Annotated in this window: 50 protein-coding genes and 2 pseudogenes; 25 read left to right on the forward strand and 27 right to left on the reverse strand. The window is 66.8% G+C overall.

What is annotated here, in order from left to right; all coding sequences use genetic code 11:
• Positions 1-386: 386 nt before the first annotated feature.
• Both NTY77_04020 and NTY77_04025 read right to left on the reverse strand, forming a co-directional pair.
• Positions 387-1409: a hypothetical protein gene (locus NTY77_04020; GenBank protein ID MCX5794646.1), complete on the reverse strand. Its 1023-nt coding sequence runs from the start codon at positions 1407-1409 to the stop codon at positions 387-389.
• 62 nt (positions 1410-1471) lie between these two features.
• Positions 1472-1771, reverse strand: a complete 300-nt coding sequence (locus NTY77_04025) for a hypothetical protein (protein ID MCX5794647.1) — start codon at positions 1769-1771, stop codon at positions 1472-1474.
• Positions 1772-2200: 429 nt separating this feature from the next.
• On the opposite strand from NTY77_04025, the gene NTY77_04030 reads away from it, so the two are divergent.
• Both NTY77_04030 and NTY77_04035 read left to right on the forward strand, forming a co-directional pair.
• A complete protein-coding gene (locus NTY77_04030; GenBank protein MCX5794648.1) occupies positions 2201-3409 on the forward strand; it encodes a hypothetical protein in 1209 nt (402 codons plus the stop codon).
• A 4-nt stretch (positions 3410-3413) separates the two neighbouring features.
• A complete protein-coding gene (locus NTY77_04035; protein MCX5794649.1) occupies positions 3414-4580 on the forward strand; it encodes a hypothetical protein in 1167 nt (388 codons plus the stop codon).
• A 7-nt stretch (positions 4581-4587) separates the two neighbouring features.
• On the opposite strand, the gene NTY77_04040 is transcribed toward NTY77_04035, so the two are convergent.
• Together NTY77_04040 and NTY77_04045 are read right to left on the reverse strand one after the other, a co-directional pair.
• The gene (locus NTY77_04040) at positions 4588-4932 is read right to left on the reverse strand and encodes a VOC family protein (GenBank protein ID MCX5794650.1); all 345 of its coding nucleotides are present in this window, start codon (positions 4930-4932) and stop codon (positions 4588-4590) included.
• A 23-nt stretch (positions 4933-4955) separates the two neighbouring features.
• A complete protein-coding gene (locus NTY77_04045) occupies positions 4956-6032 on the reverse strand; it encodes a hypothetical protein (GenBank protein MCX5794651.1) in 1077 nt (358 codons plus the stop codon).
• A 158-nt stretch (positions 6033-6190) separates the two neighbouring features.
• Here NTY77_04045 and NTY77_04050 point away from each other — a divergent pair, with 158 nt between their 5' ends.
• Complete coding sequence (locus NTY77_04050; protein MCX5794652.1) at positions 6191-7015, forward strand: hypothetical protein; 825 nt, start codon at positions 6191-6193, stop codon at positions 7013-7015.
• A gap of 240 nt (positions 7016-7255) precedes the next feature.
• On the opposite strand, the gene NTY77_04055 is transcribed toward NTY77_04050, so the two are convergent.
• Both NTY77_04055 and NTY77_04060 read right to left on the reverse strand, forming a co-directional pair.
• Entirely contained in the window at positions 7256-8206 is a 951-nt protein-coding gene (locus tag NTY77_04055) for a hypothetical protein (protein MCX5794653.1), read from the reverse strand.
• 76 nt (positions 8207-8282) lie between these two features.
• The gene (locus tag NTY77_04060; GenBank protein ID MCX5794654.1) at positions 8283-8435 is read right to left on the reverse strand and encodes a hypothetical protein; all 153 of its coding nucleotides are present in this window, start codon (positions 8433-8435) and stop codon (positions 8283-8285) included.
• 211 nt (positions 8436-8646) lie between these two features.
• On the opposite strand from NTY77_04060, the gene NTY77_04065 reads away from it, so the two are divergent.
• The 8 genes from NTY77_04065 (at position 8647) to NTY77_04100 (ending at position 18234) form a co-directional block, all read left to right on the forward strand.
• Positions 8647-9174 carry a DinB family protein gene (locus tag NTY77_04065; protein MCX5794655.1) on the forward strand — a complete coding sequence of 176 codons (528 nt, stop codon included), beginning with the start codon at positions 8647-8649 and terminating at the stop codon, positions 9172-9174.
• A 9-nt stretch (positions 9175-9183) separates the two neighbouring features.
• On the forward strand, positions 9184-9669 hold the full coding sequence (locus tag NTY77_04070) for a hypothetical protein (protein MCX5794656.1): 486 nt from the start codon (positions 9184-9186) through the stop codon (positions 9667-9669).
• A gap of 233 nt (positions 9670-9902) precedes the next feature.
• Positions 9903-11657: an SUMF1/EgtB/PvdO family nonheme iron enzyme gene (locus NTY77_04075; protein MCX5794657.1), complete on the forward strand. Its 1755-nt coding sequence runs from the start codon at positions 9903-9905 to the stop codon at positions 11655-11657.
• Positions 11658-11660: 3 nt separating this feature from the next.
• Positions 11661-12755: a hypothetical protein gene (locus NTY77_04080; GenBank protein MCX5794658.1), complete on the forward strand. Its 1095-nt coding sequence runs from the start codon at positions 11661-11663 to the stop codon at positions 12753-12755.
• 48 nt (positions 12756-12803) lie between these two features.
• Positions 12804-13886 carry a glutamine-hydrolyzing carbamoyl-phosphate synthase small subunit gene (gene carA, locus NTY77_04085; protein MCX5794659.1) on the forward strand — a complete coding sequence of 361 codons (1083 nt, stop codon included), beginning with the start codon at positions 12804-12806 and terminating at the stop codon, positions 13884-13886.
• Entirely contained in the window at positions 13874-17074 is a 3201-nt protein-coding gene (carB, locus tag NTY77_04090) for a carbamoyl-phosphate synthase (glutamine-hydrolyzing) large subunit (GenBank protein MCX5794660.1), read from the forward strand. Before carA ends, carB begins: the two co-directional genes overlap by 13 nt.
• 1 nt (position 17075) lies before the next feature.
• Complete coding sequence (locus NTY77_04095) at positions 17076-17711, forward strand: hypothetical protein (GenBank protein ID MCX5794661.1); 636 nt, start codon at positions 17076-17078, stop codon at positions 17709-17711.
• A 97-nt stretch (positions 17712-17808) separates the two neighbouring features.
• Positions 17809-18234, forward strand: coding sequence for a GtrA family protein (locus NTY77_04100; protein ID MCX5794662.1), 426 nt, complete (start codon positions 17809-17811; stop codon positions 18232-18234).
• 321 nt (positions 18235-18555) lie between these two features.
• Here the strand turns inward: NTY77_04100 and NTY77_04105 are convergent, their stop codons facing one another.
• On the reverse strand, positions 18556-19197 hold the full coding sequence (locus tag NTY77_04105) for a phosphatase PAP2 family protein (GenBank protein MCX5794663.1): 642 nt from the start codon (positions 19195-19197) through the stop codon (positions 18556-18558).
• Positions 19181-20098 (reverse strand): diacylglycerol kinase family lipid kinase, encoded by a 918-nt coding sequence (locus NTY77_04110; protein ID MCX5794664.1) that lies wholly within the window; start codon positions 20096-20098, stop codon positions 19181-19183. The genes NTY77_04105 and NTY77_04110 overlap by 17 nt, the downstream gene beginning before the upstream one ends.
• Before the next feature lie 159 nt (positions 20099-20257).
• On the opposite strand from NTY77_04110, the gene NTY77_04115 reads away from it, so the two are divergent.
• Both NTY77_04115 and NTY77_04120 read left to right on the forward strand, forming a co-directional pair.
• Positions 20258-20803 (forward strand): hypothetical protein, encoded by a 546-nt coding sequence (locus tag NTY77_04115; GenBank protein MCX5794665.1) that lies wholly within the window; start codon positions 20258-20260, stop codon positions 20801-20803.
• 240 nt (positions 20804-21043) lie between these two features.
• Entirely contained in the window at positions 21044-21571 is a 528-nt protein-coding gene (locus NTY77_04120; protein ID MCX5794666.1) for a hypothetical protein, read from the forward strand.
• Between the two features lie 30 nt (positions 21572-21601).
• Here NTY77_04120 and NTY77_04125 read toward each other — a convergent pair whose 3' ends face one another.
• Complete coding sequence (locus NTY77_04125) at positions 21602-22249, reverse strand: hypothetical protein (protein MCX5794667.1); 648 nt, start codon at positions 22247-22249, stop codon at positions 21602-21604.
• Entirely contained in the window at positions 22246-22932 is a 687-nt protein-coding gene (locus NTY77_04130) for a DNA-binding protein (protein MCX5794668.1), read from the reverse strand. The genes NTY77_04125 and NTY77_04130 overlap by 4 nt, the downstream gene beginning before the upstream one ends.
• Between NTY77_04130 and NTY77_04135 the strand changes: the two genes are divergently transcribed.
• From NTY77_04135 to NTY77_04160, 6 genes are all read left to right on the forward strand, one after another.
• Complete coding sequence (locus tag NTY77_04135) at positions 22925-23548, forward strand: hypothetical protein (protein MCX5794669.1); 624 nt, start codon at positions 22925-22927, stop codon at positions 23546-23548. The two genes, NTY77_04130 and NTY77_04135, sit on opposite strands and share 8 nt — an antisense overlap.
• Before the next feature lie 81 nt (positions 23549-23629).
• The gene (locus NTY77_04140; GenBank protein MCX5794670.1) at positions 23630-24187 is read left to right on the forward strand and encodes a hypothetical protein; all 558 of its coding nucleotides are present in this window, start codon (positions 23630-23632) and stop codon (positions 24185-24187) included.
• Between the two features lie 127 nt (positions 24188-24314).
• Complete coding sequence (locus tag NTY77_04145; protein MCX5794671.1) at positions 24315-25121, forward strand: response regulator; 807 nt, start codon at positions 24315-24317, stop codon at positions 25119-25121.
• A gap of 272 nt (positions 25122-25393) precedes the next feature.
• Positions 25394-26095 carry a hypothetical protein gene (locus NTY77_04150; protein MCX5794672.1) on the forward strand — a complete coding sequence of 234 codons (702 nt, stop codon included), beginning with the start codon at positions 25394-25396 and terminating at the stop codon, positions 26093-26095.
• 111 nt (positions 26096-26206) lie between these two features.
• Positions 26207-27166, forward strand: a complete 960-nt coding sequence (locus tag NTY77_04155) for a hypothetical protein (GenBank protein ID MCX5794673.1) — start codon at positions 26207-26209, stop codon at positions 27164-27166.
• 269 nt (positions 27167-27435) lie between these two features.
• On the forward strand, positions 27436-28644 hold the full coding sequence (locus NTY77_04160) for a radical SAM protein (protein ID MCX5794674.1): 1209 nt from the start codon (positions 27436-27438) through the stop codon (positions 28642-28644).
• Positions 28645-28776: 132 nt separating this feature from the next.
• Here the strand turns inward: NTY77_04160 and NTY77_04165 are convergent, their stop codons facing one another.
• From NTY77_04165 to NTY77_04215, 11 genes and pseudogenes are all read right to left on the reverse strand, one after another.
• Positions 28777-30699 carry a heparinase II/III family protein gene (locus NTY77_04165; protein ID MCX5794675.1) on the reverse strand — a complete coding sequence of 641 codons (1923 nt, stop codon included), beginning with the start codon at positions 30697-30699 and terminating at the stop codon, positions 28777-28779.
• 64 nt (positions 30700-30763) lie between these two features.
• Complete coding sequence (locus NTY77_04170) at positions 30764-31852, reverse strand: PLP-dependent aspartate aminotransferase family protein (protein MCX5794676.1); 1089 nt, start codon at positions 31850-31852, stop codon at positions 30764-30766.
• Positions 31853-31884: 32 nt separating this feature from the next.
• A pseudogene (locus NTY77_04175) lies at positions 31885-32838 on the reverse strand (PLP-dependent cysteine synthase family protein).
• Position 32839: 1 nt separating this feature from the next.
• Complete coding sequence (locus NTY77_04180) at positions 32840-33517, reverse strand: ABC transporter ATP-binding protein (GenBank protein ID MCX5794677.1); 678 nt, start codon at positions 33515-33517, stop codon at positions 32840-32842.
• 2 nt (positions 33518-33519) lie between these two features.
• Positions 33520-34707 carry an ABC transporter permease gene (locus NTY77_04185; protein MCX5794678.1) on the reverse strand — a complete coding sequence of 396 codons (1188 nt, stop codon included), beginning with the start codon at positions 34705-34707 and terminating at the stop codon, positions 33520-33522.
• On the reverse strand, positions 34704-35291 hold the full coding sequence (locus NTY77_04190) for a hypothetical protein (GenBank protein ID MCX5794679.1): 588 nt from the start codon (positions 35289-35291) through the stop codon (positions 34704-34706). Before NTY77_04190 ends, NTY77_04185 begins: the two co-directional genes overlap by 4 nt.
• A gap of 7 nt (positions 35292-35298) precedes the next feature.
• A complete protein-coding gene (locus NTY77_04195; protein ID MCX5794680.1) occupies positions 35299-36297 on the reverse strand; it encodes a hypothetical protein in 999 nt (332 codons plus the stop codon).
• The gene (locus NTY77_04200; GenBank protein ID MCX5794681.1) at positions 36272-36694 is read right to left on the reverse strand and encodes a hypothetical protein; all 423 of its coding nucleotides are present in this window, start codon (positions 36692-36694) and stop codon (positions 36272-36274) included. Before NTY77_04200 ends, NTY77_04195 begins: the two co-directional genes overlap by 26 nt.
• A gap of 34 nt (positions 36695-36728) precedes the next feature.
• Positions 36729-37076: a hypothetical protein gene (locus NTY77_04205; protein MCX5794682.1), complete on the reverse strand. Its 348-nt coding sequence runs from the start codon at positions 37074-37076 to the stop codon at positions 36729-36731.
• 110 nt (positions 37077-37186) lie between these two features.
• On the reverse strand, positions 37187-39301 hold the full coding sequence (locus NTY77_04210; protein ID MCX5794683.1) for a hypothetical protein: 2115 nt from the start codon (positions 39299-39301) through the stop codon (positions 37187-37189).
• Between the two features lie 439 nt (positions 39302-39740).
• On the reverse strand, positions 39741-41645 hold the full coding sequence (locus NTY77_04215; protein ID MCX5794684.1) for a S8 family serine peptidase: 1905 nt from the start codon (positions 41643-41645) through the stop codon (positions 39741-39743).
• 148 nt (positions 41646-41793) lie between these two features.
• On the opposite strand from NTY77_04215, the pseudogene NTY77_04220 reads away from it, so the two are divergent.
• Together NTY77_04220 and NTY77_04225 are read left to right on the forward strand one after the other, a co-directional pair.
• Positions 41794-42129 (forward strand): annotated as a pseudogene (locus NTY77_04220) (response regulator).
• Between the two features lie 117 nt (positions 42130-42246).
• Positions 42247-42660: a thioesterase family protein gene (locus NTY77_04225; GenBank protein MCX5794685.1), complete on the forward strand. Its 414-nt coding sequence runs from the start codon at positions 42247-42249 to the stop codon at positions 42658-42660.
• Here the strand turns inward: NTY77_04225 and NTY77_04230 are convergent.
• From NTY77_04230 to NTY77_04240, 3 genes are read right to left on the reverse strand one after another with little or no spacing between them, the layout of a single operon-like run.
• Positions 42657-43736, reverse strand: coding sequence for an AI-2E family transporter (locus NTY77_04230; protein MCX5794686.1), 1080 nt, complete (start codon positions 43734-43736; stop codon positions 42657-42659). The genes NTY77_04225 and NTY77_04230 overlap by 4 nt on opposite strands.
• Complete coding sequence (locus NTY77_04235; GenBank protein MCX5794687.1) at positions 43733-44233, reverse strand: cyclic nucleotide-binding domain-containing protein; 501 nt, start codon at positions 44231-44233, stop codon at positions 43733-43735. The genes NTY77_04230 and NTY77_04235 overlap by 4 nt, the downstream gene beginning before the upstream one ends.
• A gap of 4 nt (positions 44234-44237) precedes the next feature.
• The gene (locus tag NTY77_04240; protein MCX5794688.1) at positions 44238-44474 is read right to left on the reverse strand and encodes a hypothetical protein; all 237 of its coding nucleotides are present in this window, start codon (positions 44472-44474) and stop codon (positions 44238-44240) included.
• Between the two features lie 72 nt (positions 44475-44546).
• Between NTY77_04240 and lspA the strand changes: the two genes are divergently transcribed.
• A complete protein-coding gene (lspA, locus tag NTY77_04245) occupies positions 44547-45020 on the forward strand; it encodes a signal peptidase II (protein MCX5794689.1) in 474 nt (157 codons plus the stop codon).
• Between the two features lie 33 nt (positions 45021-45053).
• Here the strand turns inward: lspA and NTY77_04250 are convergent, their stop codons facing one another.
• Together NTY77_04250 and rlmD are read right to left on the reverse strand one after the other, a co-directional pair.
• The gene (locus NTY77_04250; GenBank protein ID MCX5794690.1) at positions 45054-45707 is read right to left on the reverse strand and encodes a hypothetical protein; all 654 of its coding nucleotides are present in this window, start codon (positions 45705-45707) and stop codon (positions 45054-45056) included.
• Between the two features lie 137 nt (positions 45708-45844).
• Positions 45845-47239, reverse strand: a complete 1395-nt coding sequence (gene rlmD, locus NTY77_04255) for a 23S rRNA (uracil(1939)-C(5))-methyltransferase RlmD (GenBank protein ID MCX5794691.1) — start codon at positions 47237-47239, stop codon at positions 45845-45847.
• Between the two features lie 52 nt (positions 47240-47291).
• Here rlmD and NTY77_04260 point away from each other — a divergent pair, with 52 nt between their 5' ends.
• The 3 genes from NTY77_04260 to queF are packed head-to-tail and all read left to right on the forward strand — an operon-like array spanning position 47292 to position 50774.
• Entirely contained in the window at positions 47292-48116 is an 825-nt protein-coding gene (locus NTY77_04260; GenBank protein MCX5794692.1) for a hypothetical protein, read from the forward strand.
• Positions 48117-48120: 4 nt separating this feature from the next.
• Entirely contained in the window at positions 48121-50361 is a 2241-nt protein-coding gene (locus NTY77_04265; GenBank protein MCX5794693.1) for a heavy metal translocating P-type ATPase, read from the forward strand.
• A complete protein-coding gene (gene queF / locus NTY77_04270) occupies positions 50358-50774 on the forward strand; it encodes a preQ(1) synthase (protein MCX5794694.1) in 417 nt (138 codons plus the stop codon). The genes NTY77_04265 and queF overlap by 4 nt, the downstream gene beginning before the upstream one ends.
• Before the next feature lie 256 nt (positions 50775-51030).
• On the opposite strand, the gene NTY77_04275 is transcribed toward queF, so the two are convergent.
• Positions 51031-51215 (reverse strand): transposase (locus tag NTY77_04275; GenBank protein MCX5794695.1); only part of this gene is annotated, 185 nt, incomplete at its 5' end.

Here is a 51215-nt window from a genome sequence, read left to right on the forward strand (position 1 = left end):
ACCGACCTGCGACGATCCTGGGCCCGACAGGGTTCTCTGTGCGACGCTGTCCGGGGCAGGTCTGGTCGAGGAATCTTAAGATTCCGGAGCAACTGTGTCCGGACACAGCGCACCCCGCCGCAACTCGCAGGACCCATCGGGGTTGTCAACGGCCACAGCCGTCATCGCCGGCGCGGGCCAACGCCGGGATGATGTCTCTGAACAGGCTCTAAAGCCGCGCAAGCCGATGCAACGAGGCCTGCTGCCGATTTCCCGTCGGACAATCCCGACCGGAAGCTGTTTCATCAGGGCTTGTTGCGTCGCGCGACGGATTTTCCCCGGACAGGAGTGGGCCGGCCACAGTTGGTATACGGGCATGGATCTCTCCCGGGTTTGTCAGCAGCCTGCTAGTGGTTCGCAAGCCGCCGCGTCCACCTCAGCCAGACGGTCCTGCCCGGCTTGACGTTGACGTCCCAGGAGCGGCCCGCACCGTCGGCTACGTATCTGACCGGATGGTCCTGGTGATTCCTGAATTCGTAGACGTAGAAGACGGGCGGGCCGTCCGGGTTCAAGTATCCGCGCCTGTGATCGGCCCCCAGCAGATGCGCTTGCACGAAGAGACCCCGGCAGCCGCCGAGAAGGCGCAGCGAATCCGTCCCCTGCAGCCAGCCCTCGGCGGCGGGCGCCGGGGCATTGCCCGGCCAGGCGACCGGCGCCATCTGGTGGCAATAATAGGGCGGCGACTTCGGCTCCTCCGCGACGGCGGCCGGCTCCGCGGGGACAGGCGGCTGAGCGGGCGCCGGCTTGAGGGGCGTGCGCAGCAGCGAAGGCTGGCGAGGCTGCACGGGGCCGGCCCGCTGCATCAGATGGGGCTGGGGCACGGGGAGCGCGGGAGGCCGCGCCTGCTCCTCGGCCTGGGGCTGCTCTTGCGCCGGGGCCGGTGACGGCTCGGGCGCCACCTCCCGGGGAGGGCCGGCTACCTTGACGGGGATGGCGCTCGGCGCGACGTCGTCTTGCGCGGGAGGCTTGGCCGCGGGAGGGGCTGGCTGATCCATGGGAGGAGCCGCTGCCTTTGGGGCGGGCTCGGCAGGGGCCTCTTCATAGGGAACGAGGCCGCTGGAGTCGGCGCTGGGCCTGGGGGCTTCTTCCTTGGCTGGGCTGCTCTCCTGCGCCGGGGGCAGGATGAGAGGGAGGCTTTCCGGCTTTGCGGGCGCGGGGGCGGCTTTGGCGACCGGCGCGGCCGCGGGGCTTGCGGGGGGGACCTCGGCCGGAGCCTGCTTGCTCTTGCCGGGGATCAAGCACAAGGATAGCGCTCCGGCCATGCAGATGGTGAGCGCAGCGAGCTCCCAGTACCGAGGCCGAGGGGCGGGTCCCTTGGGCTTTGGCGCCGGCGACTGGGGGTCCGGGCTCGTCTCAGAGCGCGAAGGCATGCGATACTATATCATTCCGCATCTTGGCGCGCCGTCCGCAGGGCCTGCGCTGAGAAGGTAGATCAGCGGGGAGCGATACCAGGCCTGAGCTTGGACGCAGCGCCAGCCGGCGAGCTGTCCGCGACGGCGTCCCGCCAGAGCTCGCCGTCGGCGCCGGGAACGGACCTCGTGATGGTCTGGAAGGCCATGGCCAAGTCGGCGGGAGCCGCTTGGTCCGCGGCAGCGGCCCCGGATCGGCCGCGCGGCTGCGTGCCTGCGTGAAGCTGGACCAATGCCAAGCTGCTGCGCTGCGCAAGCGAGGCCGCCATAGCGGCAAAGCCTACGAGCAGGATCCAGGACAGGGACTTCAGTCTGGCGGACACTCTCGCACCTCTTCGTTCCGACTTGGGCTCGGCAGAGGTCCGCAAAAGAAAACCAGAGCGGGCATGCGCCTAGCCTCGCCCTGGTGACACCGGATTGCGGTCCGGAGGTGGATGCTCCCCGGCCGATCCCGGGGATTACAAGGTCCCCATTATCATAAGCCCATTTCGCCGGCATTCCCAGGGGCTATGGGCCCAGCCCCGAGCTGGTCTTAGGACCTACGGGCCGATTGACAAACCCAGGCATTGGGGTTAACCTTATCCTGCATCCCGGATCGGATGGAGATCGATGTGCCCCTGCTGAAAAAGCCTTCCCGGCTCGTGATGATCGGCCTCGGCGGGCTATGCGTCGTCGCCGTCTGCCATCGGATCTCTGCGCGCCAAGCGCCCGTGACCTTATCCGGCGAAGAGCGAGCCACCCTCCAAGACGCTGTGGCTGACCCGCTGCAAAGCGTCTTAGACCAGGCCGGGGCGGCCTTTGTCAAAGGCCAGCCTCTGGACGAAGAGAGACTCAAACGCCTGGCTCAGGCGCAGATAGCCGGTCTGCCCATGGCTTTCGACAGGGCTGGACTGGCTGGGGATTTCGAGGCCAAGCTGAAGTGCGCGGTCCTCGTCCAGCGGACTCATCCGCCCATGGACCAAGGGTCGTTCGGCCAGCTCATACGGACCGCAGCTTCCGGCCTGGGCCTCGACCGGCCTCGGACCGAGGCGGCGGTCAAGCTGTACGGCGACCGGCTGCGGACCTTGCCGCCGGCATCGCCGCAGGACACCATCGAGAACATGGCCGCGGTCCAGGCCATCCTGCAGCGCCAGAGCCTGGATGCGAAGAGCCGGGCGCGCGTCGCGGATTTCGCCGGCAAGCTGCGCGGGCAACTCGAGTCCGGCGGCAAGCGCGACCCGGGCCTGCTGGGCGGCGAGGGAGGGGTTTTCGCCGGAGGGGGGAAGTCTCCCGGCTCGGCCGCGTGGAACAAAGGTCAGATGGCGCTTCCCCGGGCGCAGCTGCCCGCCAATCTCAGAGGGGCCGCGTCTGCGCCGCTGTCCCTGTCGGACCTGCTGCCTCCTCTGCGGCCGGATGCCTCCGGCCGCATAGACGTTTCCCGGGCGTCCCATCGTCTGCTGTCCCAATGCCCCACGCCGGACGATGCCCTGTCGAACGTGACTCCCGCTCGGGGCGTGGGAAATGACAGCGGGGCCAGCGAAGCGACACGCCGGGAGGCGCGGAAGAAGCTGGCGGGCATGCTCAAGGTCCGCGACCAGGATCTGAGCGAGGAGTCGCTGCGCAACATGGACCATTACCTCAACGCTTACGGCGCGGTCCGGTTCACTGTCGGCGCCTCGCCCTGGATGGAGTGGACGAATGCCCGCAATCCCCAAGAGGGGGACAATTGGGCCACGCGGGGGACGCGCCGTCTCGGGCGGATGGCCGTGGGCCTCGAGGTGGCCGGCCTTTCCTGCGGCTATGAGTACTACAAATTCGTGGACCAGACCTTCGGCACCAATTACGGCGCGGTTATCGGCGAGGATTTCAAGCACAACAGTTCTCCTGCCAGCTGGCGGGCTCTGGGCGCAAAACTGAGCGGCACTTGGAGCGGCATCTTCAACAACAGCCCGGATGGGCCGCGCAAACAGATGGGCGATTGATCCCATGCGCGCCAGATTGTCCGCCATCTGTCTTCTACTCGGCTGCGCGGCCGGCGCAGCCGCCGCGTCGACCCGCACGGGCGCAGTCGACGGCGCGCCGGAGATCGTGCTGGTGCGTCCCGCCCTCGGGGGCTCCGGCGTCCCGGCTCTGCAGCCGGACCTGAAGTTCACCTTGTCCCCTTTGACGCCCGCCCTTGCGCCTGTGCCGGCGGCCCCGCTCTCCGTCCTGGCGCCTCTACAGGTCCTGCCCCCTCTTTCCGCCCCGGCGCCCGAGGCCGACGCCCCCAAGCCCGCGGATTTCAAAGCCAAGGTCCAGCAGCTGTCGGCCTCCGTCTCGGAGGCGGGCAAGCGATCCGACAATCCCGCGGCTGACGGCGGCCGCGGGTCGGCGGACAAGCAGTTCGCGCTGCTCACCGGCGAGCGGCAGGCGGCCGCGGGAGATGACGAGCCGACGGAGGAAGACAGCAAAGCGGCGATGCGCGCGCTCATCCTGCGCCATCCCACCCTGCCGCCGCGCGTGGCCAAGGTCATCGAGCGCGAGCTGGGCCTGACCGTGGACGATCCGCTCTTCGCGCACATCAGCAAGTCCGGGAGCCAGGCGCGCAACTCGCACACCAACGCCCCCTTGGGCGAGGCGTACGCCCCGATCGATCCCATCCATGTGATCGCGGGCTTGTTCCTGCTCCGCCAGGACCACCGCGCCTACTACGACAGCCTCAAGAACCCCCGGACGGGCGTGGTGGCCACGGGAGTGCGCGGAGGCGTGGACTCCATGGTCGATTCTCTGCTGGACCAAGGCTTCATCCCGCCGCGCTCCCAGGGCCGCAACCTGCGCTTCAAGAACGGCGTGTACATGGACCTGCCCAGCTACATCCACGAAGCCCGCAAGTTCGCGGTGGTGGACCCGTACCTGACCGAGGGCAAGGACCGCTATCCCATGTACGTCGCGTTCCGCGCCGGCGACGTCCATAACCCGGGCTCCGAGCACGAAGGCCGCATCATGGGCGACGGAGGCACGCTGGGGCAGGTCGCCTTGGACCCGGTCACGCCGAAGGATATCGTCTCGATCTACGTGCCGAACGCGCGCCTAGCCCAGACCGTCGCCCGCCTGAAGGGCACGGCGCTGGCGCATGTCCAAGTCTATCCCACGGACATCCTGCCCAGCCACTGAGCGCTGCTTACTTGCCCATCAGCCAGTATTCGTTGCCGTCGATGTCCAGGAACCGACATTCCACGCCCCAGACCTGCTTCTTCGGCGGCACGCTGAACTTGACGCCCTTTTTCTTGAGCGTCTGGTAGGCATCTTCGAGCGGGGCGTCGGCGAAGAAGCAGATGCCGGTGTTGCCCTTCTCCCGCGGTTTGGTCTCGCAGAGGTGGATGCGCATGCCGGTCCTGGGCTGTCCGACCGTGACCCAGTGCCCGAAGTTTTCGAGGACCTTGAGGCCCAGCTTGGCGGTGTAGAACTTCTTGGCCTTCTTCAGGTCCTTCACGACCACGGCAGCGGTCAACGGGGACAGTCTCATCTTCGCCTCCTTTCAATCCAGATCTATGGCTTGGCCGCGCACGACTGCCGGCATCTCCGCGCGGCCAGCACCGCCTGCAAGGCCGGCCCCGCCTCTTTCTTGAGCCGCGCCAGCAGGGCGCAGTTCATCTCCACCTGTGGCCCGCCCAAGGACCTCATCCAGGCCTCCCAATCCTTGGCCGTGTCGAGCTTGAGGCCCGGGATCCTCATCGGATACGAGACCTCCAGGTCCTGGTCCGGGAACTTCCCATGCAGCTCGTAGAAGAGGGAGCGTTCGCCGATGCAGACCGGCTTGGACCGGACCGGCACGGCGAACTCCATGGGGATGCCCTTGGGCATGGTCACCACCGCGGTCACCGAGGCCGGCGGCGGCGAGGCCCACTGCTTCAGCGGGGTCAGGTAGTAGATCATCCGGTCCGCGCCGAACATCTGGTCCGTCTTCAGCTTGAACCAGGGCGTCTCGCCGCTGGCGTACTCCCGGTCCGAGTAGAAAGAATTGCTCGTGTCCACGCCGAAGTCATAGACCGTGCGCAGGGTGTAGCGCCCGCCCTTCTTAAAGGAAGCGGTCCAGGTGTAGCCCAGGACCTTCTTATCCTGCTTGGCTCCCACCCCGTCGAGCCATTTGAGTTCCGTGGGCCTGAGCTCGGTCTTGCCGACGAAGGTGTGGAAGGCGACCGCGCCGGGTATCGGGGTGCTGCCCATATCCATATGCCAGGCGTGCACCGGGAAACCGAAGAGCACGGCGGGCGCGTCTTCCAGCGCCTCGATCTCATAGACGGCCTCGGCGGACCACCGGGGCATGAACTGCTCGTTGTATTTCCTGGGCTCGCAGACGACCTGCTTGCCCAAAGTGGCGAACTCCCCGGGTTTTTCATCCTCGGTATCCGGGGTCTGCGCCTTGCCCTTGAACATGACCTCATAGCAGGGGGCCTTGTCCAGCGCGGTGAGCGTGAGCTTTTCGTTGAGCACGCGCAGGCTCTGGCTCTGGACTGGCCTGAGGGTGTCGCCGGCTCCCCAGAAGAAGCCGTCGTTGGCCGCCAGGGGGGCGGCGGCCAGGGCCAGACCGAGCACGGCGAGCGCGGCAGGATGGTGTTTGTGCATGGGGTTTATGTTACCAAATCAGGCCTTAGGTCCCTGGACCCAGCAGGCCAGGGCCGATCGGGGAAGGACTTTCTGTTATCCGGCTGTCATCTGGGAGCCGGCGGGGTGCGGTAGAATCTAGAGGCATGATCCCTCAGCACTCCTCAAGGAGGCGCCCGATGTCCCACGCCGAGAAGTCGCTCTTGATCTTCCCCGTGCTCGCCGCCCTGGCCGCGGCCCCGCTGGCGGCCCAGGACCTGCCGGACCTTTCCGCGGTCCAGGCCCAGATGAGCGAGACCTTCGCCGCGGCCACCGCGGCCCGGCCCGCCCCGGCCGCCAAGCCGAGCCGCAGCGCGCAGCTGAGCTGCGCCGCGGTCGTGCGAGACCTCGACTGCCTCGTAGAGGGCGAGCAGCGGCCGATCGGGGTCTCCAAGGGCCCGGCCGACGACAGGTTCCGCGAGTTCCGCACCGAGTCCTCGGGCAAGCCGGTGGTGATGCTGCTGGCCCCTGGAGCGAACTACGACTACGACGTGCATTACGACTTCGACGCGAAGGACTACGATGCCTTCGTCCAGGGCAAGGTGTCCTCGCTGAAGGGGACGTATGTGGAGAACATCGAGCGGCTGGACCCGCACAGCGCGCCGGCGGTCTGCACCAAGCCGCGGCAGGGCTCGGCGGACTACTCCATCAAGGGCCGGCTGGACCTGGACTCCTTGGCGCTGGTGGTCAACTCGCGCTCGGGCGAGCGCAGCCCGCTGCTAGACGTCTCCAAGGCCGGGATCGTGGATGAGCGCTGCGGCAAGACGGCGCTGGCTGCGGCTGACAGCCTGAACTATTACGTGACTCCGGCGCATTACTGGGGCGAGGACATCCTGCAACTGCCCAAGTCCGCCGCCACCGGCCGGGTGTACGTGGACGGCAACCTGCATCTCTGCCAGTATGACGGGGATTGGAGCGACTCCGAGGACGTGCCTCTGCACTGCAGTCTGAGAGCGGAACAGTAAGGGGTCGCGGCTGTCGGAACTGTCCCACCCCCATGGGGTGGGACTGGTGGGGTGGGACATGGGGGACATGCATGCTACATACATATCCCCTAGGGGGGATGGGTATGTACGAATGACCCCACCAGTCAGCAACCGCGTTTAAATCTCCGGAACGGTCTGATTCCAGTTTTAATCGCTTATTGGCCTACCCCACCAGTGGACCCCACCAGTTAGAGCCGCCCCACCAGTCGGCCCCACCAGTCAGAGCAAAGTTTCGCCGTTGGCTGTTAGGCGATATTTCTGGAGGCGACTGTTGGGTTTGTCCGGAATGGTGAGCTCGATAAGGCCGGCGTCCAAAGCCGGGTCGAGATAGTGCTGGCGCAGGTGGTTGCGGTCCTTCATCTTGAGTCCTTTTAGTATGTCGGCTGTGCCCAGGGGGGCTTTTGCCAGCAGGCGCAGGAGGGGCAGGAGCCGCGGCTCGATTGCTGGGGAGGTTTGGTCTCCGGCTTCAGGGGGCATGGGCAAGCGGGGCAAGGTCACGGTGAAGCCGTCCTCGATCTGGAACTGGGGCTGGGGGAGGCCGGCTTTGCGGCAGAGCTGGATGATGTCCGTGGTGCCGGTGGCTTTGCTTGCGCGGTAGTAGGCCAGGTAAAGGGCTTCGGCCAGCAGGGGGTTGGGCGGGTAGGAGCCGTGGGGCCGGCTGAGTTGGTCCGGGGTGAGGTCGGGGGGGAGTGTGCCTGGGTTGTGGATATCGAGGCGGTCGCTGTAGAGCTGTATTTCGACCGTTTGGTTGCTGGTGTAGTCGCAATGGGCGACGGCATTGGCTAGAGCTTCGCGGACGGCTTCTGTGGGGAGCTGATGGGGGTTCTGGTCATCGAGATGGGAGAGGACGAAGTACATGGCTTCGTCGAGCATCTGGAAGAGGGTGCCTTGGCAGGTCTGCTGGGCTCGGGCGCCTTCGTACTGCGCGCATTGGATGCGGGCTGAGGGGAAGCACTGCTGGGGGTCGTGGCCGAAGAGGAGGATGGCGGCGGTGGTGGGGCGATCTTGGCTGAGGAGGCGAAGTTCGTTTAGCACGGCGTTGGGGGCGGCGTCTGGGGCGAGGGGGAAACCGCGGGATCGGGCGATGGTGGTGAAGCGGCGGATGTGGTCGGAGGAGAGGTCGTCGAGGGTGGCGCCGGGGCAGGGGGTGGAGTCGAAGTATTGGGGCAAGGGCGGTTTCCGGGATAGAGTATACAAAACTCCGGTATTGGGGCAGCTTCTTTGTGTGGGCGGGGGTGACGTCCCCCTAATTGGCAGTGTGGCGCATCTGCTCCGAGTAATGCTCCTTGAACTTTTCATGGGCCACGCGGATGTCTGAGGTCTTGAGTGTGCGCTCCCAACCGCAGAGGCACTTCAGCCTTTTATTCATGGAATTGAACTCGAAGAGATGCATCTTCATGTGGTCTCCCTAAAACACGAAACCCCCTTTCGGGGGTCAAGGTCCTGACATTACTCGTTACAGGTTCGAATCCGTTAAACCTGACTTTATGATATCAAAATACCATCTCTTCGACAATCAAAAACATCGCCGTTGATCGGCCCGGCCTCAGGTTCAGTCAGAGTCGGATGCAAATGATAGAATCAATCCGGCCGAATCAAGGAGATATCCCATGAACGAAATCGCCCAGATCCGCGAATGGTACGCATTCAACTCCGAAGTCCGTAAGAAATACCTCAAGACCCTCTCCGCCCTCCCGCGCCGCGCCCTTCTCAAAGACCGCAAAGCCTCCTTCCCATCCCTCCTCGACATCTACGTCCACACCCTCGACGCCTACAACTGGTACATGTTCTACGCCTACCAGGACCGCGCCGCCGACTTCAAGCGGAGCGCAGGCAGCATCAAGACCATCGCGCAGGCCCGCCAGTACGAGCGCGAGGTGGACCGGAAGGTGAACGCCTTCCTCAAACGCCTTGACGCCCGCCTCCTCGCCTCGACCTTCCAGTTCACCTACCCGCCCGGCCACCCCCGCGGCAAAGGCCTGCGCAAGGTGCGCACCCGCGACATGGTGCTCGCCCTGATCGCGGAGGACCTGCAGCACCGCGGCGAGCTCGCCGGCCTGCTCTGGCAGTTCGACGCCGAGGTCCCCTTCACCAGCTTCATCGATTGGAGCGAGCGGCGCAGGCACGCCAGGAGATAGGAAGACACGATGGGGTGGCTGCGCGGGATATACCTCGGCAAGCCCCAAGTCTACATCCTGCTGGCCTTGCTCGCCCTCGCCGGCAGCGCCTGGAATATCAGCGCGCCCTCGTGGATCGTGGCTCTGGCGCCCAGCATAGCCCCGGACCGCTGGGGCCCGCTCCTCTCAGCGTACTGCCTCATCGTCATCGGCTCGCATCTCGTCGTCCACCCAGCCGTCGCCCTCCTGCGCGCCGCCACCGGCCCCCCGGAGCAGCAACCCGCGCCCAATTGGCTGCCCGTCATCGCCGGGTCGTGCGAATCCGTGCTCTTCGCGACCTCCTTCTATATCAACAAGCCCGGATACATCGCCGTCTGGCTGGGCGTGAAGGTGGCTGCCGGCTGGAAGCTCTGGGAGCCGGGCCGCAACCGCTTCGAGGTCTTCGTCACCGGCAACGCCCTGTGCATCGGGTGCGCCTACATCGGCGCCAGGGCCATCGCGGCCGTGCTCCGCTAAGGAAGGGTCGCGTCGGGGTCGCGGCCTGAGCGGCCGCAACCTCCATATTCTGACGCGGCCTGCGCTATGTGCCCTACTGGGCATGAGTATTTGATTGGATAGCACCGCGATGTCAGTGCTCTCGTGAAAAGTGCAGTTAATTTCAGGAGTTCTTTCTTTGACGGGTCTTTGATGGCCGCGAACTCAGCCCACTGGATATGACATCACTCTCCGTATTTTGTTCAATAGCACCCTTGCCGACCCGCCTCGCCATCTGCTTCTTTTGCCTCGCAATCCCCGGCTTGATCCTTTCTCCGGCCTGCTGGCCCGCCGCGGTCAATGATCAAGAGCCATCATTCGAGCCGGACCAGCCCTCCGAAGGCTTCCTCCCGCGAAGCTCCAAACCCGAAGCCCTCGGCATAGACAAAGCCGCCTTGGCGAAACTGGTCCGGCAAGCCCAAGCCAGCCATTCGCACGCCCTCATCGTCATCAAGGATGGCCGCGTGGTCGTCGAACGCTACTTCGGCCGCCCGCCAAAACCCCTCCGCCTCAATTCCGTCACCAAGAGCGTCGTCTCCTTGGCCATCGGCGCCCTCATCGGCGAAGGCAAGATCGCCGGCGTCCACGCCCCCCTGTCCACCTGGTTCCCCCAGTTCAAAGAAGGAGACAAGGCCAAGATCACCCTATGGAACATCCTCACCCACACTTCCGGCCTATACCATGAGGAGAGCGCCGCCACCCTCTATCACCAGCGCGACGTGGTCCAGTACGCGCTCGGACTGCTGACCGCTGACGAGCCGGGCAAGCGCTTCTCCTACAGCAACGAGGCGGTCGCGCTCCTGCCCGGGATCGTCCTGGCCGCGGCCGGCAAGCCCCTGGACGCGTACCTGCAGGAGAAGCTGTTCGGACCCATGGGCATCACAGCCTGCGATTGGGACCGCGACCCCGCGGGCAACGTCATGGCCTACGGCGGCCTGTCCATGGCGCCGCGCGACCTGGCCCGCATCGGCCAGCTCATGCTCGATTCCGGGCGTTGGCAGGGGCGGCAGCTCGTCCCCGGAGCCTGGGTGCGCGCGGCCACCTCGCCGGCCCGCTCCGACATCGCGGACTACGGACTGCTGTGGTGGCTGCGCGGCGGCGGGTTCGGCGGCGAAGGCTGGCTGGGGCAGTACTTGCAGGTCTATCCCGAATGGCGCCTGGTGGCGGTGCGCATGCACGGCCAAGAAGCGGGCAATGACATGAAGGAGAACCAGGATTACGGGTTCGAGGACTTCAAGAAGATGACCCTGGCTTTGGTCCAGCATCCGCAAAAGCCGAAGCAGGGCTTGATCGACTGGGTAGCGATCCCGGGGGGAAGCTTCATGATGGGCGCCGACGACCTGCCCGGCGCCCGGCCCCATCGAGTCACGGTGCCGTCATTGCAGGCCGCGAGGACCCTGGTGACCAATGCCCAGTACCAAGCCTGCGTGGACGCCCACGGCTGCACTCCCCCGAGGTGGGGCTGGCCCGTAGCTCCGGACAAAAGCAATCTGCCCGTCTTCTTCGTGAGCTGGAGCGATGCCGCACAGTTCTCCGAGTGGGCCGGCGGAAGGCTGCCGAGCGAAGCGGAGTGGGAATACGCGGCTCGCGGCGCGGGCCAGGATCGCAGGTTCCCTTGGGGCGATGAGGAAGCGACCTGCGCCAGGGCCGTCATCTCGGAGGGCGGCGATGGCTGCGGGAAGGACTCCGCATGGCCCGTATGCTCGAAGCCCGAAGGCAACACGCGGCAGGGCCTCTGCGACATGGCGGGCGATGCGTGGGAGTGGACGCAGGACTGGTATCATGCCTCCTACGACGGCGCGCCGGCTGACGGCCGCGCTTGGCAAGACCCGTCCGGCTCGGCTCGGGTCATCCGCGGCGGGTCCTGGTGCGAGCCCGGCTCGCATGCTCGCTCGGCCGTCCGCCGCGAAGGTCCGCTTACGTGGGGCTCCGCGATAGGGTTCCGCCCCGTAAGGGAGCGCCGGGACTAGCGCATGGCTGAAGCCAAGCAGTCCTTGCCGGCCCGCCTCGTCCTGACCGCCTGCCTGCTGTCCTTCCCCGGCTCGCCAAGAGCGGCCGTGCCAACACCGCCGGATTCCAACATCGGCGTCGTTCCCACCTGCTCCGTCCTCGGCGAGGTCATAGAGATCCGGCCCGCACCCCATGCGGCGCGGGTCCGCCTCCAGCGCGCCCATGGCTCGAGCACCATGGACGCTTGCGGCCAGACCGGCGCCGCGGCCATGGCGGACCAAGGCGCCGTCGTATCCGTTTCCCTCGACGTCCAGCCCAAGCCCCTGCTCGTTGCGGGCAGCCGGGTCTTCGTGGTCAAAGGCATGGGCCCGGATTTCTCGCTGGAGACCTACCCCCCGGATTCCCTCACCGTCGATGCCATGGTCCGCACCGCGGAAACCAGCTGGGACGGGCCCGCCCGGCTCAGCGAACTCTACCCCGTCGAAACCTTCCTGGGGGTCCCGAGTACCGTTGAAAAGCTGTCCCGCAATCTCGACCTCGACGCAGAGGACCCCAAGACCAAGGACAAGCGGCTCGGCTCGGCCGTCCTGCTCATCGAGCTCGCCGTGGACAAGCAGGACGTCCCGGAACCGGTCCTGCGCAAGGCCTTCTCGGCCGCCCTGGCCGGAAGCTATCAGGCGGTCGGGATCGCCAGCCACGTCCGCCTCATAAAACACGACCGGGCCGGGCTCGTCGCGGAGCTCGACGGCTGGCTCAAAAAGACCGTGACCGACCAGAGATGGCCCGCGGTCCGCGATCCTGCCGGCATCATCGTGGCGCTCGGAGAGCTCGGGCCGGCGTCGAGGCCCGCGCTCCCCGCCATCCTGGAGCGGATGAACGGCCTCAACGGCACCGAGCGCGATGACAGCCACACCATCTTCGCCGCCGCGATGGAGCGGATGCACGCCCAGGCGCAGGCCGCCGCTCTCTTCCTCCGGCAGGTCAACGCCGGCCAGCTCAAGTCGAACAGCGGCCCTCTGGCCCGCGGCGCCTGCCTGCTCACGCGAGGAGACCCCTCCCCGGCCCTCGGCGAGCTGCGCCATTGGTGCGCGTCAAGCTACACGGGCCCTGTCAGATAGATCGGTCTCAGGCTGACAGCCCGCTCCGGAATTTGTTTAATATCACCCGTGCCGCGGACCCAGCCGGCCCGCCTAGTCCTCTCCGACGGCACCGTATTCTCCGGCGCCTCCTTCGGCTCACCCCATTGCGTTGACGGCGAAGTCGTCTTCAACACCGGCATGGTCGGCTATCCCGAAGCCCTCACCGACCCCTCCTACCGCGGCCAGATCCTCGTCTGCACCACCCCCATGGTCGGCAACTACGGCGTACCCCGGCGCGGACTCACCGACCGATACGGCATCCCCAAACACTTCGAATCCGACCGCATCCAAGCCGCTGCCCTGGTCGTCGCCGACTACAACGACCACTACTCCCACTGGAGCGCGGCCAGCTCTCTGCATGACTGGCTCGCGGAGCAGAACATCCCGGCCATCCACGGCGTGGACACCAGAGCCCTCACCAAGCTCCTCAGGACCCAAGGCGTGATGCTCGGCCGCATCGGCGAGAGCAACGGCCCCCTTGACGACCCCAACAAGCGGAACCTCGTCGCGGAAGTCTCCTGCAAAGAAGTCAAAGAATACGGCTCCGGCCCCACGACCATCCTCGCCGTAGACTGCGGCATGAAAGCCAACATCCTGCGCAGCTTCCTCAAGCGCGGAGTCAAAGTCCGCCGCGTCCCCTGGGACCACGACTTTACAAGGGAGGACTGGGACGGCCTCTTCATCTCCAACGGCCCCGGCGACCCCCAGCGCTGCGGCAAGCTCACCGCGCACCTGCGCGCCGCATTCGACCTCGACAAACCCATCTTCGGCATCTGCCTCGGCTCCCAGATCATGGGCCTCGCGGCCGGAGCCCAGACTTATAAATTGAAATACGGCCACCGCTCCCAGAACCAGCCCTGCACCGACGTCGAGACCAGCCGCTGCCACATCACCAGCCAGAACCACGGCTATGCGGTCGCCGAAGACACCATGCCCAAGGACTGGAAAGTCTGGTTCGTCAACGGCAACGACCGCACGGTCGAGGGCATCCGCCATTGTTCCAAACCGTTCCGCGCGGCCCAGTTCCACCCCGAAGCCTGCCCCGGCCCCACCGACACCGCCTTCCTCTTCGACCAATTCATCCGCGAGGCCTCCGCATGCAGAGCCTGAAGCGCAAAGTCCTGCTGCTCGGCTCAGGCGGCCTCTCTATCGGCCAAGCCGGCGAGTTCGACTACTCCGGCTCCCAAGCCATAAAGGCGTTGAAAGAGGAAGGACATCAGGTCGTCCTCATCAACCCCAACATCGCCACGGTCCAGACCTCCAAGGACATGGCGGACGCGGTCTATTTCCTCCCAGTGACCCCCGAGTTCGTCACCCAAGTCATCGCCGCGGAAAAGCCCGACAGCATCATGCTCTCATTCGGCGGCCAGACGGCGCTTAACTGCGGCGTGGCCCTGCATAAAGCCGGCGTGCTCAAGGACCACGGAGTCGAAGTCCTCGGCACCCCCGTAGACACCGTCATGCTCACCGAAGACCGCGACCTCTTCGCCAAGCGCATGCGGCAGATCGACGTCAAGATCCTGCAGAGCACGGCCGCCTCCAGCCTCGACGAGGCCAAACAGGCGGCCCAGGTCATTGGCTTGCCCGTCATCATCCGCTCAGCATACGCCTTAGGCGGCCAAGGCTCCGGCTTCGCCCACGACGAGACCCAACTCGCCGAGATCGTGTCCCAGGCCCTCTCCTCCGCGCCGCAGGTGCTCATCGAGAAATCCGTCCAAGGCTGGAAAGAGATCGAATACGAGGTCGTGCGCGACGCGGCCGACAACTGCGTCACCGTGTGCAACATGGAGAACTTCGACCCCATGGGCATCCACACGGGGGAAAGCATCGTAGTCGCCCCTTCCCAGACCTTGAGCAACGAGGAGTACCATTTTCTCAGGGAAGTCGCCATCCGAGTCGTGCGCAGCTTGGGCGTGGTCGGCGAGTGCAACATCCAGTACGCCCTGGCCCCCAACCTGGAGTATCGCGTCATCGAGGTCAACGCCCGCCTCTCGCGCTCCAGCGCCTTGGCTTCCAAGGCCACCGGCTACCCCCTCGCCTACATCGCGGCCAAGCTCGCCTTAGGCCAGAACCTGCCCGACATCGAGAACCGCGTCACCAAGTCCACCTATTCGTGCTTCGAGCCGGCCTTGGACTACGTGGTGGTCAAGGCTCCCAAGTGGGACCTGGCCAAGTTCCGCAAAGCCTCCAGGGGCCTCGGCTCCAGCATGAAGAGCGTGGGCGAGGTCATGGCCATCGGCCGCACGTTCGAGGAAGCCATCCAGAAAGCTTTGCGCATGATAGACCCCAAGCACCAGGGTTTCGTTGGCAACGACGAGGCATTCGAGGACCTGGAGGGGGAACTCAAGAATCCATCGGACCGGCGCATACACGCCATAGAGGCGGCTTTGCGGGAGGGGATGGAAGTCTCGCGGATAGCTGAGCTTACCAGCATAGATCCCTGGTTCTTGCACCGGCTCAAAGGCATCGTGGATATCCAGGAGCGGCTTGCGAAGCACGCTCTATCCGACCTGCCAAGTGACCTGCTGAAGGCTGCAAAAAAATCGGGATATTCCGACCAACAGATTTCGCGATCTCTGAAGGGAACGGAAACGGCATTGGCAGTCCGTGCTAGGCGAAAGGAGACAGGGATAACGCCCTGGGTCAAGCAGATAGACACCTTGGCAGGGGAGTTCCCGGCCAAGACCAACTATTTCTACCTCACCTATCACGGGACCAGCCACGACCTGCCTCCGCGCGAGGAGAAGCAAGTGGTCATCTTGGGCAGCGGCGCCTACCGCATCGGCAGCTCAGTGGAGTTCGACTGGTGCTGCGTGAGCTGCGCGCAGGTCCTGGGCCGGCTCGGCTACAAGACCGTGATGATCAACCATAACCCAGAGACCGTGAGCACCGACTACGACATCTGCGACAAGCTCTATTTCGAGGAGCTCAGCCTGGAGCGCGTGCTCGACATCGCCGATCTTGAGCAGCCCGAAGGCTTCGTGGTCTCGATGGGGGGGCAGATCCCCAACAACCTGGCCTTGGCCTTGCACAAGCAGGGGCTCAAGATCCTCGGCACCAGCCCGGAAGCCATAGACCGGGCCGAGGACAGGCACAAGTTCTCATCCTTGCTGGACCAGTTGGGCGTGGACCAGCCGCTCTGGGAGGAGCTTTCCAGCCTGGAGGCGGCCAAGGCCTTCGCGGCCAAGGTCGGCTACCCGGTGCTGGTGCGGCCGTCCTACGTCTTGAGCGGCGCGGCCATGAGCGTGGCCACCTCGGACGCGGACCTGGAGCGCTACTTGAACCGGGCGGTCAAGGTCTCCAACGAGCACCCCGTGGTCATCTCCAAGTTCATCACCGAGGCCAAGGAGATCGAGATGGACGCGGTGGCCAAGGACGGCCGCATCCTGGCCTACGCCATCTCCGAGCACATCGAGAACGCGGGCATACACTCCGGCGACGCCACCTTGGTGTTCCCGGCCCAGAAGCTCTACCTGGAGACCGTGCGCCGAATCAAGGCCATCACCCGGCAGATCGCGGGCGCGCTCAAGATCAACGGGCCTTTCAACATCCAGTACATCGCCAAGGACAACAAGATCAAGGTCATCGAGTGCAACCTCCGGGTGTCCCGGAGCTTCCCGTTCGTGTCCAAGGTCTCGGGCGTGGACTTCATCGGCGTGGCGACCGAGGTGATCATGGGCCTGCCGGTGGAGAAGGTGGAGTCCTCGGCCTTCGAGCTGGAGCACGTGGGCGTCAAGGCCCCGCAGTTCTCCTTCACCCAGCTGCGCGGCGCCGACCCCGTGCTGGGAGTGGAGATGGCCTCCACCGGAGAGGTGGGCTGCCTGGGCGACGACGTGCACGAGGCCCTGCTCAAATCCCTGCTCTCGGCCGGCCTGCGCATCCCGAAGAAGAACGTGCTCATCTCCACCGGCCCCTTGGAGAGCAAGGCGCGCTTCATGTCAGCCGCGCGCAAGCTCAAAGCCATGGGCCTGACCATCTACGCCACCCGCGGCACCTCCGAGTTCCTCAAGTGGAACGGGGTGGAGTCCACGGTTTTGCACTGGCCCACCTCCAAGAGCAAGCCCAACGTCCTCGACTACCTAAAGAACCGCAAGATCGAGTTGGTCATCAACATCCCCAAGAACGACGAGCCCGAAGAGCTCAACAACGACTACCTCATCCGCCGCACGGCCGCGGACTACAACATCCCGCTCATCACCAACCTGCCCGTAGCCGAGCTGTTGGTGGACGCGCTCTCAGCCAAGGGCGAGGTGAAGGCGCGCAGCTGGCAGCAGTACTTCGAGGCTCAGCCCGCCTAGCATGCTTTTCCCCGAGCTCGTCCTGGATGTCTTCATCCTCCTGCTTTTCGTCAAAACGGCCGGGGTCTGCGCGAGCGCCGCGGTGGTGCTGCGCCTGTGCGGGCCGGGGAAAGCCGGGGTCTTCTGGCGGAGATACTGGGCTTGGGAATATGCCGGTGAGAACGTCTTCGACGCCTCGGTCTGGCTTGCGACCGTGCTGGGGTTCCTCTACTCCCGCCGCCTGCTCGGCGGGCTCGGAGGAAACGGCCTGGCGGCCGCGCTGGGGGAGCATCCCGCTTTGGTGCTCGGCATAGGCGCGGCGCTGGCTTGGTTCGCCGTGTCCACCGTCCTGCAGACCCTGTCCTGTCTGCGGCGCACCCAGGTGCTCTGCGAGAAGATCAACCATCTGCCCCTGCTCAAGAAGCTCGGCCAATGGGTCCTCCAGCTTTCGCTCCTTTACCTCGAGCTCACGGGCTGGTCGCAAGCCCTCAAGGCCGGGCAGGCGGGCCTGGAACTGGTCCTCAAGCGCGCCTTGGAGGGCCGGATCAACAGGATGCTCTATAGGTCCCTCCTGCTCCTGGCCGTCGAATGCGCGGCCCGGGTCGCGGCGGTGGCGGCCGCGGGCTACGTCGCCACCGGCCGGCTCAGGCTCTGGTAAGGCGCCCTCTGCGAGGCGGCATCCTGCCAAGGAACGTCTGCTGACGTCGTCCTCGCGCCGGCCAACGCATCCCGCCGTCCAGTTCGTCAAATACTCCATCGGCGGCGCGCTGGCCACCGGAGTGGAGATCCTGGTCTTCTATTCCGTCGCGATCTGGCTCCTGCCCGCCCTCGGTCCCGGGGATCCTGTCGCGCGCCTGCTCGGCCTTCGCTTGGCACCCATAGCCGAGGGCGCGCGCTCCGCGCACTACGTCTGGGGAAAGATGATCGCCTTCCTATTCTCCAACCTGACGGCCTATGTCGTCAACGTGCTTTGGGTATTCATCCCCGGCCGCCACAGCAGGAAGGTGGAATTCGCCCTCTTCTACGCGGTCTCCGGGACCAGCTTCGCCCTCGGCACGGCTCTGGGCTGGCTGCTGATAAAATGGGCCGGACTGCCGACCACCTACGCCTTCGCCGTCAACGGCGCGGCTTCCATCGCGATGAACTACGCCAGCCGGAAGTTCGTCGTGCTCAAGGGTTAACAGGCTGCTGATAAACCCTCCTGCGGAAAGGACTATGTCCGGACACAGTCCTTTCGGTAGCGGGCAACAGTCCATCCCCGAACTGGCCCAGACAGGCGCAGCCTGTCTGGGCCAGTCGCGCCGAAGGCGCCATCCTTCGTGCAACCTATCGGATGGGTTCTGCCGCCCCGCTTCGCGCAGTGCCATGAGGCCCAGGACGTAGGCCGGGTCCAGAGGACGAAGCCACACCAGCGCCCCCATGGGGATGCGCGAGAGCGACACCAGGTTGGGGGCGGTCAGCCAGCTTCCGCTTCACCGCCGATCTCTCCATGAGGCGCCTGCCTAAGGGCGTTCGAGCTCGGGATCCTTCAGATAGAGTCTGAGGACGATCCCCAGGTAGGCGAAGCCGAATAGATAGCCCCCTATCACATCCGTCACCCAATGGGCGCCGAGATATATCCGGGAGATCGAGATGGAGAGGATCAGGAAGGCGGAAAGAACGCCGATGACGATCCTCCAGAACGAGGGGATCTTCTTGTTGGCGGACATCACCGCCAGGAGGAAACCGAAGAACACGACGTAGTGGACCACATGCCCGCTGGGGAAGCTGGATTGGCCGGCGTCCGTGAGCAATTCAGCATTCTCCCAGGTCGGCCGGGGGCGGCCTACCAGCATCTTGACCAGGCTATTGAGCAGGTCGGCGACGGGAGCGGCCAGGACGAAGAAGGATTCCCGTCGGCAGCGGGCCGCGAAGAAGAGCGCCGAGGCCAGGATGATCGAAAGAGACGCGACGATGGGATCGCCGAAGAAGCTGATGCCCCTCATCACGGCGGTCAGATGCCTCATGCCGAGTTCCTGGCTCTCCTGGGTCACGTAGATGTCGAAGGAGGATATCGGATGAAGCCGGACGAAGGATATCAATCCCGCGACGGCGGCGGCCAAGCAGGCATAGAGGGCCAGCAGACGCTTATGCGCTGGCGTCATCTTTCTTGCCGGGGACCAGGACCTGGATCGCCCCGGGAACGACCTTAAAATGGAGGGGGATCCGGTCCAAGACCTCGCCGTCGCATTGCACCGTCTGCTCGGGGCTTGCGGAGACGCTGATGTCCCGGCCTTGCCAGTGCTGGACCAATTCCAGGTCGTGCGGACGTTCCCGTTGGATCAAGGTGACCGCCAGAAGCTTGAGCAGGCTGAGGTTCGCCTTGCGCACGACCACGACATCCAGCAGCCCGTCGCTGACATCGATGTGCTTGTCGAACGATACGCTGCTGAACCCGAGGTTCCCGGTGTTGGCGACGATGCAGGTCCAGCCTTGGACTTCGTGCTCCTCGCCATCGATCTTCAGATGGTAGACGGCTTTTTCAGCTTTCCTCATCGCTGCGGCCGCCGACAAGAGATAGGCGAAGATGCCGTGCTTGTTCTTGGCCTCGCGATCCGCGCCTTTGACGACGTCCGCCTCGAAGCCGAAGCATACTCCCGCGGTGAAATAGCGCTCATCGAACCGCCCCACGTCGATGGCTTTCGTCTCCGGCGGGACGCGGCCCAGGAGCGCGCAGGCTTCTTTGAGGTCGCCGGGTATGCCGAGCTCGGTGGCCAGGACGTTCGCCGAGCCTCCCGGCAGGATGGCCAAAGGGATGTCCGACCCGATCAGGCCGCTGACCGCTTCCATGACCGTGCCGTCGCCGCCGTAGACGGCGAGGGCATCGGCTCCGTCCTTGACGGCGGCCTTGGCCAACTGGATCGCGTCGCCCGCCCGGTGGGTGATCGCCGCTTTCCACTCGATGCCGGCTTCCTTCATGGACGCGTTGATGATGGATAGAATGGAGCCGCCTTGCCCGGAGGCGGGATTGATGATGATGTGGATATCGGTTATCTTCTTCTCCACGACAAGGGTAATGATACAAAAACGCCGCCGGATCGGGCTCCGGGCCTCGAGCGGCTTGCCCGAAGGCGTCAGTAATTTTCCCAATGTGAAGGCCCCGAGAAGTCTGTTATAGTCATAAGTGACGAGCGGAAAGAAGGTCGCTTGATGTCAGGAGGGGATATGAAAAAAGCAACGATATTGATGTTGGCGTGCGCGCTGCTGGTCCCTGCGCTCGGCGCCATGGCGCAGGAGCAAGGCGGGCCGCCAAAGGGTGAGGGGCAGGGCAAGGGACTGAAGGGGCCGAAGGGACCGTTGGCCAAGTTCATCATCGAGTTGCCCGCTGAGCATCCGATGACCACGACGCACTTCGCGGACATGATGGCGGAGCGCCTCCAGCTCTCAGACGAGCAGAAGTCCAAGGTCCAAAAGGTGATGGCAACGTCCAAGCCTGGCCTGCAGGAGAAATTCGCTGAGATACTCAAGGTCCGCAAGGAGATGCAAGCCCTGGAGAAGGACCTCTGGGACAAGATCCGCGCGACCTTGAACGACGATCAGAAGAAGTCCTTTGGCTGGATCGATCGGTGGCCAGGGGGGCCGAGCGGGCCGGGCGAACCAGGCCTGCGCCAGGGCGGCCAGCAGGGCGGCAGGGGCGAGGGACCCGGCGGCCAAGGCCGGGGGGAGCAGCCTGCGCAGCCTCCGCAGGAATGGCCGGGCGGAGGAAAATAGCTGCGGCGCAAGCCTGACTTGGACCGAAGGCCGGGACCGGGGCTTTGCCCCGCTCCCGGCCTTGCTTGACGGCCTGGGCAGCCGGCCTAGCGCACTCCCCTTTTGGTATTTTGGCTCTCCCAAGGGCTACGGGATTCCCCGAGTTAAAATTACTAGATTCCCCGATACGCAATACCCGAATGACCTGTTATAGTCAAGAGGCGTACGGAAGCAGGGCCCGCTTCTTGCGGGGGGGGAAATGTGAGGAAAACGACGATATTGTTGCTGGCGTGCGCTTTGCTGGCCCCGGCGCTCGGCGCCATGGCGCAGGAGCCGGGCGGGCCGCCCCAGGGCGAGGGGCAGGGCCAGGCACCGAAGGGGCCGCCGTCCAAGTTCATCATGGACGTGCCCACGGAGCATCCGATGACCACGGCTGGCTTCGCGGGCAAGCTCGCGGAGAGCCTCCAGCTCTCGGACGAGCAGAAGGCCAAGTTCCAAAAGGTGATCGCGGCGTCAAAACCCAGCCTGCAGAAGAAAGCCGTGGAGATGCGCAAGCTCCGCAAGGAGATGCAAGCCCTGGAGAAGGACGTGTGGGACCAGATCGGCGCGACCTTGAACGACGATCAGAAGAGGTCCGTGGGCTGGATCAATCGCTGGCGAGGGCCGAGCCGGCCGGGCGAACCAGGCCTACGCCAGGGCGGCCTGCAGGGCGACAGGGGCCCGGGACCCAGCGGCCAAACCCGGGGGGAGCAGCCTCCGAAGGAAGGGCCGGGCGGAGAAAAGACTTAGACCGAAGCCCGGGCCGCTCAGCTCAGCCTTTCATCGGCAGAGCGCTCCGCCCTCTACACGCTCGGCCGGATAGGGCTTGGTCCCGTCGGGGCACTGTTCCACGGCCCGGTAGGGCTTGGCCGGGTCCTGGGTCTTCACATAGAACCTGGGCTTCTCCAGGCCGCCCTCCGGGCCGTTGAAGCGGAAGCGCCAGCCGAAAATGGTCGTGGGCTTGGAGGGCCGGCTCTGCTCCGCGGCGCGCAGGCGCTGCCATGACTCCGGGCTCATGGCCAGCCCAAGGAATACCGCGGCCCCGGCCAGGACACGCAGAGCGGCCGGGGGCTTCTCGAACCGGCGCAGAGCGCGCCAGGCGGCATAGACGAGGCCCGACCAGAACAGGAGGCTGAAGAAGAGCGCGGGATGGATGATCGCGTAGCAGAGGTCCAGGAAAAGCCCCAGCACCAAGAACGCGCCGCCCGCCAGGCAGGCGGCGAGCAGGGGGAGGGCCGCCAGGACGGCGAGAACCGCGGCCGCTCCTTTCGGCTTGGCGCCGGCGCAGCGCCGGGCCACCTCGAGGCAGGACATGCAAACCACCGCGGCGACGAGTCCTCCCGGGCCGAGCACCACATAGGCGGCGGCCGCGGCCAAGGCGCAGGCCCAGACGAAACCGGGCCGCGGCGCCGCGGCCTTCTTGATCACTTGACGGCCGCGTCCTCCACCAGCACCGGATAGAAATACCCCGCCCCGATGTCCTTGTCCGCGGCGACCTTGCCCTTGACGGTGACCACCTGTCCCGCCTTGGGCAGGTCCTTGGTGGTGACGGTGATGTCGTGGGTCCCGGCCTTCGCGTCGCCGGTCCCGTCCTGGAGATGGAGCCAGTTGCGCCCCATGATCTCCGGCGAGACCTTGACGACCTTGCCCCGCACCGTGACGTCCTTGCCCTCGAGCTCCTTGCGCCGGGCATGGAGCTCGGCTACGGTGAAGGCGCTGGGGCCCTCGGCCTTGGCGACCTTGAGGCCGGCCTCGGGCGCGGCCTCGCTCGAGCCGTGCCCGGGCATCATGGCGCCGCGCCCCTTGCCGGTCGAAGTCCCCGAAACCAGGCCCGGCGAGAAGATGATGGCTGGGAAGGTGCGCTTGAGGGTCCTGCTCTTGAAGTTCCGCATCGCCATGCCGGGCTGGAAGGACAGCTTCTGGCCCTTGGCGACCTTCGTCGGCGGGGCCGCCAGCCAGACGGAGCCCTGGTCTTGGACCAGCCGCACGTAGGTGTAGCCGCCCGAGTCCATGGTCTCGGCCACCACTCCGGTGACGGGCGCCTGCGGCCCCGGCGCCGCGACACCGAGCGCTGCGGCCGATAGCAGGACCGCCGGCAAGAGCTTGATCATCGCATTCCTCCTAGGGACTGCCCAGGGCTATGATACCAAAACGCCGCGGGCCTTCTTCGGATTTGACCTTTTCCTGCCCGGCCCGGTCTTGGCCCAAGCGCGGCCCAAAGCCGCGCCCGCCCATGACCGGGTCGTCCGCGTCGGGGTCCAGGTGGTGGTCTGGCCCGCGGAGTCCTTGCTGGTGGCGCATCTGATGATCCATAGATACGGACGGCCGGAGGAGGTCCATGCCGACCGCCTGGTCTGGCGCTCCCGCTGGCCCTGGAAGAGGATCGTGGTCAGCGCGGGCTCGCGGGCCAAGCCCCTGGAGCAGGTCGTCGCCTACCGCGTCCCGGCGGACAAGCTCCAAGATCTGGGGCGCTTCTCCCGCCGCTTGCTGGTCGACCAGGCGCGCGGGGAGCTCTCCTCGCTCAGCGACCGCGAGGACTACAACCGCCTGGCGCTGAACCTGGCCGACGAGGTCGTGCGCGGCAGGCGGACGCCTGAGCAGGCCAGGCGGTTCTTCGTCCGGACGGTCAGGCTCTCTTTGGCCGGGAAGGACGGCCCCTACACGAAGAGGCTCTTCATCGCGCCTCCGCTCATGTATCCGCCGCCTTCCCGCCTGGAGCGCTTCTGACCGCCGCGGCGCGGGCCGCAGCCTAAACGGCTCCGTTGGTATATAATATGTTTGCTGACCCCGCACGGGTCGGGAGGGGACATGAAAAAGACGACGATTTTGATATTGGCGTGCGCGCTGCTGGTCCCGGCGCTGGCGGCGCTGGCGCAGGAGGAGGGCGGACCGCCGCAGGGCGAGGGACCGGAAGGGCGGCCGCCCATGGACCTGGGGATGCCCACGGAGCATCCGATGACCTCCGCGCGCTTCGCGGACATGCTCACGCAGCGGCTCGAGCTCTCCGACGAGCAGAAGGCCAAGGTCCAAAGCGCGATCGCGGGGTCCAAGGAGGGCCTGAAGAAGAAATTCGCTGAGATACAAAAGGTCCGCAAGGAGATGGAAGCCCTGGAGAAGGACCTCTGGGGCAAGATCGGAGCGGCCTTGACCGAGGAGCAGAAGCGGACCTTGGACGAGATGCAGAGGATGCGGCCCGGCGGGCCCGGCGGGCCGGGCATGCGCCGCGGCGGCGAGGGCGGCCAGCAGGGCGGCATGAGGCCCGGCGGCAGGGGCCGCGGCCGCAGGGGTCCGGGACGCACGGGACAAGGCGGGGGGCAGCAGCAGCCTCAGCAGGGTCCGCAGGAAGAGCCGGGCGGCGACCAGTAGCGGCGGCTCAGCTCCGCGCGGCCGCCCGGACCGGGTCCGCTGGCCCGGCATCATCTGATGCCGGGGTCCGAGCCATATATTCGCGGCGCCAAATACATTATAATTACAAAATGCTCCAGGTGAGACCATGAAGAAAGAATGCGACCTGCTCGTGGTGGATGACGAGCCCGCGATCACCGGCTCCGTGGCGAGGATATGCGCGGCCGAGGGGATGACGGTCGACCAGGCGGATTGCGCGGCCGCCGGATTCGCGATGCTGGAGCGCTGCGCCTATCGTCTCATCGTCTGCGACATCAGGATGGCGGGCGTGGACGGCTTCCAGTTCCTGTCGACGGTCGCGGCCATGCACATCTCCACGCCGGTCGTCATGGTCACCGGCTATGCCACGGTCCAGAACGTGGTGCGGTCCATGTTCTCGGGGGCCGTCGATTTCATCCCGAAGCCCTTCACCAGCGACGAGCTGCTGGCCGTGGTCCAGCGCGGTCTGCGCTACGACCAGCTGCTGAAGGAGGCGATCGCCGCCGCCGTGAAGTCGCCCCCGGGCGCGGCGCCGTATGCGTCGTGCCCGCTGGAATACCGCCGCCTCGGGCATGTCAGCTGGGTGTCCATGGAGAGCCGGGAGGCCGCCTTGGTGGGGGTCTGCGACCCGTTCGTCAGGACCGTAGGCGGGGTGCGCAGCGTCAAGCTCATGGCTGCCGGCGGCGAGATCGTCCAGGGGGACCGCTGCGCGGCGATCATCTCGGAGGATGGCTTGTCGCACGGCGTGATGAGCCCGATCAGCGGCCGGATCCTCGGCGTGAATGCCAAGGTCGTCTCGCGCCGGTCCTTGGTCGAGGAAGAGCCGTATGCCAAAGGGTGGCTGTATCGGGTCCTGCCCTCCAACCCCGAGCCCGAGTTCAATGAGCTGGTCAGGTGCCGCGTGGATTCCCTGTAACAGGGTCTGGGATCGCGCCCAGGCAGAGGCAGTCCAGAGGTCCTAGCGGAAGCCGGGTCTTTTTCCGCATGCCGGCTGCCCGAGTGTCCCTCCCGGGGCTCCGCAAAACCGCTCATACTCCCGATATGCGCCCGCCCTGCCGGCTGCTTGGGCTGTTTCTCGCCTCTGTCTTTCTGGCCGCGGCAAACGGTTCGGCCGCGGACAATCAATCCCTCCGTGAGCTCCGCCGATGGGGGGACCAGCTCAACATAGCCCCTGATGCTCCCGTCGCCTTGCCTGAGGGCAGGCCGGTGGCCGCGGCCCCCGGCGCGGACCCGCTGGAGCTCCCCGCGCGCTGGACCATGGCCTGCGCGAGGGAGGAATGGCGGTATGCGAATCTGCTGGCGCTCCCCCAGGAGACGGTGGAGCGGTATTTTCAGGAGCTGGTGAGGAGCACTTTCGTCAAAGGATTCACGCGCCTTTCCGCCGTCAACGGGCCCATGGCGGAGGAACTGCTGCGGCGGGCGCGAAGCTCTTCGGTGTCCATACGCTGCAAGAATCTCCAGGGTCCTTACGGCGAGTCGAGGAATCCCTTGCTCGCGCGGCTCATCGGCCCCGGCTGGATCAACGTCAACAGCGCCTTGCTGTCGGTCTACGCCAGCGCCAAGGAGCTCAACAAGACCATCCCGGCCGACGGCGAGATGGCGGCGTTCCGCGTGGCTGAGGACGGCGGGGACCTGGCCATCTTCCATGAGATGCTGCACGCCGTGGGCCTGGACACCTTGCCCATGCGCGTCCACAACGACCCCAGGGCCGACCGCTCCAAGGACCTCGTGTTCGCATGCACGGATGCGGTCTTCTCAGCCAGCCGGGACGACTGCATCGCCTGCGCCCTGGCCCGCAGCGTGAACGGCTCCTTCGTCGCGTCCGAGTCCCCCGCAGATGTGGATGCCGCCTCCCGGAGCTGCGACGCCCTGTCGCGGCCCGGCAGATAGGCTGGCAGGCAGGGCCGTTTCTCCGAAAATTTAACCGGATTTTGCCGAATTTTTAACGGCCTGTAACATCGGCGCAAGGCCCCCGGATTATACTCCAGATAGAGGCAAGCCATGGCTCTTGAATCAGTGGTGGACCTGGCGCAACCCAGACCCGCGCTGTCCCCGCTGCCAAGCGCTCCGGTCCTGGCTCGGCAGGCGTCCGCGGGCCGGGATAGCCGGGGCGGGGCGGGCCTGGTCCGCCTCGCGGCGCTGGCGCTGTTCGCGGCGGGCATGGCCTCGACCGTCGCCTTCAACACCCGGCCGCCGGCGCCCGCCGCGGCCGCGCCGCGCCCCGCCGCGGTCTTCGCCGTGCGCACGCCGGCGGCGGCGCCCGCCCCGCAGTCTTTGGCGCGCACGCCCGCCAGCGGCGAAGTCCGCTCGAGCAGCCCGGTCCCGTTCTACGGAGGAGCAGACCAGATCGCCGCCGTGGGCGCCGATGCCGCCCTGCCGTCAGCGTCGAGCCAGATCGAGACCGGCAGGCTCGTGCCGTTCTTCCAGCCGGCCCACGCCTGGCGGGAGACGGCGCAGCCGGCCCAGGCGCAGCAGGCTCAGCCGAGCCAGGTGCAAGCGCAGCCCAGGGCGCAGCTGGCCAAAGCCTTCCGAGCTCCCCATCTGCGGCCCACGGCCCACTTCATCGGCGTGACTTACGCCCGGGGTTGGGGCGGGGGAGCCCTGCGCTCCTCGGCGGTCGCGACCTCGATGATCGTCGGGGGCGGGCCGGCGAGACCTTGCCGCAACGCCCGGCCGAGGCCGGCTTTCGCCGTCCCGGGCGACGGCGGCGGGCCGCAGCCGGCGCGGCAGGCCTTCGCCGTCCCCGGCGGCAGCGGGTATGGGCAGCGGCCGGCCTTCCAGGTCCCGCAGGGCTTCGCCGTCCCCGGCGATCAGGGCGTAGCCCGGCAGATGCTGGCCTTCCAGGTCCCGCAGGGCATCCCCACCCCGGGCGACGGCGGCGGGGCGCGGCAGGCGCGCCAGGCCTTCCCCATGCCGGGCGACGGCGGCGGCGCGCGTCAGGCGTGCAATACCTGCCCCTAGGAGTCCGGGCTTGCTCGCCGCACCATGACGGACGGCATACCAAAAGACCTCATCCGTCATAGGTCGAAAGGCCCACTTTGTGCTAGAGTCGCGCCATGGGTGTGGAAGGCAATCTCAGACGCCCAAGGACGGGAACGGAGGCGACATGCTGTTCGAGGAGCACATGGAAGCTGAAGTGAACGTCGTGACTGAGGCGCACTGCCCGGACATGGGCTGCTAGCGTAACGCCCAGGCACTCGCGTGCACAGGGTGCCTGGGCCCCTTTTTCGATGCGGCTCAAAGACACCGTCTTCAAGCAGCTCGGCCCGGACCTGTGGATGCTCCACACGGCCAGCCCCTACAAGGTCCGGGTCAACGTCGAGACCTTGGCCCGCCTGGAGTCCTTGCTCGCCAAGCGCCCAGGCGAGGGCCTGGCGCCGGAAGAGGAGTTCCTCTACGGCAAGCTCCAGGCCAAGGGCATGGTCCTCGCCGAGCCGGGCGGCCCGGGGCAGCTGCGGCTCAAGCGCAGGAGCCTTCTCGACAACATCGAGCTGGAGTTCTCCGGCTCGTGCGATCTGAGCTGCCGCCACTGCTTCGCCGCGATGTCGGGCCGGATGATGGGGCCGGAGGTCTTCGCAAAAGTCGTGGCCGGCGCGGTGGAGCTCGACGCCGTCACGCTCATCTTGAGCGGCGGAGAGCCTCTGCTCAACCCGGGCTTCCCGCAAGCCTGCCGCCAGGCCCGGGCCGCGGAGCTCAAGGTCATAGTGATGACCAACGGCGCGCCAGTGACCAAAGAGCTCGCCCAAGGGATGCGGCAGGCCGGGGTCGCGGAGGCGGTGGTGAGCCTCGACTGCTTCCAGGAGCAGCATGAACGGCTGCGCGGCCCGGGCTCCTTCGCCGCGGCCGCGCGGGGCATCCGGCTGTTGGTCGAGGAGCGCGTGCCCGTCTACGTGACCGCGCTGGTCACCGACGGCGGCGTCGGCCGCCTCGACGAGTTCAAGGCCTTCTGCCTCAAGGAGCTCGCAGTCTCGGGCGTCAGGCTCTCCGCGGTCGTGCCCATGGGCAGAGCCGCGCGGGGCCAGGGGCTCGGCCTGTCGGACGCGGACTTCGCCAATGTGTTCCAGGCCGACTGCGCGCAAGAGGCCGGCGAGCCGGCCAAAGGCTTCAAGTGCAGCGCGGGCAGCAGGCAGCTGTTCGTCGCTGCCGACGGTCAGGTGTACCCGTGCCGCTACTTCCAGAACCTCGGCGAATCAATAGGAGCTTTGAACGACGATCCGCTGAGCGCCGTCTACAGGCGCAATCTGGAAGGCGGCCTCACCGGCAGCTTCGACCGCGGCTCCCTGCGGCAGTGCCGCGCCTGCCCCAAGTACGCGGCCTGCCTGGGCGGCTGCCGGGCGCGGGCCAAGCTGCTGGAGGGCGATATCAGCGCCCCGGACCCTTTCTCCTGCCGGGTCTACGGAGTCCCGGCCCGGGCCTTGAACTCCCGCACCGCCTCATAAAGGGCCTCGACGAGCCGGGCTTGGACGGCCGGGTCCTGCATGCGCCCTTCCTCTTCCCGGTTGATGATGACGCCGCCTGCGCCAGAAGGTGGCTCTTCTGCGCCAGCGGCTTGGGCCGGCCTCAGGGGATGCTCAGGGCCGCAGGCTCTTGACCTTCCAGCCGCCGTCGTCGGAGCGGTCGAAGTCCAGCCGGTCCTCGCCCACCGAGACCTCGATCAAGGCGGGCTGGGTCTCCACGGACCAGCGCGGCATGGCCGGCTCGGTCCTGCCGCGAGGATAGAGGACCGTGGCCAGCACCGTCTCCCTGGCGGCAGCGGTCTTGAGGCTCACGGCCTGCACCGGCCTGATCCAGCCCTTGGGCTGCTCCAGGCTGTCCGAGACCGGCTGCGGCCCCGCGGTGAACAGCTCGAGCGCCGCGTCGCCCTGCTCGAAGAGCCAGTTCCCGGCGGACCTCCGCGAGACGCTGCCGTAGCTGTGGAAGCGCAGCTCCATGCTGCGCGGCACGGGCGTGGCGGCCTCGTCGAGGATCACCCAGTAGCGCCTCCGCACGAAAACCACGTGGCGCCTCACCCGCGCGGCGGGCACGGCGTAGGCGTCGTCAGCCCGGCCGACCAGCTCCTCATAGCCCGGGCCTTGGAAAGGCCCTTCCAGCTTGCCCTCGCGGCCCGGGACTTGGCCCTGGCCGCCGATGAGCACCGAGTTGTGGCCCGCGGTGGAGAGCTCGTAGTAGCCGTAGCGCTTCTTGCGGTCGAAGTAGTCCGCGGGATAGGGCCGGCTGCCCAGCTCGGCGAGCACCATCTGGTCGCCCACGCCCAGGCTCAGGTGGTCGAGGTCTAGGTGGGTGTGGTTGGCGTCGAGCGAGCCGTTCTTGAAGGCGAGGAAGAAACGCGGGTCCGGCTGGCGGTCCGCCATGAGCGCCCAGCCGATGGACGGGAACACGGCGGTCTGCGGCAGGCTGGGCACGAAAGCAGCGCGTGCCTCAGGCAGCCAACTCTCGCTGACGCGGCGCCACAGCAGGGCGAGCGCTTCCTGGGGCCAGCCTTCCTTCTTGACCGGGGCGAGCCCGTTGCGGTCCTGGAACCAGATGAAGTCGGGGTTGCGGTACTCGCGGCCGAGCAGGTAGAAGAGGGGGTCGTCGGCCCGGCCGTTGCTGTCGCTGAACCCGGCGGCCAAGGAGCGGCCGGGGCAGAACGCCATGGGGAAGTAGGCGGTGCTGCGCGCTCCCGGCTGGGCGAAGACCGCGGCTCCTTCCTCGCGGCCGGAGCGGCGCAAAGCCTCCGCGGCCAGGAACCCGTAGCGCATGCCGAAGACCCAGTAGCCGACGCCTTCCTCCCAGCCGCCGTCCGGGCCGAGGCGGTCCCAGAAGCGCCGCAGCGCCGGCACGGACCGGGCCAGGACCCTGTCCGAGAGCCCGCTCTCGCCCGAGAGCGCCAAGGCCAGCACCACGGCCCCGCCGTTGCACACGGGGTTCCAGTTGTGGGTGGCCGTGAGCCAGAAGGGTGGCTTGGGCTTGGCCGCGGCTTCAAGATACGGCTGCAGGGCCCGGCGCGCCGCTCCTTCGCGCAACCGACGGCGCTGGTCCTCGGTGAGGTCGCGGTAGAGCCAGTCATAGGCCAGGCCGAAGGTCATGCTGTTCTCTCCGGCCATGAGGTCGAAGGGCGGCTGATGCGCTGTGTCCACCCAGCTGGGCCAGTCGAGGGCTTTGTCGAGCTCGGCCACGGCCGCGTCGCGGTACCGGGCTTGCCCGCTCAGGGTGAATGCCATGCAGAATGTGAGCACGCGGCCCTGCAGGCGGCGCGCGGCTTCCAGGCCTTTGATCTCGCCGGCGGCGTCAGGCTCGCCGCGCTTGGACAGGGAGACGCGCAGAGGAGGGGCCTGGAGCAGGGCTTGGGCGCGCTGGAGCAGGCGGTCCGCGTAGGGCTTGAGGGCCGGGTCCTGGGCCCGGGCGCGTATGCCGGGGATCTCGCTCTGGCTGAAGAGGAGCCGAGGATGCTCCGCTGCCGAGGCTGAGCCGGCCGCGCAGGCCAGCGTCATGATGAGGCGGAGGAGTCTCATGGGCTGATTCTACAGAAACTATAGAAACTAAAGGGCCGTCGAAACACTCAGAGGCGCCGCCGGCCTAGCCCAGGGCGCGGCGGAGGTCTTCCAGCAGGTCCCGGCGGTCCTCAAGCCCGACGGAGAGCCGGACCAGATTGTCCTTGATGCCGCGCTTGAGCCGCTCCCCTTTGGGCAAGGAGCCGTGGGTCATCTGCGGCGGGTAGCAGACCAAGGACTCCACTCCGCCCAGGCTCTCGGCCAGGATGAAGAGCTTCAGGCGCGAGAGGAACCTGTCCACCGCGCGCCGGCCTCCGGCGAGTTCCAGGCTCACCATGCCGCCGAAGCCGGGATAGCGGACCCGCTCGACTTTGGGATGCCTGCGCAGGAAGCGCGCCAGGCAGGAGGCGTTGGCCTGGTGCTGGCGCATGCGCACGGCCAAAGTCTTGAGGCCGCGCAGGACCAGCCAGCAGTCCCAGGGACCGGGCACCGCTCCGGCCGCGTTCTGGTGGAACTTCATGGTCTCGTAGGCGGCTCGCCGCGACGTCACCACCGCCCCGCCCACGAGATCGCTGTGGCCGCCCAGGTACTTGGTCGTGCTGTGCACAACGATGTCGGCGCCCAGCTCCAGGGGCCTTTGCAGATAGGGGCTGGCGAATGTGTTGTCCACGGCCAGCGGCACGCCGGCCGCGCGCGCGATCTTGGCGACGGCGCGGATGTCGCAGACCTTGAGCAGGGGGTTGGTCGGGGTCTCCAGCCAGATGAGCCGGGTCTGGGGCCGCAGGGCGCGGCGGAACGCTTTCGGGTCATCCGAGCTCACGTAGCTCGTCTTGAGCCCCCATTTCCCGTAGACCTTCTCGAGGAGCCGGTAGGTCCCGCCGTAGAGATCGTCGCCCGCGACCACGTGGTCACCGGGCTTGAGCAGCTCCAGCACCGCCGATATGGCGGCCACCCCCGATGAGAAAGCCAGGCCGTAGGCGCCGCCTTCCAGAGCGGCCAGGGACTTTTCCAGAGCCGCCCGGGTCGGGTTTCCCGTGCGGGAATACTCGTAGCCGCGGGGCTTGCCCACCGCGTCCTGCTGATAAGTGGAGGTCTGGTAGACCGGCACGGTCACTGCTCCGGTCTGCTTGTCCGGCTCCTGGCCGAGATGGATGGCCAGCGTCTCGAATCTCATGGTTTGCTCCTCGGGCGGAAGCCGTGCTCGGCCATCCAGCCGTCGTCATACATCTTCGAGAGATATTTGTTGCCCGTGTCGCAGACGAAGGTGACCACTCGCTTGGGCTCGCGGCTCTCTCGGCAATAGCGCAGGGCCGCGGCCAGCAGGGTCCCGGTGGAGGAGCCGGCCAGCACGCCTTCCAGGCGCAGAAGCTCCCGAGCCGTGCTCAGGCTCTCCTCGTCGGTCACGGTATAGGCCTTGGCGACGCGCGAGAGGTCCGCGATGGGGGGGATGAAGTCCTCGCCGATACCTTCCACGAGCCAGGAGCCGGCCTTGCCCAGCGTCTTGGTCCGGACATAGCCGGCCAGAACCGAGCCGGCCGGGTCCGCCAGCACGAACTCGGTCGCGGGGCTGACGCGGGCGAAGAAGCGGCCCAGCCCGGTGAGCGTGCCGCCCGAGCCCACGCCGCAGACCACGGCGTCGACGCGGTGCTCCATCTGCTCCCAGATCTCCGGTGCCGTGCCCTTCTCGTGGGCTTCCGGGTTCGCGGGGTTGTTGAATTGGTTCACGTAGAAGCCGCCCGGGGTCTGGCGCGCCAGCTTCTCGGCCAGGTCCTGGTAGTACTCCGGGTGGCCTTTCTCCACGTCGGAGCGTGTGATGACGACCTGGGCGCCCAAAGCTTTGAGGTGCGATATCTTCTCCCGGCTCATCTTGTCCGGGATGACCAGGAGCAAGCGGTAGCCCTTCTGCGCCGCGACCAAAGCCAGCCCGAGTCCGGTGTTCCCGGCTGTGGCCTCGACCAAGGTGGTGCCGGGCCGGACCTTGCCGTCGCGTTCCGCCGCTGCGATCATGGACAGGCCGATGCGGTCCTTGATGGAGCCGCCTGGGTTCTGGTTCTCGAGCTTAAGGAAGAGCTCGCAAGGTCCGGCGTCGAGCTTCTGAGTCCTGAGCAGCGGGGTGTTCCCTATGAGGTCCAGGGTCCGGTCAGCCTTTTTTAGGGTCATCTCAGACGATCCTGCCGTCCCTCAGCTCCACCACCCGCTGCGCCGCCTTGGCCAGCTCCGGGTTGTGCGTCACCAGAACGATGGTCACGCCCTTCTTGCGGCTCATCTCGTTGAGGACTTCCTTGATCTCTTCCGTGCGCTTGGAGTCGAGGTTGCCGGTCGGCTCGTCGGCCAACAGGATCTCGGGATCGTTGACCAAAGCCCTGGCCACCGCCACCCGCTGCATCTCGCCGCCCGAGAGTTGTCCGGGCAAGTGATTCTTGCGGCCAGCCAAGCCCAGGTCGGCCAGCAGCTTCTCTCCGTCGGCGGCCGAGCCCTCCTTTCGGTAGAAGGCGAAGGGCAGCAGCACGTTCTCCAGCACCGTCAAGGTCGGCACCAGGTGGAAGCGCTGGAACACATAGCCGAAGACCCGCCTGCGGATGCGGGTGAGCTCGGTCTCCGAGAGCACCCGTCCCGAGGCGAAGATCTCCTGGCCGGCCAGCCGCAACGAACCTGAGGTCGGGTTGTCGAGGCAGCCGAGTATGTTGACCAAGGTGGTCTTGCCCGAGCCGGACGGGCCCACGAAGGAGACGAACTCTCCCTTCTTGATATCGAGCGAGACCCCGTCGAGGGCGGCGATCTCCTCGCTGCCGCGATGGTAGAGCCTGCGCAGGTCGCTGGCTTCGAGTATGTTGTCCATGGCTATTCCGCCTCGCTGCGGATGGCGTCCAAAGGCCGCACCCGGGCCGCGCGCCAGGCCGGGTAGAGCCCGCTGAGCAGGCCCGCCGCCGTGACCGCGGCCACGGTGCCCGCGGCCAGGCGCCAGTCAATCTGCACCAGGCCGCCGTTGGGAGCGTAGGGCAGAAGACGGCGGATGAGCAGTTCCGTGGTGCGCGAGAGGCCCAGGGCCAGCACCACTCCCAATCCGCTGCCGGCCAGGCATAGGAACAAAGTCTCGGCCCAGACCAGCTTGAAGACGTCGGAGGGCATGGCGCCCATGCTCTTCAATATCCCCAGCTCCTGGAAACGCTCGAACACGGACATGAGGATGGTGTTGATGACGCCGACCATGGCGATGATGATGGCGATGATGGCGATGGAGAAGACCATGACCTTGGCGCTGGCCAGCAGACCGGTGATGGTGTTCTTGACCTGGGCCATGGAGACCACCTGCACGTCGGGCAGGTCGTAGAGCCGCTCGGTGAGCTTGTCTACGTCGGCGCCCTTGTGCACCTTGATGCCCAGGCCCGTGAGCAGGCCCTGTTTGCCGAAGGCCTTCTGCACCGTGCGCACGGGCAGGAAGATGGTCCCGTCGTCCTGCGTGCCGGTGCGCTTGAGGATGCCCACGATCTTGACCTCCAGGTTCTTCTCCGGGATGAGGTAGGCGTCTCCGACCTCGCGCTGTTCGAGCTCGGCCGCCTCGTAGCCCATCACGGCCTCGCGCGCCTCGGGCGACCGGAACCACCCGCCCTTCTTGAACTCCAAAAAGCCCTTGAGGCGCGGAAAGCTCCCCGGGTCCACGCCCAGAAAGGCGCTGAGGCCCCCGCTCTCCCCCTTGTTGGGGTCGAAGACGGCCGCCATGAGCATGGGCGTGAGCTCCTCCACCTCGGGGTTCTTGCCCACGCCTTGCACCATGCTCTCCTTGAGGTAGCGCAGCCCCGTGCCGCCCTTGAGCATGAGGGTCGCGGCCTCGTAGGGGCAGCCCTTGGCCGTGAGCAGGACCTGGAAGCCCATGTTGTCTATGTCGCGGTTGAGGGCCCATTCGTAGCCCTTGTTGAAGCCCAGCAGGCTGGCCAGCACCCAGGCGGACAGGGCGATGCCCAGCACGGTCAAAGCGGTGCGGGTCTTCTTGCGCAGCAGGTTCTTGTAGGCGATGAGGGTGAGCTTCATTTTGGTCTCCCGAACACGAATTCATCCATGAGGATGAGGTTCTTCTTGACCCCGCGCAAAGCGGCGCGGAAGTCCTTCTCCGCCTCCGGGACCGGGTTCTTGATGACCGGATAGCCGCTGGGGGGGAAGTCCTTGAGGCCCAAGCCGATGAACTGCTTGCCGAACTCAGGCGAGCGCAGCTGCTTGCCGAAGCGCGAGGTCAGCTTTTGGAAGTAGAAGCCTTTGATGACTCCGGCCGGGTCCAAGGCCAGGAAGACCTGGATGCCGCCGTAGACGCCTTTCTGGTTGACCCCGTGGATGTAGCCGAGCACCGACTGCCCCTTCATCACCGTGTAGACCGTGTAGGGCACGTCGATGGTCTCGTAGAGGCCCTGGAACTTGTCTCCCAGGCGCTTCTCCACGCGTTCCAGCATGGCCTTGCCGCCCAGGTCCTTGATGGAGAGGTAGCGGGTCTGGTAGCCGGTGGAGCCCGGGAAGAGCCGCGCCACGTCGCGGTCCGGCTCGTTGAGGTCGCAGCCCACCGCCGCGAAGAGCCGCAGGGGCAGGGCCAGAGTCAAGGCCAGAGCCAGGCAGATGATTCTCATGTTTTCCTCACAGTCTGAAGTAGTAGTAGAGCTGGGTCAGCACGCGGTGGCCGTCGGCCGCGTTGTCGTACTGGTACATGGCCCGCCAGGTCAGATCTCCGCTGATGAGATAAGTGACTCCGGCGGCGACCTTGTTACTGATGTCCGTCCCGGTGCGCAGGAGCTCGGGCTGGGCTTCCAGCTTGAGCTGGCTCTCCTCGCCGAGGTTCAGGCCCAGGCGCCAGAGCAGGCCGTAGGCGGGCTGTCCCAATCTTTCGCCGCCCAGCACCTCGAAGCGGCCCTCCCACTGGTTCCAGAGCAAAGCCGCGTCAGCCCCGCCCATGGTGAAGTCCCGCAGGCCGCCGGGCATCACGTGGTAGCCCATGACGTCGAGGGTCTTGCCGCGCGCCACCGAGAGCCCGACGGCATGGTTGTCGCGGCTGAGCACTCCCAAGCCCGTGCGCGCCGAGGCCAGCCAGCCGCCGTCGAGATGCAAAGACATGCCGCTGCCGGTGGTGAAGGACGTCCTGATGTCTCCCCAGGACAGGTCCTTCTGCGTGCCCACGCCCCAGTCTCGGTCGAAGCCGTAACCCTCCATGGCGAGCGGCTGGAGGAGCAGGCCGTGGCTGTCGAGATACGATGCGATGCCCAGGGCCGGCCGGTCGTGCCCGACCCAGATATCGGACGCCGGCGCCTTGAGCTTGAAGTAGGCGTTGTAGAGCTGGGGCTCCAGAGTCCGCGTGCCTTCCGCGTCGAGGGCCAGGCGGCCCTGCACCGCCACGGTGCCCAAATCCCCTCCGTGGGTGGAGAGCTTCTGGACCGCGTCGAGGCCCACGCCGGGTTTCTGCATGACCTCCCTCTGATCGATGGAATAGAAGACGGCCTTGTCGCGGGCGCTGTCATAGCCTCCCACGGCCTGGGCCTCAAGGTAAAGGAGCCGGTCCGAGGCACCTGCGCCTTCGGCGCAGGCCGGCGCGGCCAGGAGCGCCAAGAGCAGGAGGCTAGATCTCGAAGTCGATCTTGCCACGGTATATCCTCTTGGCGTTCTTATAGAAGCTCAGCACCACTTCCCAGCCCCCCGGCATCGCGATGTCCACGGGCAGCAGGTAATCGCCCTTGCGGTTGAGCTGGAACGGCCTGTCCGCCGTGTCGTGGGCGCCTTTCATGGCCGGCATGCCGGAGCGCCCCCGGACCTTGAGGTCCGTGGCGCGGCTGCCGTCGGCCTTGAAGACCTGGACCTTGAGCACCACCATCCCCATCTGGGGCCGGGAGGCGAACCGGTAGGTGAAATGCAGGCCTCCCGGGAGCTCGCAGTTCCGGCCTTCCCCCGGCAAGACCACGGCAGCGGGCTCGGGCGCGGGCTTGGCGGTCGGGGCCGCGGATGCCGCGAACGCGGCAAGCAAGACTAAGAAATATGATGACATTCGAACCTCCTTTGCAGAGAGACGGAGCGAAGGCTCAGGCGACAGGGGGGGAACGGCCGGAGGACTCCCGCGGGGGAGGATGAGGAGGGACGGCTTGGACGGCGAAAGCGGGCGAGACGCTCCAGCCCGCGGCTGGGGCCGGCTCCGGGCTCGGTTGGTAGAGGAAGGCTGGCTGGGAGGCAGGCGCGGCGAAGGATATCCCGGAAGCGACGCCGGCCTCCTCGAGGTGCGCGCCCGTGCAGCACTTGGGCTGGCTGCCGCGATGGCAGTGGCAGGGAGGCCGGGCCTGATCCTCGCACTGGGACTGGGGCATGAGGCAGATGTTCTGCCCGGTCCAGAGGAGCGCGGCGGCCAGGACGAATCGCAAGGCCCGCTTCGTCATATCCCCAGTATATGCGGCTCACGGTTTATTGTCAATGTCGGCCGTCATGCCGGCATCCTGGGAGGATTGTAATAGGAGCAGGTCAAATGAAGGTCCCTAGGACCTCAGTCTTACTTGACGGGGGTGGCCTTGGCCCCGCGCTGCGACTGGGTGAAGAAGAGCCAGGGCGCGGCCAGGCGGATGGCGGCCAGCACGGTCGTGGCGCCCGCCGCGATCAGCAGAGACATGGCGATGGGGATGCCGGTCAGCACGAAGCCGTAGACATAGGTGGCGATGATGGCCGCCACGATGCTGAGCAGCGACTGGGCGGCCAGGATCTTGTTGACGTCCTTGCCCTCGTGGCCGCCCAAGGTCTTCTGGTAGAAGCTGGAGATGGTGATGCCCGCGAAGCCCGTGAGCAAGGACTGCAGCAGGTAGAGCCCCAGCACGGCCCACATGGAGGGCGCGGCGATCATCAGCCAGAACAGCGGCGCTTCCAGGGCCGCCATCGCGTAGAAGGGGATGGTCAGAGACTCCTCGGTCTTGAAGCCCAGCTTGATGAAGAACCGGCGCAGGGGGTTGATGGTCACGCTGGCCACCATGCTGCCGACGCTTGCGCCCGCGGTCATGAGCGCGAAATAGCCCATGGGCGTGCCGGTCAGGGCCTTGAGGAACCAGCCCAGCACCGGGACCTGCAGCAAAGAGCCCAGGCCTCCGGGGTTGGCCTTGATCACGCCCTCCACGAACTCGGGCAGCACGTTGAAGATGAGCGGGTCCGAGAACAGGGCCGTGATGAGGGCCAGGCCGCAGCAGGTGCGCAGGAGCCGGTTCTTGTACACCAGGCCCAGGCCGTCCTTGAAGGAGACCCACAGGTCCTTCAAGGTCCCCTTGAGGCTGGCTTTCTGCGCCGGCTGGCCGCCTGCGGCGGCCTCGGCGGCCTTGCCGTTGATGATGCCCAAGGTGGCGAAGATCAGCCCGGCCGCGCCGCAGACCAAGGCGTAGATGCCGTAGATGAGGGCTCCGCCGGGGTTGGCCTTGCCGAAGAGGCTGCTGACCGCGGAGACCTGGCCGGCCAGGACCGGGCCGATGATGGACATGGCCGCGGAGATGAAGAACAGGATGGAGTTGGCCTTGGTGCGCTCCGCCTGCGTGACGGCCTGGTCGCCCACGAGCTTGGCCATGGACGCGGCCTCGGTGGTGCAGGAGAGGCCCTGGAAGAAGGACTGGGCCGCGACCAGGCCGAAGAAGATGAAGAAGGCCGTGTGCAAGGACAGCACGCCCGAGGCGAAGAACAAGGTGGGCACGAGGGCCAGCACGCCGAAGCGCACGAAGTAGGAGCGGACCAGCCACTTCTTGGGTCCCTCCGCGCCGTGGCGGGTGAAGAGCGGGACCGTGGCGTAGCTCAGGCCCTGCGCCACCCAATGCGCGATGCGCGCCAGGCTGCGGTTCTCGCGCACCAGGGCCTTGACCGCCTCCCCGTCGGCCAGGCGGGGGTCGCCGGACTCGCGCAGGGAGTTCTTGGTCAGGGCCGAGATGTAGTAAGGCAGGCCGACCACGTACATCCGGAAGCCGAAGAGGAAGGTGATGTAGCCGACCACGTAGCGCCAGAAGGTCTTGTTGCGCTCCGGGTCCTGGAAGACCTGTGTGAACTTGCCCCGGGCGGGGACCTCGGCTCGGGCGGCCGGGGCTTTCTGCTCGGGCGCGCGCAAGGACGCGGAGAGCGGGGCCGGGGCCGCCGCGGCCGCGTCTGCGACGAAGGTCGAGGAGGCTGCGCGCTTCTCGCCGGTGAGGACGCTGAACTGGGTCTCAGCCGCGCCCTTGGAGGAGTCGGCCGGGGCCCGGCCCAGGTCCCGCACGGCATCGGCGGAGGCCTGCACCGCGGGTGCCACCTTCTCCTGGGTCAAGGACCGGACGGCTTCGGAGACCGCGACGGAGGGCTGCGCAGCGGGAGCGGCCAGAGGCGCGGCCGTGAGCGATACGGCCGGCGAGACGAGGATCTTGACGGTCGGGACAACCGAGGGCGGGAGGGTGGAAAGGCTCTGCAATGAGGCGGCCTGCAAGGTGAAGCCGCCGGGGCCGGCCTGGGACTTGAGCAAAGACGCTCCGACCTGCGTGGAGGCCGCTCCAGGCAAAGCGCCGGCCTGCATCTGGACGGTCTGCACAGCCGCGAGCGCGGACTGCACGCTGATCAGATATGCCAGGAGGCCGGCGAGCGCCTTCCCGGCGCAGCGGGGCAAGGTCTTCATCTCGATAGTGATTATAACCGCCTAATGGCATGCCGCGGAAAGGCCCATTGGTGCAGTATGGGGAGGTATTGGGCCTAGGGGAGGCTGGGCCTTTGGACTGCGAAGAAGGTCGTGGGAATCTCTAGGGGCAGGTGCGCGGGTCGCTTGGTTCGACCCGCCTCCGCGGCCCGCGCCAATCCCGGGGACCGGTCTGCTGGCTGCCTGCTGCAGGATGGCGACCCCGGAAGATAAAAATGCTTATTCCGGATGCATTATTTGCGATTATACTTTCAGCGCTGGAAGCGATTATATCGTTGAGCGCATAAATGAACGCGCGGCGCGTCGAGCCGCGCGCAACCGCCGGCCGCAGGCCGGCGGCAGGACCGCTGAGTCCAGCCTCTTCCTCATCAAAGAAAGGCCCGGATGGGTGAGCCATCCGGGCCTGGGGGCGTAAGACCGGCTAGAACTGCTTCTTCTTGATCGCGTCCAGGTGGGCTTGGAAGTACTCGACGGCCTTGTTGGGGTCGATCACTCCGCCGGAGGAGCGCAGATAGGGGTTGCCGTTGGCCACCGGGTCGGAGGATGCCTGCAGGATCTTCTTGACCTGGTCCGGGGTCAGCTGCACGCCGCTCTCCTTGGCTTTCTGCAGCAGCAGCGCCGTGACGGCCGTCGCGTGCGGCGTGGCCATGGAGGTGCCGCTCATCTGCTCGGCGAGCTGCTCGTTGGTCTTGCCGGCGTAGCCCTTGCCGTCGAAGGCGGCGGCGTTGATCGCCACTCCGTAGGCGAAGACGTCGGGCTTGGGGTCGGTCTTGCCGGTGCCCGTGTTGATCACGTCCTGGCTCGATGAGAAGTCCGCGATCTGGTTGAAGTAATCCACGGCCCCGACCGTGATGGCTTCGGGGGCGAAGCCAGGCTTGCGGGCGGTCTCCGCGCCCTCGTTGCCGGCGGCCACCACCACGACTACGCCCTGCTCGGAGAGCTTCTTGACCCAGGAGCTGAGCTGGTCGAGGTTGCGGGGGTCGAGCACCTTGGTGTTCGACTCGGGGATGCCCAGGCTCATGCTCACGATGTCGATGCGGTCGCCCTTGAGCTTGCCCTCGGCCACGGCCTGGTTGTGGTCATAGACGCTCTTGAGGCCGTCGGCGATGGCCTGGGTGGTCATCATCTCGTCGCGGCGCAGCTCCTTGGGGATGCGCTCCAGGGCCGGCTTCTCCTCGTCGAGCACCTTGATGTTGATGATCTTGACCTTGGGGGCGTAGGCCAGCACGGTGGAGGCCACGTGCGTGCCGTGCTCGCCCGTGTAGTTGGGCTTGCCGAAGGTGGCCTTGTCCTTGGGATCGACGTACTTGTCCTGCGTGATGACGCTGCCGTCCAGACCGTCGGTGACCTGCCCCTTGAGGTAGGGGTGGTCCTTGTCCATGCCCACGTCCAGGATGGCCACGGTGACCCCTTTGCCGTCGAGCTTCTGCCGCCAGAGCTTGTCCACGCGCTGCTGCCAGAGGCTCTGGCCCATGGGGTAGGATGTGAAGAGCGTGCGCCACTGCTGCTGGCTGAGCTCCTTCTCCGGTATGGCCTTGACCAGCTGCACCAAGGTGGAGGGCACCAGCGGCCGCCCGTCCGCGCCGATCTGCAGGGTCGTCATCTCGCCGTCGACCTGCTTGACGAACTCCGGGATGGATCTCGGGCAGCCCTGGCCCTTGCAGTTCTGCATGGCGGCCATGGCCGCGCGCAGAGCGTCCTGCTTATCCTTGAGCACCGCGCGCAAAGACCTGCCCTGCTTGCCCAGGCCCGCGTAATCCGTGTCGCCCGCGACGTCCTTGGCCATGATCTCGTCGACGCGGGACTTGTAGCCGGCCAGCAGCGCGGGATTGGCCAGGTAGAGGGGGTCGTCCTGGCGCGCGGCGTAGTCGCGCAGGGCCACGAGCAGGGCGCCCAGCTTCTTGTTCGTGATCTTCGCCACGGTCGCGGCCGGGGTGCGGTCCAGCAGCTCCAGGAGGGCGACTCCGATCTTGGTGGGGTTCTGGCCGTCCTTCTTCGGCCCCGAGCCCAGCAGCTGCTTGATGAGGTCCTCCATCGAGGGTTCGCTGCTCGCGGGCGCCGTGACCTTGAGGGGGAAGCGGTAGAGCTCCACGAAGGCTTCGCCGCCGTTGAGGTCCTCGGGATTCTGGAAGTAGAGGCCCGGGGGCAGGCCGTAGTCCTGGAGGGACATGATCCGCTTGGCCGACAGCTCGGCCGCGGCCTTGTCCTGCTCGCTGGGGGCCGGGGTCGCCGGCTTGAGCTGGGCGGCGGCTGGGACCGCCTGGAGATTGAGAGCGAGCAGGCTCGCGGCGAGCCCCAGGCTCAACAGCGTCTTGAACTTCCTCATATGGCCCCCTATCCTCGTCATGGTATCGATAGGGTATAGGCAATCGGGGCACCCGTCAAGGTTTATGGGACCTATGCACGCAATAGGACCAAAGGCCTAGGCTCTTTCCTGGCGTCGTCCGCGAGAATGTGGTAATCTAGCAGACCGGATGCCCAAAACCATCCTCATCATCGACGACGACCAGACCTTGGTGGCTCCCCTGAAGGAAGGGTTGGAGGCCATGGGCTATCGGGTGGCGGCCGCTTTCGACGGCCTGCAGGGCATCCACCTGGCGGCGCAGGCCAAGCCGGACCTCGTCATCCTGGATTTCTACATGCCCGGAGGCGGGGGCGCCACGGTCTACGAGCGCCTGCGCCTGGAAAGGGCGACGGCTCAGACGCCCATCGTGTTCTCGACTGTCGTGTCGATGGAGGAGATCAAGGGCCGCATCCAGCCCAGCGCCCACACCTATTTCCTGCGCAAGCCCGTGGGCCTGGGCCAGCTCGCGGCGCTGATACGCTCGGTCCTGGGCGAGCCGCAGCCGGCGGCTGCGGTCGCGGACCCCTCCGCTTTGGAGAGGCTGTCGCCTCCTCTCCAGAAAGCGACTCCATCCGGCACTCGGGTGCATGAGCTCACCGTGCGCGTGACTTACGCGGACACGGACCGCATGGGCGTGGTCTACTACGCCAACTACCTGAGGTTCTTCGAGCAGGGCCGCACGGAGCTCCTGCGCAGTCTGGGCTCGCGCTACCGCGACCTGGAGCTGCAGCGCAAGCTCTATCTGCCCGTGGCCGAGGCCTCGTGCCGGTACGAAGGGCCCGCGCGCTACGACGACCTGCTTCTGGTGCGGACCTGGGTCTCGGCGTTGGGCAAGGCCAGCCTGAGCTTCGCCTATGAGGTGTGCGACGCGGAGCGCCCGGAGCGCCGCCTGGCAGCGGGCCGCACCCGCCACGCCTTGGTCAACGAGCTTTGGAAGCCCGCCCGGCTGCCGGACGATCTGCGCGCCGCGCTGTCGGCTTTTTTGGCGCCGGATTAAGTGTAAGGGACGGCGACGCAGGCCCGCGCGTCGTGCCCGCGCAGACGGGCTTCGCTGGCGTACCACTCCCACACGACCTGCAGCAGGGCCTTGATGATGCAGGCGGCAGGCACCGCGAAGACCAGACCCAGGAAGCCGAAGAGCTCGCCTCCGATCATCATGGAGAGCAGGTAGATCAGCGGGTGCAGGTGCACGGAGTACCTGGCGATGAAGGGCTGCAGCAGCGCCTCGTCGGCCAGCCGGATGCCGGCGAAGAGGGCGACCACCTTCAGGCAGGCCTCAAAAGTCCCGAACTGGACGGCGCCCGCGATGCCTCCGACCAGAGCCCCCACGACGGCGCCCAGATAGGGCACGAAGCTGGAAACCCCGGCGAGGATGGCGATGGAGAGCGCCGCGTCGATCCCGAGCGCCAGCAGGCCCAGGTAAGAGGCCGCGCCGATGGCCGAGGCCACGATGAGGATTCCGCGCAGGTAATGGCCCAAAGAGGCGTCTATCGCGCTGAGCAGATGGAGGGCCTGCTCCACGTAGCGGCTCGGGGCCGCTTGGATCAAAGCCGAGATGATGAGCGGCCCGTCCAGGAGGAGGAAGAAGGTGATGAACGGCACCAGGAAGAACAGGGAGAGCAGCGGGAACAGGCTCAGGATATAGGAAGGGGCGAGCTGGAGCTGTCCCATGACCGAGGCGTAGGCCTGGCCGGCGAGCTGCCCGACGGGCAGGCCGCTGTGCGGCAGGCGCTTGGCGGCATGGGACTGGAGGCCGGCCGCGTACTTCTGCACTTTGGCGAGGAAGGCCGGGGCGTCGACCTGCAGGCGGGAGGTCTCCGCGATCACCACCGGGATGAGGATCTGCGCCAGGAGGTAGAGCAGGAAAGCGCCCAGGAGGTAGAAGGCCAGCACGATATGGAACCGCCGCAGTCCCCGCGTCTCGGCCGCGTCGATGAGCGGGTTGATCACGTAGGCCACGGCGAAGCTCAGCACGAAAGGCAGCAGGGCCTGGCGCACGATATAGGCGCAATAGAGGCCGCTGGCGCAGACCAAGACGGCGGGCAGCAGCGGGGTGGAGCGGCGCTCGCTCATGAGACGGGCGGGGACCCGGCCGCCGAGGAGGCGCGGCGCAGGCGCGCCGACAGCAGCTGGGCGAGATGCGTCATGATCTGCACGCCGATGCGGGGGTGGTAGTTGAGGAGGGACTCCAGCTTGGAGCGATAGAGCAGGAAGATCTGCGATCGCTCCAGGGCCGTGGCCGTGGCCATGCGCGGCAGCTGCTCCAGCAGCGCCATCTCGCCGAAGAATTCCCCGGGCTGGATGGTGTAGATCTTCTGGGGCTTGCCGTCCGGGCCCGCCTTGGTGAGCTCGACCTGGCCCGACTCCAGGATGAAGAGGGCCCGGCCGATGTCTCCCTCCACGAAAAGGACCTCGCCCTCATGATAGGTCCGGCTGTGCAGGCTCTGGACGAGATGCCCCAGTTCCCCGAAGCGCAGGTCCCTGAAGAGGTCCAGGGACCTGAGGAAGGCCCGCTTGCGCGAGGTCGCGGGGTCGCGGAATATCCGCTTGAAAAGGCGGCTCAGCGGCATGGGGCTAGGAGCTCTTGCCCAGATACCGGCTGGCGAGGTTGAGGACCGTGCCGAAGAGATGCATCCAGCCGGAGCGGACGGCCTCGCCGAAGGACTCGACCTGCTGGTCCACCCGGTAGGTCAGGACCTCCACGGCCTGGGCCGCTTTCTTGACCTGCAGCAGGGTGGCGATCAGGACGACAATGAGGATGCTCAGTTCCAAGGTGATGACGGCGAGGCAGACGGCGATGAGGGTTTCCATAGATGCAACGAATATAACTAATAGCGTCCGGCATCGTCAATGTCCCGGAGCCAATATGCTACCATCACGCGGATGACGCGGTTCAAGCGCGCCCTGCTGTTGCGCCCGGCGGTCCTGCTGGGCGTCTTCGTCGCGGACCGGCTGACCAAGCTGTGGGCCATGGAACGGCTCGCGCCGCTGCCCGGCCTGCCGCTGCTGCCTTTCTTCCATCTGACCTATGTGGAGAACACGGGCGCGGCCTTCGGCATCGGCCGCAGCCGCAACGGGTTCTTCGTGGCCCTGACGCTGGCGCTGCTGGGCCTGCTCTGCTTCATGCGCCGCCGCTGGCCGCGCGAGGACCGCTGGCTGGAGAGCGGGTTCCTGCTCGTGGCCGCAGGCGCTCTGGGCAACCTCTACGACCGCCTGGCCTACGGGTTCGTGGTGGACTTCCTGGATTTCCGCGTCTGGCCGGTCTTCAACGTCGCGGACTCCTGCGTGACCGTGGGGGCCTGCTGCCTGGCCTGGGGCCTATCCCGCCTGGAAAAGGAGAAGCCCGGGCGCTCTTGAGGCCCCGGGCTTCCTCTGGCGTCAAGAAAGGCTTCAGCTCATCTTGTGGATGAAGTAGCCCGCGCCGAAGCCGACCATGGCGAAGGTCATCATCCCGATCGGCCCGCCGAAGCAGAACCCGATCAGCGCGGCCCAGATCGCCATCTTGCCGCCCGCGATGGTGTCGTTCCACTTGTTGGGGTCCGCCTTCTCCTCCGCCTTGACCGGGGTCTCGCCGTGCGGGACGACGCCGGCGGCGGTCACGTTGGCTTTGGCCGTGTTGTCGGTGTTGATGTTCGCCCCGGCGGAGGCGCCGGTGGTCGCCGTCTTCTTCTCACCCGGCTTCGGCTTCTTTTCCGGCACCACGGGAGCGGTGGAATCCTGGCACGGGGACCCGTCCAAGAGATGCCCGTTGTTGCAGGCCTTTTGGATATCGGTGACAGTCTGTCCTGGCTTCAGGGCGACGCTCCTCTTAGCCAAGTTCCTGTAGCCATCGAGATACGCGTGCCATTGGGCGGCGTTCTCCGGCGAGTACTCGCCCCACTGCTTCAAGTGTTCTTTATAAGCGATCTCTACGGATCTGTCGTGCGACATGATCGCGTAGAGCGCCGCATCGTCGCTGGGCAGGCCCGGCGCAGCTTCCGCCGCAGCAGCCCACAAAGGACAAGCCAGGACGGCAAGGCAGGCCAAGGCCAGGGTATTCTTCATATGAACCTCGGGATAGAGAATCGCGTCATCAGTAGCATAACTCCAAAAGCCGGAATATTCAAGCCCGACCGGTCGGCATAGGATGGGGCCCGCGGCCGCCCCGGCGCAGTGCCTTTAGGCCTAGCCGAGCCTGGGTCCTAAGACCCAGAGCGGTCGAGCCGGCCGACGAGCTCCACGTGCGAGGTCTGGGGGAAGAGGTCGACGGGCTGGACCTGGGCGAGAGAGAACCCGGAGCGGCTGAGATAGCCGGCGTCGCGGGCGAAGGTCGCCGGGTCGCAGGAGACATAGACCACGCGCCGGACCGAGGGGCGGGTCAGGAAGCGCAGCACCGGCACGGTCAGGCCGGCGCGGGGCGGGTCCACGACTACGGCCAAGGGGCCGCTGCCCAGACCTTCCTTGAGGAGCCTGGGCAGGACCGACTCGGCCCGGCCTCCCGTGAAGCGCACGTTGCGCACCCCGTTGCGCTCCGCGGACTTCCAGGCGTCGCGCACGGCGTCGCGGTTCTCCTCCACCCCGATGACGCGCGCGGCCGAGGGCGCCAGCCACAGGGAGAGCGTCCCGACCCCGCAGTAGAGGTCCAGGACCTGGCCGAAGGCTTGCCCGCCCTGGCAGAGGGCGGACTTCGCGGCCTCATAGAGGAGCTCGGCCGCCTCGGTGTTCACTTGCAGGAATGCGCCCGGGGAGACCAGGAAGGAGAGCCGCCCCAGCTTCTCCTCCATGCCCCGGGCCCCCCAGAGGCAGCGCCACTGCGGCCCGAGGATGACCGAGGTCTTGAGCGGCTGGACGTTGTGGTGGATGCCGAGGATGTCGGGGAAGTCCGCGCGCAGGCGCGAGACGAAGGCCTCGACGGCCGGCAGGTGCGGGCCGTGGGAGACCACGGTCACCAGCGCCTTGCCCTGGCTGTTGGTGCGCACGAAGAGATGGCGCAGCGCGCCTCGTCCGGAGCGCTCGTCATAGGCGCGCCAGCCCAGTTCCTGCGCCAGAGCCTTGGCTTTCAGGACGATGCGCACGGAGAGCTCGGGCTGCACCGGGCAGGCGGGCAGGTCCACGATCTGGTGGGAGCCCGCGGCGTAGAAGCCGGCGATGAGCCCCTTGCCGCCCGGGCCCTCCCCGAATGGGACCATGACCTTGTTGCGGTAGGCCCAGGGCTTGGGCGAGGGCAAGGTGGGGAGGATGGCGACGCCCTTGAGCTTGCCGATGCGCTCGACGCAGTCGCCCACCAGCGCGGCCTTGTGGCGCAGCTGGGCCTGGTAGTCCAGGTGCTGCCAGTCGCAGCCGCCGCAGGCCGGGCCGGGACGGCCCGGCCCGGCGTGCAGAGGGCAGGGCGGTTCGATGCGCTCGGGCCCCGGCTCCAGGAGCCGGAGGATGCGGGCGCGGGCGAAGGAGGACTTGGCCTCCAGGACCTCGACTTCCAGGAGGTCGCCCGGCGCTCCGCCGGGGACGAATATGACGCGCGGGGAGCCTTCGGCCTTGGCCACGGCCTGGCCCTCCTGGGCCATGCGCAGCACGCGGACCGTCAGTCTCTCAGCCATGTCGTATCCGTTCTCCTGCCGGGAATTTTATCAATTTAGTAGACTAATAAAGATGAGAGGCTTGGCTCTCTTGCTGCCGGCCGCCCTTCTGGCCGCGTGCGTCGCCGTGCCCGGCGGGGTGGACGAAGACCACTTGGCGCGCTCGCAGATCCTCACTACGGAGGTGTTCCCGGACCTGGATCCCGGCGTCAATGAACAGCAGACCCAACATTGCCTGGTGCGCGCCTACGGCAACGGCAAGGCCATGCAGGCCGCCGATATCGCGGAGACGGTGTACCAGCGCATCATGGTGGACACCGGCCTGTCCTCCTTCGTGCCCTTGAGCGGCCGCTACAAGATCGTGATCTACGCCAGCGCCGACGAGTACCATAAGAAGACCGGCCAGCCCGGCTGGTCGAGCGGCGTCACCATGGGCAGCGCCGTCTATTCCTACGAAGGCGGGCACCTCGACGGGCTGCTCTCGCACGAGCTGGCGCGTCTGGTCTTCTATGACTACATGGGCCGCAACAACCTCGACCACCACTGGGTCAGCGAGGGCCTGGCGTCCTACGAGGAGAGCAAGGCCGGCCAGTCCGCCTCGGGCGGCGTGGCCCCGCCCATGCCGGCCTGGCCCCAAGGCTGGCAGGCTCTGCCCATCGACTCCATCATCCACATGGTGCCGGCCTCGGACCGGGACCGCACGCTGAGCGCCTGGCATCGGCAGGCCGAGAGCCTGGTGCGCTTCATGCTCGAGCGCGGCGGGCGCATCGGCTTCGGCCAATTCCTGGGCGCTCTGCGCCAGGACGCCGCCTTCGACAAGGCCGTGGCCGACGCCTTCCCCGGGACCTGGCGGGACCTGCCGGACCTCTACGCGGCCTGGTTCAAGGCCCAGCAGTGATCCGATGAGCGACCTCGAAACGGGCGCCGCTCCTGCGGCGAGCCTCGGCAAGCCGCGCACGGTGGTCCTGCCTGTGCGCGGCATGCACTGCGCTTCCTGCGTGGCGAAGGTGGAATCAGCCATGGGGGGCCTCTCCGGCGTGCAATCCGTGAACGTAGACCTGCCCTCCCGCACGGTCGCCATCACCTATTCCCCGGTCCCCGGCCGCTTCGGCGTGCGGGAGCTGCGCCGCGCCATCGAGAGCGCCGGCTACGACGTCTTGGGGGAATCCGAGTCCCGGGCCCAGGCCGAGCAGCTGAGCCTGCTGGCCCAGCAGAGCGAGCAGCGCGTGCTCATGACGCGCCTGCAGTGGAGCATGCTCTTCGCCGTGCCCCTGTTCTTCTCGGACTGGCTCAACCTCTCTCCTTACACGCAGTTCCTTCTCGCCATACCGCTGCAGGTCTGGGGCGGCTGGCATTTCCACGAGGGGCTGGTGCGCAGCCTGCGGCGGCGCAGCGCGGACATGAACACCTTGGTGTCCTTGAGCACCTGGGCGGCCTTCCTGCTCAGCGCCTATGTGACCATGTTCCCGGAAAGTCTGCCGCCGGCGGCGCGCCACCCGCAATGGGACGCGGTCGCGGGCTTGGTCACGATGATCACCTTGGGCCGCTGGCTCGAGGCCAAGACGCGGGGCAAGACCAACGAGGCCGTGGCCAAGCTCATGCGCATCGCGCCCAAGACCGCCCGGGTCCTGCGCGCCGGCCAGGCCGAGACCGTGCCCATCTCCGAGGTGGAGGTGGGGGAGACCATCCAGGTGCGTCCCGGGGAGCAGGTCGGGCTCGACGGCACGGTCCTTTCCGGAGCCTCGACGGTGGACGAGTCGCTCTTGACCGGAGAGAGCCTGCCGGTCGAGAAGTCCCCGGGCTCGCGCGTCTGGGGCGGCTCCATCAACAAGACCGGGTCCATGGAGGTCCGCGTGGCCAAGCCGGGCTCGGAGTCGGCCCTGGCCCGCATCGTGGAGGCGGTCCGCGTCAGCCAAGCCACCAAGCCCCGCATCCAGCGCTTCGTGGACCGCGTGGCGGGCTGGTTCGTGCCGGGCGTGATGCTGGCGGCCGTGGCCTGCGCCGTGCTCTGGGCGCTCTACGGCCCGGAGCCCAAGGTCGTCTTCGCTCTGACCTCCATGGTCTCGGTGCTCGCGGTCGCCTGCCCCTGCGCGCTGGGACTCGCGACACCGCTGGCCATCGTGGCCGGCGTGGGCCGCGCCGCGGAGATGGGCGTCTTCATCCGCAACGCGGACGTGCTGGAGGCGGTGGGGCGCCTGGACGTGGTCCTCTTCGACAAGACCGGGACTTTGACCGAGGGCCGCCCGCGCGTGATGGAGACGGTCATCGTCGAGGGCGGGCGCGACGAGATGCTCTCCTACGCCTTCGCCGCGGAGCAGCGCTCGGAGCATCCGTTCGCGGCCGCGGTGGTGGCCTACGCGAAGGGCCTGGGCGTGGCCGCAGCGAAGGTCGATTCCTTCGAGGCTTTCCCGGGCCGCGGGGTGCTGGTCACCAGCGGCGGCCGCACGGTGCGCGTGGGGAGCCTGGGCTGGCTCAAGGAGAACGGCTCTCCGGTCCCGCCCGGACCTGCCCGCCGGTTCCAGGAGGAGGCGGGCTCGGTCCTGGGAGTGGCCCTGGATGGCCGCTTCTTGGGAGCCTTCGTGTTGGCCGACACGGTGCGGCCTTCGGCCAAGGCCGCGGTGAGCGCGCTCAAGGGCATGGGCCTGGCCGTCTACCTGGTCTCCGGGGACCGCAACGCGGCCTCCTACCGGGTGGCAGAGGCGGTGGGCATCAAGACCGTGTTCTCCGAGGTCCTGCCCGAGGAGAAGGTCAAGACCGTGGCGCGGCTCAAGACGGAAGGCAAGCGGGTGGCCATGGTGGGCGAGGGGTTCAACGACGCTCCGGCCTTGAGCGAGGCGGACATCGGCATCTCCCTGGCCTCGGGCACGGACATCGCCACCGAGGCCGCGGACATCACGCTCATCAACCCGGACCTGGAGACCATCGCCCTGGCCATCCGCCTGAGCCAGAAGATCCGCAAGGTCATCTGGGAGAACCTGGTCCTGTCCTTCGCCTACAACCTGCTGCTCATCCCGGTGGCGGCCGGGGTGCTCTACAAGCCGTTCGGGGTGATGCTCAAGCCCCAATACGCGGGCGCGGCCATGGCGCTCTCGTCGATCTCGGTGGCCTTGAATTCTTTGCGTTTGCGGAGGAAGAAGATATGAAGAAGAAGCTCATCTATGGTTATCAGCCGGAGCTGGCTTTGGCCGGAGCGGACTCGCCTCTGCCTCCCATCGAGACCTGGCCGAACCAGAACCGGGGCTACGAGATCCGCATCGAGCATCCGGAATTCACCTCGGTCTGCCCCAAGACCAAGCTGCCGGACTTCGGGACCTTGTGGCTGAGCTACGAGCCGGCGCGCCTGTGCATCGAACTGAAGTCCTTCAAGTATTACCTGCTGGGCTACCGCAGCATGGGCATCTTCTACGAGAACGCGGTCAACCGCATCCTCAAGGACATCGTCAAGGCCACCAAACCCGTCTGGGCGGAACTGGAAGGGTCTTTCACCACGCGCGGCGGCATGCGCTCGGTCATCGTGGCCCGCTACGGGACGCGGCGCATCGCGCATCGGCATTAAGAATCCGGGGACACAATACTTATCTCCGGAATTAAGTATTGTGCCTCTCGTAAGAACTCGGTGCCGAGGGTATCATGTGGCGCGTCGCGGCCCGGCTTGCTGAGCCCGTTGGGCTCGGCTCGTCTTGAAATCCCTTCTCGGGCCGCGCTGCTGCCCATGCCCGACCCGCCAGGTTGTGGATAGCCTGGATAACTTCCCATCTCGAATTGTAGGCCCGACTCGCCGGCGCCGCACCGCGCTTTTAGCGCGGGGCGCCTCATGCAAGCGCGACCGCGCCCTCCACGGCCAGCCCAGGTTCGATCCAGCACCTCAGCGCGCGTTTGAGGTTGCACGCCGTCGCCTTCAAGTAAACCGACAGCCGGACCCGCTTTCCTCCGCGCACACGCAGTCTCCCCAGCCCATGAGCCCGCTTGAGCTCCGAGTTCGTGGACTCGATGCCCG

Source organism: Elusimicrobiota bacterium, assembly GCA_026388095.1.
Taxonomy (GTDB): domain Bacteria; phylum Elusimicrobiota; class Elusimicrobia; order UBA1565; family UBA9628; genus UBA9628.

What these genes read in the sequence shown, in the direction of transcription:
- NTY77_04155 (MCX5794673.1), top strand. Translation starts at nt 26,207, where the DNA reads ATGGCTCTTGAATCAGTGGTGGACCTGGCGCAACCCAGACCCGCGCTG.
- NTY77_04165 (MCX5794675.1), bottom strand. Translation starts at nt 30,699, where the DNA reads ATGAGACTCCTCCGCCTCATCATGACGCTGGCCTGCGCGGCCGGCTCA.
- NTY77_04020 (MCX5794646.1), bottom strand. Translation starts at nt 1,409, where the DNA reads ATGCCTTCGCGCTCTGAGACGAGCCCGGACCCCCAGTCGCCGGCGCCA.
- NTY77_04035 (MCX5794649.1), top strand. Translation starts at nt 3,414, where the DNA reads ATGCGCGCCAGATTGTCCGCCATCTGTCTTCTACTCGGCTGCGCGGCC.
- NTY77_04095 (MCX5794661.1), top strand. Translation starts at nt 17,076, where the DNA reads ATGCTTTTCCCCGAGCTCGTCCTGGATGTCTTCATCCTCCTGCTTTTC.
- NTY77_04170 (MCX5794676.1), bottom strand. Translation starts at nt 31,852, where the DNA reads ATGAGATTCGAGACGCTGGCCATCCATCTCGGCCAGGAGCCGGACAAG.
- NTY77_04145 (MCX5794671.1), top strand. Translation starts at nt 24,315, where the DNA reads ATGAAGAAAGAATGCGACCTGCTCGTGGTGGATGACGAGCCCGCGATC.
- NTY77_04200 (MCX5794681.1), bottom strand. Translation starts at nt 36,694, where the DNA reads ATGTCATCATATTTCTTAGTCTTGCTTGCCGCGTTCGCGGCATCCGCG.
- NTY77_04040 (MCX5794650.1), bottom strand. Translation starts at nt 4,932, where the DNA reads ATGAGACTGTCCCCGTTGACCGCTGCCGTGGTCGTGAAGGACCTGAAG.
- NTY77_04050 (MCX5794652.1), top strand. Translation starts at nt 6,191, where the DNA reads ATGTCCCACGCCGAGAAGTCGCTCTTGATCTTCCCCGTGCTCGCCGCC.
- NTY77_04065 (MCX5794655.1), top strand. Translation starts at nt 8,647, where the DNA reads ATGAACGAAATCGCCCAGATCCGCGAATGGTACGCATTCAACTCCGAA.
- NTY77_04235 (MCX5794687.1), bottom strand. Translation starts at nt 44,233, where the DNA reads ATGCCGCTGAGCCGCCTTTTCAAGCGGATATTCCGCGACCCCGCGACC.
- NTY77_04115 (MCX5794665.1), top strand. Translation starts at nt 20,258, where the DNA reads ATGAAAAAAGCAACGATATTGATGTTGGCGTGCGCGCTGCTGGTCCCT.
- NTY77_04130 (MCX5794668.1), bottom strand. Translation starts at nt 22,932, where the DNA reads ATGATCAAGCTCTTGCCGGCGGTCCTGCTATCGGCCGCAGCGCTCGGT.
- NTY77_04140 (MCX5794670.1), top strand. Translation starts at nt 23,630, where the DNA reads ATGAAAAAGACGACGATTTTGATATTGGCGTGCGCGCTGCTGGTCCCG.
- queF (MCX5794694.1), top strand. Translation starts at nt 50,358, where the DNA reads ATGAAGAAGAAGCTCATCTATGGTTATCAGCCGGAGCTGGCTTTGGCC.
- NTY77_04240 (MCX5794688.1), bottom strand. Translation starts at nt 44,474, where the DNA reads ATGGAAACCCTCATCGCCGTCTGCCTCGCCGTCATCACCTTGGAACTG.
- NTY77_04190 (MCX5794679.1), bottom strand. Translation starts at nt 35,291, where the DNA reads ATGAGAATCATCTGCCTGGCTCTGGCCTTGACTCTGGCCCTGCCCCTG.
- NTY77_04230 (MCX5794686.1), bottom strand. Translation starts at nt 43,736, where the DNA reads ATGAGCGAGCGCCGCTCCACCCCGCTGCTGCCCGCCGTCTTGGTCTGC.
- NTY77_04210 (MCX5794683.1), bottom strand. Translation starts at nt 39,301, where the DNA reads ATGAAGACCTTGCCCCGCTGCGCCGGGAAGGCGCTCGCCGGCCTCCTG.
- NTY77_04045 (MCX5794651.1), bottom strand. Translation starts at nt 6,032, where the DNA reads ATGCACAAACACCATCCTGCCGCGCTCGCCGTGCTCGGTCTGGCCCTG.
- NTY77_04265 (MCX5794693.1), top strand. Translation starts at nt 48,121, where the DNA reads ATGAGCGACCTCGAAACGGGCGCCGCTCCTGCGGCGAGCCTCGGCAAG.
- NTY77_04080 (MCX5794658.1), top strand. Translation starts at nt 11,661, where the DNA reads ATGGCTGAAGCCAAGCAGTCCTTGCCGGCCCGCCTCGTCCTGACCGCC.
- NTY77_04160 (MCX5794674.1), top strand. Translation starts at nt 27,436, where the DNA reads ATGCGGCTCAAAGACACCGTCTTCAAGCAGCTCGGCCCGGACCTGTGG.
- carB (MCX5794660.1), top strand. Translation starts at nt 13,874, where the DNA reads ATGCAGAGCCTGAAGCGCAAAGTCCTGCTGCTCGGCTCAGGCGGCCTC.
- NTY77_04060 (MCX5794654.1), bottom strand. Translation starts at nt 8,435, where the DNA reads ATGAAGATGCATCTCTTCGAGTTCAATTCCATGAATAAAAGGCTGAAG.
- NTY77_04260 (MCX5794692.1), top strand. Translation starts at nt 47,292, where the DNA reads ATGAGAGGCTTGGCTCTCTTGCTGCCGGCCGCCCTTCTGGCCGCGTGC.
- rlmD (MCX5794691.1), bottom strand. Translation starts at nt 47,239, where the DNA reads ATGGCTGAGAGACTGACGGTCCGCGTGCTGCGCATGGCCCAGGAGGGC.
- NTY77_04250 (MCX5794690.1), bottom strand. Translation starts at nt 45,707, where the DNA reads ATGAAGAATACCCTGGCCTTGGCCTGCCTTGCCGTCCTGGCTTGTCCT.
- NTY77_04180 (MCX5794677.1), bottom strand. Translation starts at nt 33,517, where the DNA reads ATGGACAACATACTCGAAGCCAGCGACCTGCGCAGGCTCTACCATCGC.
- NTY77_04070 (MCX5794656.1), top strand. Translation starts at nt 9,184, where the DNA reads ATGGGGTGGCTGCGCGGGATATACCTCGGCAAGCCCCAAGTCTACATC.
- lspA (MCX5794689.1), top strand. Translation starts at nt 44,547, where the DNA reads ATGACGCGGTTCAAGCGCGCCCTGCTGTTGCGCCCGGCGGTCCTGCTG.
- NTY77_04105 (MCX5794663.1), bottom strand. Translation starts at nt 19,197, where the DNA reads ATGACGCCAGCGCATAAGCGTCTGCTGGCCCTCTATGCCTGCTTGGCC.
- NTY77_04215 (MCX5794684.1), bottom strand. Translation starts at nt 41,645, where the DNA reads ATGAGGAAGTTCAAGACGCTGTTGAGCCTGGGGCTCGCCGCGAGCCTG.
- NTY77_04185 (MCX5794678.1), bottom strand. Translation starts at nt 34,707, where the DNA reads ATGAAGCTCACCCTCATCGCCTACAAGAACCTGCTGCGCAAGAAGACC.
- NTY77_04205 (MCX5794682.1), bottom strand. Translation starts at nt 37,076, where the DNA reads ATGACGAAGCGGGCCTTGCGATTCGTCCTGGCCGCCGCGCTCCTCTGG.